Raw genomic sequence first — 57098 nt, 5'->3', positions numbered from 1 at the left:
CTCGCGCAAGACCTGGAAAACGTCCTGAGCATAGAACGCCTGGCCGACTATCTTTCCGCGCTGGCCGACCTGCTGCTGAGCGAAACCATCCACCGAGTCTGGCCTCAGGTTCTGCCGCGCGCGCTGCGCACAAGCCCGGGCACACCGCACTTTGCGATCATCGCGTACGGCAAGCTGGGCGGCAAAGAACTGGGCTATGCGTCGGATCTGGACCTGGTCTTTCTGTACGACGACCCCGACCAAGAAGCCAGCGAACGCTACGCCAAGCTGGGACGACGTATGGCGTCATGGCTGGCGACGCTGACCTCATCGGGCCGCATGTACGAAATCGACCTGCGGCTGAGGCCAGACGGCGATGCAGGCCTGCTGGCCGTCCCGGTTTCAGCCTTCGAGCATTACCAGCTGAACCAGGCCTGGCCCTGGGAGCATCAGGCGCTGACACGCGCGCGGTTCGTTGCGGGCGACACCGCCATCGGCAAGCGTTTCGACGCCATCCGCGAGCATATTCTGCTGCTGCCGCGTGACGTCGATGCCCTACGCGCCGAAGTGCTCTCCATGCGGGCGAAGATCTCGCAGGGCCACCCGAACCGTAGCGCAGACTTCGACCTCAAGCACGACCGGGGCGGCATGGTGGACATTGAATTCATCACCCAATTCCTGGTGCTCACGCAGTCCATCCATCATCCTGAGCTGTTGAACAACCTGGGCAACATCGCCCTGCTGGGTCTGGCTGCGCGAGCAGGCCTGATCCCCGAAGATCTGGCCACGCAGGCAGCCGATGCGTACCGGGTGCTGCGGCGCCGCCAACATGCACTACGCCTGCAAGGCGCCGAGAAGGCGCGCGTGCCACAGTCCGAATTGCAGCCCGAACGCACTGCGGTACACGCACTCTGGCGGCACGTACTAGGTGCAGATTAGATCGGCACCCGCACGACCGCGCCAGCCCCTGCGCTCCGCAGGGCTTACTGCAGCGTCCGTTCAAACACGAACTTCTCGCCGTCCCAGTCGACCGGGATCACGTCACGCGGGCCAAACTTGCCTTCCAGAATCAGCCGCGCCACAGGGTTTTCGACATATTGCTGGATAGCGCGCTTGAGCGGCCGGGCTCCAAACACTGGGTCGTAACCTACGCGAGCCAGTTCCTTCACAGCGGCGTCGGTGACTTCCAAACGCATCTCTTGCTGAGCCACCCTTTCGGCCAGGCGCTTGAGTTGAATCCGTGCAATCGGCTCGATGTGCGAAGCATCCAGGCCGTGGAAGACCACGATTTCATCGATCCGGTTCAGGAACTCGGGCCGGAAGGCCGTCTTCAGTTCGTCGCGGATCACCTCCTTGACAACCTCGTACGGCTGGTCGGCCATATCCTGAATGTGCTGCGAACCAATATTCGACGTCATGATGATGACGGTGTTGCGGAAATCCACCGTACGGCCCTGACCATCGGTCAGCCGTCCATCGTCGAGCACCTGCAGCAGCACGTTGAACACGTCGGGATGAGCCTTCTCGACCTCGTCGAGGAGAATCACACTATAGGGCTTGCGACGTACCGCTTCGGTAAGATAGCCGCCCTCTTCGTAGCCCACGTAGCCCGGAGGCGCACCGATCAGCCGTGCCACCGAATGCTTTTCCATGAATTCGCTCATGTCGATCCGCACCAGATGATTGTCCGAGTCGAACAGAAATTGCGCCAGCGCCTTGGTGAGTTCCGTCTTGCCCACACCAGTCGGTCCAAGAAACAGGAACGAACCATAGGGTCGATTCGGATCGGCCAAACCGGCCCGTGAACGACGGATGGCTTCCGCCACGAGCCGCACGGCCTCTTCCTGGCCCACGACGCGCTCATGCAGCATGGACTCCATGCCCAGCAACTTGGCACGCTCGCCCTGCATCATGCGCGAGACCGGGATACCCGTGGCCCGGGAGACGACCTCGGCGATCTCTTCAGCCCCAACCTGGGTCCGGAGCAGACGCGGTTTTTCGCCATCTTTCGAGGCTGATTCTGCCGCCTTCAGGCGTGATTCAAGCTCAGGCAGGCGCCCATACTGCAACTCGGCCAGCTTGTCATACTGGCCCTTGCGCTGCAGATCCGCCATTTCGGCCCGCACGCGGTCGATTTCTTCTTTGACGGCCTGCGACCCCTGAACAGCCGCTTTTTCGGCCTTCCAGACCTCTTCGTAGTCGTTGTACTCCCGCTGCAACGAAGCCAGCTCGTCTTCGATGGCCTTCAACCGGCGCTCGGAGGCTTCATCGGTGTCCTTGCGCACCGCCTCGCGCTCGATCTTGAGCTGAATGATGCGGCGATCGAGCTTGTCCATGACCTCGGGCTTGGAATCGATCTCCATGCGGATGCGGGCCGCCGCCTCGTCGATGAGGTCGATGGCCTTGTCAGGCAAAAAACGGTCCGTAATGTAGCGATGCGAGAGCTCGGCCGCCGCCACGATGGCGGGGTCGGTGATCTGCACGCCATGGTGCAGCTCATAGCGCTCTTGCAAGCCGCGCAGGATGGCAATGGTGGACTCCACGTCGGGCTCATCGATCATGACCTTCTGGAACCGGCGTTCCAGAGCGGCATCTTTTTCGATGTACTGCCGGTATTCGTCCAGCGTCGTGGCACCCACACAATGCAATTCACCCCGCGAAAGCGCCGGCTTGAGCATGTTGCCAGCGTCCATGGCGCCTTCGGCCTTGCCGGCACCCACCATCGTATGCAGTTCGTCGATGAAGACGATGGTGCGCCCCGAATCCTGCGACAGCTCTTTGAGAACGGCCTTCAGACGCTCCTCGAATTCGCCGCGATACTTCGCCCCGGCCAAAAGCCCGGCCAGGTCCAGGGACAGCACTCGCTTGCCCTTGAGGGTCTCGGGGACCTCGCCGTTCACGATGCGCTGCGCCAGGCCTTCGACGATGGCCGTCTTGCCTACGCCAGGCTCGCCAATGAGCACTGGGTTGTTCTTGGTGCGTCGCTGCAGAATCTGGATGGTGCGACGAATCTCATCGTCGCGACCAATGACGGGATCAAGCTTGCCTTCGCGAGCCCTGGCCGTCAGGTCCAGCGTGTACTTCTTGAGTGCCTGCCGATTGTCTTCGTCGTCGGCGCTATTCACCGAACCGCCTCCGCGCACGGACTCGATCGCTGCTTCCAGGGCCTTGCGTTGCAGACCGGCATCCCGCAAGGCGCGACCCGCCTCGCCCTTGTCGTCCGCCATCGCCAGCAGATACAGCTCGCTGGCGATGAAATCATCGCCGCGTTGCCCGGCTTCTTTGTCAGTACGCGCCAGCGCCGCCTGCAGGTCGCGGCCGACCTGGACGTTGCCCTCGGAGCCTTCGACCGTCGGCAGCGCCTTCAGGAGCCGATCCAGCTCGGTCTGCAGACGCGGCACGGCCACCCCCGCCTGAGCCAGCAAGCTGGCCGTGCCGCTGTCGTGATCTGCCAGCAAAGCGCTCAGCAGGTGCACATTTTCAATGTAGGGATGATCGTGGCGCACCGCGAGGCTCTGGGCATCGGCGAGCGCTTGTTGGAATTTCGTCGTCAGTTTGTCTAAACGCATGGTGAGTGTTCCCAAAAAGGGCGGGGGCTCACGCCCCAATGCCCCATAGATGCGGTCGACTCGCCGCTTTTTCAAGGACTTGCAGGTACAAACGTTGCAGCGGCGACTCACCTATAAGCTTATATCTGGTCATGCCCCTAATGGCAGATCTACAATTCGTACAGTTATGTCAAAAGGCCGCATGCTGCGGCCTGAATTCCAGGATCAGGCCTGCCTGCCATGTGTCAGCTACTGGGCATGAATTGCGCGACGCCCACGGATATCACCTTCTCCTTTACGGGGTTTGCGGCCCGTGGAGGCGGCACCGATCATCACGCCGACGGCTTCGGTATCGCCTTCTACGAGAACCGCGGCTCGCGATGCTTTCTGGACAACGCACCCTGCTGCCGTTCGCCTGTCGCCGAGCTCATCAAGCACTACCCCATCAAGTCGCGCAACGTCATTGCCCACATCCGCAAGGCCACACAGGGGGCACTCGAGCTCGAGAATTGCCACCCCTTCGTGCGGGAGCACTGGGGGCGCCACTGGCTGTTCGCCCACAACGGCGACCTGAAGGACTTTGACCCGGCGCTGCGCGGCGACTACCTGCCCATGGGCCAAACTGACAGCGAACGCGCCTTCTGCTTCATGATGGAAGGCCTGCGCATGCGCTTCGGCATGGCCGAACCCGACGACGCCAGGCTGTTTGAAGCGGTTGCCGACATGACCCAGGAACTGACACGCTACGGCGTATTCAACTTTCTGCTCTCCAACGGCCGCTGCCTGATGGCGCATTGCTCGACGCAACTGCACTACATCACGCGTGCTTGGCCATTTCACGCGGCGCACCTGATCGATGCCGACATGACGGTCGACTTTGCCCGAACGCACGCTGAAGGCGATCGCGTCTCGGTCATCACGACGCGCCCGCTCACCGACAATGAAACCTGGACGCGCTTCCAGCCCGGTGAACTCATGCTGTTTGCCGACGGCGAACCGCGCCTGCGACAGCGCATCGACATCCCGGAAGACATACAGCGCGCCAACTGGCAAAATCTGGCCTGTGCCTGAATTCCTGCTCCTTCACAATCATGTCTGACGCAACTGACGCAAACGACGACCCTCGTCCGGAAGAACCCATAGAGCCCGACCTCAATGAATGCTGCGGCAACGGCTGCACGCCGTGCGTCTTCGACACCTACGCCGAAGAACGGCGCCGCTGGCAGACGGCCGTCAAAGCCTGGTCGGAACGTCATCCGGAACAGGCCACTACCGAAGAAACGACGCATACCTGAGGTGGCACACTGCCGACGACCAAGCAGACACCCCCATCCAGCGTAGGGTTCTACCCCTGACCAGTGTTTGCAGGCCCCTATAATCGCTTCACTTTTGACCTTATCAGGATGATGCACCGTGGCCTCTGACGCTATTCCCATGTTCGCCGAAAACACCTACCCACTGGATGCCCGCGGCATTGCCAAGCGTTTTCGCCACGCGGCAATCTTCGGGGCGCTGTCGGCCTTGCAGCCTGGCGAGACCATGCGCTTCTGCAACGACCACGACCCTCTGCCGTTGCTGCAGCAGCTCAAGGATCACTTCGGCGAAAACATCGAATTCGAATACCTTGCCCGCAACCCGGGGGAAATCGTGATCGACTTTCATATCGTCGCGTGACGACACTTCCCGACCTCACCCTGGACGTACGGGGCCTACCCGCACCAGAACCGCTGGAACAGTGCCTGGATGCACTGGCCGATCTGCCTGCTGGCCAGCGGCTGCAACTGTGGGTGGATCGGGAACCCTTTCCGCTCTATGTCATCCTTGCCCGTGAAGGCTTCGAACACGCCTGTACATTTGAAGGCCCCCACTACCGCGTGACGATCTGGCGCAACTGAGCCATGCAGCGCGCCCTGGATTTCGACAAGACACCGCCTCTGGCGGTGCCGCTTCCGTTCTTCCTGAACGTGCCTCTGTTCGCCCTGCTGGCTGGCGCGCTGGCCAGCTGGATGGGACCTGAAATCTTCGCCTCGCGCTGGTCACCCGCAAGTCTCGCGCTCACTCATCTCTGGACGCTGGGCATTCTGGGCAGCGCCATGCTGGGTGCATTGCTGCAGATCCTGACAGTCGCGTGCAACGTACGCGCGACCCCCACCCGACCGATCGCCCATAGCGTCCACGCTGCGCTCACAGCCGGTACCTTATTGCTGGCGGCAGGATTCCTGTGGCAATGGTCACGCGGCTGGAAGGCCGCCGTTCTGCTACTGGCGATCGCCTTCGGCACTTACTTGGTGGCGTTGGCCCACGCCCTGTGGGCACAACGGCAGTCCGTCTATGCAGGAGCGCGCGAGATCCTGGTGCCAGTCCGAGGCGCGCTGCTCGCATTGGCGCTCACGGCAGTGATTGGACTGACTCTGGCAAGTCTACGAAGCCAAGGGGTCCCCGCGCCTGCGCGCTGGGTCGACGGCCATGCCCTGTGGGGGTTGCTAGGTTGGGGCGGGCTATTGCTCATGGGCATGTCCTTTCAACTGCTGCCCATCTTCCAGGTGACAGAACTCTATCCCGCCTGGCTCACGCGCTTCGCGCCATGGGGGATCGTCGTTCTACTGGTCGCATGGAGCGCGGCCGCCATCCTGAAGCCTGCGGGCGCGCACCTTGGACACGTGGCAGCCGTGACGCTGCTCGCCATGGTGTATCTCATCTGGGCCGCCGTAACCTGGCAACGCCTGCATACCCGCAAACGTCCGACGCCAGAGTCCACCACTCTTTTCTGGTACGCCAGCCTGGCCAGCCTCGTCTGCTGCGGTGTGTTGGGAATGATGGCCGAAGGACCTTCAACCCAGCCAGCCTACACGGCAGGGATACTCTTCGTCGTAGGTGTACTGGGGTCGGCCGTCAACGGCATGCTCTACAAGATCATCCCTTTTCTCTTGTGGACGCACGCCCAAGCAGCCATCGTGCTGCCACCAGGCCAGATGGCGCTGGGCCGGCGCATCGCCAAGGCCTTGCCCAAAATGGCAGACTACATTCCCGAACGGCACGCCCGCATGCAATGGGGCGCGCACGTGCTGGTCGTGTTGACCTGGGCCTTGGCCGCGCTGGGAGTCAATCTCGCCACTTGGCTGGCCGGCCCCTGCCTGCTGATGTCGGCAGCCGGGCTCACCTGGAACCTGGCGCAAGCGCTGCGCCAATACCGACGGGCATTGCATAGGCTTGCCGCCGTACTTCCCAAGTAATCAACCGCTCGGTGCCAATTCTGGATTTCGTGGCTGATCGGCTGCCCGGAGCCATTCGCGTATCATGAGGCAGGAAAGCCCCGACTCCCGTGGTCTTCTACTGACCCTCCTGGATGTTCCTGTCCCTGATCGTGCTCATTCCTTTCGCGGGCAGCCTGTGCGCAGCGCTGCTGCCCGCGCACGCGCGCCGCTCAGGCGCCTGGCTGGCCGGCTTTTCGGCTCTGACAAGCCTTGCACTCACCGGCCTGCTTACCCCTGAAGTCGCTCACCAAGGCGTGATCAAGCACGCCGTTTCCTGGATTCCAACCCAAGGGGTGGAACTGACCCTGCGCATGGACGGGTACGCCTGGCTGTTTGCGCTATTGATCACCCTCATGGGCGCACTGATCTCGCTATACGCCCACTACTACCTTTCCGAGAAAGACCCAGCACCGCGATTCTTTGCCTTTCTGCAAGCCTTCATGGGCGCCATGCTGGGGGTCGTTCTGTCGGGCAACCTCATCCAGCTCCTGGTGTTCTGGGAACTCACCAGCCTGACTTCTTTCATGCTCATCGCCTACTGGCACCACCGCAGCGAGGCCCGACGCGGCGCGCGCATGGCGCTGCTGGTGACAGGTGCGGGCGGCTTCTGCCTGCTGGCCAGCATGCTCATCATCGGCCACATCGTGGGCAGTTACGACCTGGATGCCGTACTGGCAGCCGCTCCCGCGATCCGCAGTCATCGCTGGTATCCGATTTTGCTCGTCCTCCTGGCACTGGCAGCACTCACCAAGAGCGCCCAGTTCCCATTCCATTTCTGGCTACCCAATGCGATGGCTGCACCAACCCCGGTGTCGGCCTACCTGCATTCCGCCACCATGGTGAAGGCGGGCGTCTTCCTGCTCGCCCGCTTCTGGCCCATTTTCTCGGGTACGGACTGGTGGACCTGGATCATCGGCGGATCGGGCCTGTGCTCATTGCTGCTGGGGGCCTACGCGGCGACCTTCCAACGTGACATGAAGGGCGTGCTGGCCTACTCCACGATCAGCCACCTCGGGCTCATCACGCTGCTGCTGGGCATGAACAGCCGGCTCGCCCTGGTGGCCGCCGTCTTCCACATGATCAATCACGCCACCTTCAAGGCATCGCTCTTCATGGCGGCAGGCATCGTCGACCACGAAAGCGGGACGCGGGATCTGATACGCCTTTCGGGGTTGCGCCGACTCATGCCAATCACCGCCACGCTGGCAGCAGTATCCGCCGCAGCCATGGCCGGTGTACCACTGCTGAACGGATTCATTTCCAAAGAAATGTTCTTTGCAGAAACTGTCTTCATCACGGGGCACTGGGCGAGCCGTTGGGGCCTGCCCACGATGGCGGTGATTGCTGGAGCCTTCAGCGTGGCTTACTCGCTTCGACTGATTCTGCAGGTGTTCTTCGGGGCGCGCTCCACCGACTTGCCACGCACGCCGCACGATCCTGCCACCATGATGCTGATACCCTGCGGCGTGCTGGTCCTCATGTGCCTGAGCGTAGGCATCTTTCCCGCGCTTACCCTGGGTCCTGCACTGCAGCTGGCGCTGCACGGGATCCTGGGTGGCGTGCTGCCCGACTACAGCCTGCAACTCTGGCACGGATTCAACCTGCCCCTGATGATGAGTCTCATCGCCATGGGAGCAGGAGTCGTACTCTATCATCTGTTGCGTGAACACGATCGGCGGGTACCGGGCCGCGTACCGTTCATCTACCGTCTGGACGGACGCAGAAGCTTCGAGAATGGACTGGAAGCCACTGCGGCCGGAAGTGCCTGGCTTCTGTCAAAATTGCAGACGACACGCCTGCAGTCCCAGGTCCTGTGGCTCATCCTGTGCACGGCGGCAGCGGCTGCACTGCCTCTCCTGGCGAGCGGCTGGTGGCCCATCCAGACCCAAGGCTCCGCCGCCTCGCCCTCCTTTGGCCTGATGTGGCTGGCGGGCGCCGCCTGCGCACTGGCAGCTGCCCACCAGGCCAAATACCATCGGCTGGCGTCACTCATGCTGGCCGGCGCAACCGGGTTCATTACCTGCGTGACCTTTGCCTGGCTCTCGGCACCCGATCTTGCGCTGACCCAGCTCGCGGTGGAGGTGGCGACCACAATCCTGCTGTTGCTGGGTTTGCGCTGGCTACCACCCCGCATCGAGGAATTCTCCGATCCGACGCAAAGACGCGCCCGTGCACGCAGAACACGTGACTTTCTGGTCGCTGCCGCCGGCGGAACAGGTCTGGCTACGCTGGCCTACGTGATGATGGTACGTCCCAGCACCCCGCCCGGCATTTCCGCCTTCTTCGTGCAGCAAGCCTGGCCACTGGGTGGCGGCACCAACGTCGTCAATGTGATTCTGGTGGACTTCCGGGCCTTCGACACCTTTGGCGAGATCACCGTGCTCGCCATCGTGGCACTCACGGTCTACGCACTACTGAGACGTTTTCGCCCCCCTGCCGAAACCCTCACGACGCCGGCGCGGCACAACGAGCCACGCCTTGAGTCGAACCCTGACGCCCTGCTTCCCGCGGGCCCCATGCGTATCCCGACGGTGCTGGTGCGCCTGCTGCTGCCCATTTCAACGCTGGTCTCGCTGTACTTCCTGTTGCGCGGCCATAGCCAGCCCGGTGGTGGCTTCGTAGGCGGGCTGGTCATGGCCACGGGCATCATCCTTCAATACATGGTGGGTGGCATCCTGTGGGTTGAAGCACGGCCGCTGATCCGACCTCAAGCCTGGATTGCCTGGGGCTTGATTTTGGCGGGGGGAGTCGCGCTGTCGGCCGAGTGGCTGGGCCTGCCGCTGCTGTCGGCTTACGGAGCCCATCTATGGCTGCCCGGAGTGGGCTTCATCCACCTCTCCAGCGTCCTGTTCTTCGACATCGGCGTCTACCTTCTGGTCGTGGGTGCCACCTTGCTGATCCTGGTGGCGCTGGCCCACCAATCACTTCGTTTCCATCGCAACATCACGGAACCCGCAGCACCTGTCACCCTGAGAGAGAACTGACATGGAATGGATACTGGCCCTGGCAATCGGAACGCTCACGGGTTGTGGCATATGGCTGTTGCTGCGCCCACGTACTTTTCAGTTCATCATCGGCCTGACCTTGCTCACCTACGCCGTCAACCTGTTCATCTTCGCAATGGGGCGCCTGCGCCTGAACGCACCACCGGTCATCGATCCACTGTTAGCCGACCCTTCCCGCTACGCGGACCCGGTGCCACAGGCCCTGGTGCTCACTGCCATCGTGATCGGCTTCGCGACGACCGCCCTGTTCCTGGTCGTACTCCTGGCCTCGCGCGGGATGAGCGATACCGACCACGTCGACGGTGAGGAACGGCGCCCGTGATTCCCTCGCTGCCTTCGCTGCCGGCGCTGCCGGTCCTGATTCCGCTCCTTGCGGCAGGACTGATGCTGCTGACCAAAGACACGCAACGTCCGTTACGCCTCGGACTGGCTGCAATATCGCTGATTGCCCAGCTTGTGGTGGCCATCGCACTCGTGGCTGCGTCGACCCACGCGGCTCCCCATCCTGGTTGGCAAGACGGCATCGGCGTCTACCAACTCGGAGGCTGGCCGGCGCCGTTCGGTATCGTGCTGGTGGCTGACCGGCTCAGCACCCTCATGCTGGCGCTCACGGCCATCCTGGGCCTTTGTGCAGGGCTTTATGCCACCGCCCGCTGGGACTCGGCCGGCAGCCACTTCCACCCGCTGTTTCAGCTCATCTTGATGGGTCTCAACGGGGCCTTTCTGGCTGGAGATCTGTTCAACCTGTTCGTCTTTTTCGAAGTCCTGCTCACGGCCTCTTACGGCCTCATGCTGCACGGGTCCGGCAAACGGCGCGTCGGGGCCGGCCTGCACTACATCGCCGTCAACCTGATCGCCTCGTTCCTGCTACTGATCGCCATTGCCCTGATCTACGGGCTCACGGGCACGCTGAATCTCGCCGACATCGCACTCAGTGCACAAGGCCTTCAGGGTTCCGACCGACAACTCTTCGATGCAGCCGCTGCCATCCTGGGGGTCGCCTTCCTCATCAAGGCGGCCGCCTGGCCACTGAATTTCTGGCTACCCGCGACATACGCCGAGGCCTGCCCACCAGTCGGAGCCCTGTTCGCCATCATGACGAAGGTAGGCATCTACGCCCTGTTGCGCATTGGCTCGTTGCTCCTGCCTGCGGGCGCGCCAGCCGCCTTCGGCGGAGCCTGGATGTATCCGGCGGGTATTGCCACACTCGCCTTCGGAACGCTGGGCATGCTGGCCAGCACCGAAGGCCGCCGCATCGCCGCCTACGCCATCATCACATCATCGGGGACTCTGTTCGCCGCCCTGGGCATGCCTGGCGTCACCCTCACCGGTCCTGCCCTGTACTACCTGCTCAGCTCGGTGGCGGCCCTCGCGGCGCTCTTCATGTTGCTGGAACTCATTGAACGCAGTCAGACGTTCGGGGCTGACATGCTGGCGACCAGCCAGGAAGCTTACGAGGACGACGAAGCCGACGCCGACTTGAACGGCCAGGTCATCGGAGAGCCGCTGCCAGCGACCATGGCCTTTTTGGGGTTGAGCTTCTTTGCCTGCGCGCTTGTCATTGTCGGCCTGCCGCCGCTCTCTGGCTTCGTGGCGAAATTTTCGATCCTCTCGGCCGCGCTGCGTACGGTGGAATATGGCGCGCCGACACTCAACGTCTGGCTGCTGGTGGCGGCCATGCTGATTTCGGGGCTGGCCTGCCTGATGGCCCTGGGACGCTGCGGCGTTCGACTCTTCTGGCTGCCCGATGCCGTGCACGTGCCAACCATCCGCGTGCGTGAGGCCCTCCCCATTGTTGTGCTGCTCGCAGGTTGCACGCTGCTTGCCGTGCGCGCGGGACCTGCCATGGCCTACCTGGAAGACACCGCAACCTATCTGGACCACCCAGGCCGCTACATCCAGGCCGTACTCGACACCGGGAACCGATCAGCCGATCCCCACGGGAGCGCGTGGCGAATCCACACCGAGGTTTCACCATGAAATTCCTGCGCCGCACTCTGCCCCTGACTGTGCTGCTTCTCATCCTGTGGCTCACCCTGAACGACAGCATCGGCACAGGGCAATGGCTTCTTGGCCTTGTCATCGCGTTCACGCTGGCGCTGCTCACCCCCTTGCTGCGCCCCGTACGAGCGCAGATGCGCCGCCCCGGCGCCGCTTTGCGACTGATCGGACGCGTTGCAGCAGACGTGGTTCGATCCAATGGTGCGGTCGCCTGGCGCATCGTGCGTGGCAATGCCGCTCGTGCCCACCCCGGCTTCCTGAAGATCCCCTTACGCCTGCAGGACCCGCATGGGCTTGCCGCACTATCTTGCATCGTGACGTTCACACCGGGCACGGTATGGGCAGGACACGATGCCCACAACAACCAGCTGACCCTGCACGTACTGGACCTGCGCCACGCCGACCAGGTGATCTTCGCCATCCAGGAACGCTACGAGCGCCTGCTACTGGAGATTTTCGAATGAGTACGCTGATTTTGACTGCTTCCCTGGGATTTGCCTTGCTCTGTTTCACACTGGGGCTGGCCTGCGCGGCGCTGCGGCTTGTACGTGGCCCGACCCCAGAAGACCGTATCCTCGCGCTCGATACGATATACATCAACGGCATGCTGATTCTTCTGGTGCTGGGGTTACGTTTTGAAGCCGGTCTATATTTTGACATCGCGCTGCTGATCGCACTCTTCGGATTCGTGGGATCAGCCGCACTGGCCAAATTCGTGCTGCGAGGCGAGGTGATCGAGCCATGACCACACTCCCCCTATGGGCGGCCCTGCTTGTCGCACTGCTTCTCGTGTTGGCTGGCTGTGTGACCCTGATTGGCTCGCTTGGCCTTTTGCGACTGCACAGCTTCTACGAACGCATGCACGCTCCCACCCTGGGCATGACCCTTGGGGCCTTCTGCGTGGTGCTCGCCAGCACGCTGGTCGCAAGTCTCACGCAACATCGGCCGATTCTGCACGAGTGGCTCATCTGCTTATTACTGATACTGAGCGCCCCCGTAACAGCCATCCTGCTGATGCAAAGCGCAATCCAGCACCGTACACCACCCGATGCTTGAGCGATTTTGTCACACCACGCTAGGTAGAAACCCGTACACTTGGTTTAGATGTAACATGATCGAGTCAGGCTTTTGCCTGGCCCCATTTTTCACATAGGAGTGCCATCATGCGTCAAGTGATTCAAGTCTCTCTGCGCGCAGCCCTGTTGGCCGCTGGCCTGGGTTGTGCCTTCCTGCTTTCCCCTGCCGCCGAGGCCGCCGGCCCCGCGCAGTCGCAATATCAGCGCGACGTCGCGCATTGCAATTCAACCCCCGGCATCGACAAGAAGGCTTGCCTGAAAGAAGCTGGAGCGGCCGCTCAGGCAGCTCGAGACAATGGGCTCGTCAACCCGGGTGCACAAAAAGAGACGGCAAATCGCACACAACGCTGCGATGGCCTGACGGGGAATCAGCGCCAGGACTGCATGATTCTGATGGACAACAAGAATCAAGTGCGTGAACAAGGATCCGTGCAGTCCGGCGGCATTCTGCGTGAGACGACCATCACCATTCCAGCGCCTGCGACGAATTCGTAATCTGATCGAATGACAAAAAGCCTCTGGCGTGGCCTGCCTGGCCACGCCAGAGGCTTTTTATAAACCCCTGCACCACATAGGGCTCGACCCTCAGAGCTCCATCTGCATGCCCATCTCGACGACGCGATTCGGTGGAATACGATAGAAACGCGTACTACGGCTCGCGTTGCGGGCCATGAGTGCAAACAAGTGCCGCTTCCAGCTCTTGTGCCAAGGCAGGCGGCGTACCACGATGATGGTTTGCCGCAACAGAAAATACGAGGTCTGCATGGGCTCCAGGTTCAGCTCGGGGACCTCTTGGCCAATCTGACCGACCACCTGCGGGACATTGGGCTCCTGCTTGAAACCCCAACGCGCGACGGCCTGCCAGCTGCTGCGGCTGACGCGCTCGACCTTGAGTCGTTCATCGAAAGGCACATAGGGTTCATCTGCCACCTCGATGGTGAGAAACAAGGCCTGCTCATGCAGAATTTTATTGTGTTTCAAGTTGTGAAGTAGCGCTGGAGGGACAGTCCCCACGATCATGCTCATGAAAACGGCAGTGCCCGGCACGCGAGTCGGCGGATAAGCCTCCAGCGACTCCATGAAGCTTGCCAACGATTGATGATCACCCGCCAGCGTATCGTGCACCTGCTGGCGTCCTTGCTTCCATGTCATCATGAGCGTCAACAGCACGATACCCACGACCAAAGGCAGCCAGCCGCCTTCATGAATCTTGAGCGTATTGGACGCAAACAGCAGCACGTCCATCACCAGGAAAACGGTAATCAAAGCCAGCCAGGCGATACGCTTGCCGCCACGCGACCCGCGAGGCAGGACCGCAAAGGCCAACACCGAGGTCATGAGCATGGTGCCCGTCACGGCGAATCCATAGGCATGGGCCAAGCGATCCGACGAACCAAAAGCGATGATCAGCACCAGCACGGCGCCCATCAACAGCCAGTTGACCCGAGGGAGATAAATCTGGCCCTCTTCGCGGGCTGAAGTGTGCTGAATGACCATGCGCGGCCAATAACCCAGCTGAACGGCTTGGCGCGTCATGGAAAACGCCCCTGAAATCACCGATTGCGATGCAATCACCGTCGCCGCCGTAGCCAGCGCGACCAGAGGCACCAACCCCCAATCCGGTGCGAGCAGAAAGAACGGATTGCGAATAGACGAAGGGTCCGTCAAAAGCAATGCGCCCTGACCGAAATAACACAGCACCAAGGCCGGGAAGACGGCCGCAAACCAGGCACGCCGGATGGTCGAGCGGCCAAAGTGACCCATGTCGGCATACAGTGCTTCGGTCCCCGTCAGTGCCAGTACCAGGGCGCCCAACGCCAAAAAGGTTTCAAGTGGCGCATCGACAATGAAATGAATGGCCCACCAGGGGTTGATGGCCTGCAGCACTCGGGGTTCCTCAATGATGCGCCACGCCCCCAGCACCCCCAGCACCAGAAACCAGAGCAGCATCACTGGCCCAAAAAGGCGGCCCACCGTGCCCGTCCCCCGCGACTGCACCATGAACAGGGCTACCAGAACGGCGGTGGCAACAGGCACCACCCAGGCGTCCAGGCCATGCGACACCACACCGATCCCCTCGACGGCCGACAGCACCGAAATCGCCGGGGTAATCATGCTGTCGCCATAGAAAAGGCTGGCACCGATCAGGCCCAGCAGGATCAGTCGCCAACGCACCTTCTCGGTACGCCCGCGCATGGCAAGCTCCATGAGCGCCAGCGTGCCGCCCTCGCCTCGGTTGTCCGCACTCAGGATGCAAATCACATACTTGACAGAGGCCACCAGCACCAGCATCCAGAACAGGATGGACAGCATACCCAGCACATGTTCGACATCCGGATGCCCCACTCCTGTCAGCGCTACCTTGATGGTGTAGAGCGGACTCGTCCCGATGTCACCATAGACTACGCCCAAAGCCCCTACCAGCAGGGCCGCCTTCGGGCGGCTTGTTTCCGTGTCACTTGTCGCCATACTCTACTCGGTCCGGGTCAGGCCTATGCCGCGCCTGAGCCCCGGAAAAATGATGGTTATCTGGGTGCCTGGGAACCGAGGCCGGCTAATGACCTTCCACCAGGCACCGTGGGCCCGGGCGATTTCCCGAACAATGGCCAGGCCCAGCCCTGAGCCTCCCGAGCCGGCGTCCGCTGCCCGATAAAAGGCCTCGAACACGTGCTCCACGTCGTCTTCACTGATGCCGCAGCCGTCATCCGCCACTGAAAAGGAAGGCGGGTTGGCCATGACGCGCAACTGGATACGACTGGCCTCATGCCCATACCGCAACGCGTTGTCGATCAGGTTCCCGAGCAGCTCCCCCAGAAGCACCGGGTCGCCGTCCACCCAGACCGCATCTTCCGGCGCTGAAAGCTGTAGCTCAAGCCCTTTGTCCTGGGCTCGGGCGAGCCACTCCGCCCCTGTACAACGCATCCATTCGCACAGATCGAGCTGCACGAAGCTGTCCTGAGGGCGTGCCGTATGATCGGCCCGCGCCAGCACCAACAGTTGCTGACCCATGCGAATCATGTGGTCCGTCACCGATTTGATGCGCTCGGCGCGCACGCGGACGTCGTCAGACAGCGGCCGCCCCAACATGAGCTCGGATTCCAGCTTGAGCCCCGTCAGAGGGGTGCGCAACTGGTGAGCGGCATGACCGATGAACCGGCGCTGTGCGAACATTGCATCTTCGACGCGTCCCAGCAAATCATTGAAGTGCAACACCAAGGGGGCGACCTCGCTGGGCAGGCCGGTGAGATCGAGCGGCTGCAGTTCATCGATGGACCGCTGGCGGATCTGATTGGCCAGTCGATTGATGGATACGAGCTCCAGCCGGATACCCGACACCAACACCCAGACGAAAAGCACCACCAGAAAGGCCTGCGCCAACATCATGAACCAGAACAGATCACGCAACAGCCAGGGTTGGGGGTGGATGAGCCCCGTCATGAACCAGGTTGCCAGCAAATCCATGGCAATCAGGATGAAGAGTGCAGGCAGCAGCCTGCGGACCAACCGTCGAGCCAGCGATTCCTGAGGCATGAGACGCTCGAACAGCCCCAATGCCCGGCTGTCCTGATTCGGATCGGACGAGGCGGGACTAATCGGCACGTTCGACGTCGAGCAGGTACCCGAAGCCACGGACGGTCTGAATGCTTGCCCCCGTGCCATCGAGCCGTTTGCGCAGACGGTATATATACACTTCGACCGCATTTTCGCTGAAATCGGCGTCCCAGGCCGAAAGGGAATTGACGATCTGCTGTTTGGTCACGACACGTCCGGACCGCGCCATGAGCATTTCCAGTACGGAAAGCTCGCGCACCGACAGGGACAGGCGCTTGCCAGCGACGCGGATCTGGCGCCCCACGGTATCGAACGTGAGCGGACCGCATTCGAGCACCGTTTGAGCCTGGCCATGGTTGCGTCGTGCCAAGGCCCGCACCCGTGCCGCCAACTCGACCAGTTCGAACGGCTTGGTGACGTAGTCGTCGGCCCCTGCATCCAGCCCGGCCACTCGATCATCCAACCCGTCGCGGGCGGTCAGAATCAGCACCTGACCCTGATACCCATTGCCTCTGAGCCGTTGCAAGACCTCGAGCCCCCCCATGCCGGGAAGATTCAGGTCGAGCAGCAGCAGATCATAGGTCTGGCCAGCGACGGCCCCCTCAACACGATCACCTTCTTTGAGCCAATCAACTGCGTATCCCTGGTTGCCCAGAAATTCCTGCAACGCATGCCCAAGGGTCGTGTCGTCTTCAATGACTAGAACTCGCATGCAGTGATTCTAGCCTGAACCCGTCATCTCACGTCACCAACGAGCATTCGCAGTTACATAGTTGACGTTGACTTGAAAGACGCGTCGTCAGCGGCCGGGAGAAGCGCCCAAGGCTGCAGCCTGCGGGTGCGCCAGTGCCGAAGCCGGCGTCATCCCCGGATGTGTGACAAAACCCAGCCGTTTGATCCCGGCCCGACGTGCCTGGGCCATGATCTCGGCCAGCTGTCCATAGCGCGTATTCACGTCCGCACGAATGCGCACTTCCGGCTGTGGGTCCAGAACCGCCTGCTGGGCAAGCAAAGACTCAAGGTCCGCCGGCGCGACAGGCTGCTCGTTCCAGAACAGCGCGCCCTGCGCATCGATGGCGAGGTCGATCACCTGGGGCTTTTCTTCGGCCGGCTGGGCGCTGACCTGCGGCACATTGACACGAATGGTGTGAGTGAGCAAAGGTGCGGTAATCATGAAGATCACCAGCAGCACCAGCATGACATCAATGAGCGGAACCATGTTGATCTCGGACATCGTCGTGCTGGTGCTGTTGGAGTCGAAGCTGCCAAAGGCCATGTCAGGCTCCTCGCCGGGCAGCCAGGCTGATCGGCGTGCCACTTGGCTCATGTTCGCCGTCTTCGAACGGCTGCCCGGTGCTCAAGAAGGTGAGCAAGTCGTGTGCAAACGCGTCCAGGCGCGCCAGGTACACGCGGTTGATGCGCACGAACGCGTTATAGCCCAGGACGGCTGGAATGGCGACGGCCAGACCCAGCCCCGTCATTACCAGTGCCTCACCCACCGGCCCGGCAATGCGATTGATGGTGACACCATCCGACATGCCAATCGAAAGCAGGGCGTGATAGACCCCCCAGACTGTCCCAAACAGGCCCACAAAAGGCGCGGTCGAGCCCACCGACGCCAGTACGGTGAGGCCGTTTTCCAGGCGTGCAGTCTCTTCGTCGATGACCTTACGGATCGTACGAGTGACGAACGCGGCCGTTGAACCACTTTCTTCCAGTTTCAAGGCGCCATATTTGGCGTGATGCTTCTGGGCGTGAATCGCGTGGCTCGCAAGATGCGCAAAAGGTTCCGTCGCGCCATGCGTGGCGATCTCGTTCTCGACTTGTTCCAGTGAACTGGCAGCCCAAAATTCCTGAAGAAACTTGCGCGACCGATGCCGAATGCGCAGATGCGTGAAGGCCTTGGCCAGAATCAGGTACCAGCTTGCCAGCGACATGAGCAGCAAGAAAATGAAGAGCGACTTGCCGACCAGGTCGCTCTGCCCCACGAAGTGAGCAATCCCCAAATCGGCAGAGGGGGATGCCGGCCCGCCCCCCGTCACGACCTGCGCCAGCATCAGGGCTGCGCCATGCATGATGTCCAACATCTCGTGTTCACCTTTCTAGAGAACGAAATCAAATGGAATGTCGACCTGGGCCGGATACGCCACGCCGTTTTCCGTGTAGGGCCGAAACCGCGCCTTCCGTATGGCGTCAATGGCCGCCTGATCCAGGCGCGCATACCCCGACGACTTCTGAACCTTGACGCCGGCCACGTGCCCCTCAGGGGAAATCAGCACCCGGAGGATCACGCGGCCCTGCTCCCCTCTGCGCTCCGACTGCTGCGGATACACGGGCGTTGGACGGGGCCCCAGATAATCGACCTGGCCGACGACCCGAGGCTGGAGTGGGGCTGAAGCCTTGGGGGCGCCCTGAGCGGCCACCGCCTGGTTCGAAACCGCTGCGACCGCACCTTCTACGTGGGCTGGGGCCGCCGCCATCCGGACAGGCTGTTTTGGCACACGCGGCCGCGGCTTGGCCGACGGCCTGTGCCGAACCACCGGCTTCGGCTTCGGCGTGTTGACGGGCGGGCGCGGCTCCACCGGGGCTTCAGGCTCAGGCTGCTGTACCTCGTGAGGTATGGGCTCAAAAGCCGGCCCGGGAACGGATCCGGACATCTCCGGCTCGGCAGCAGCCAGCTCTGGCGGCTGCGCGACCGGCGCTGGTTCACGAGTCTCGGCGGCTGGGGCTGGCGATAATTCGATGAACTGCACGTCCAGCGCATCCGGCTGGCCGGGGGCCACTGTAGCGACTGGCGAGGTCAACACCATGGCCAGCACCGCCGCGTGCAAGCCCAGCGCAACACAGGCTGCGGCCACTTTCAGCCAAGGGAATCGGGGAATGCCAGGACGCATGTATCGGAGGTGGGCGATAGTAGGGAAGCATTCTATCAGTAATGAAAACGATTCTCAATACAGATGAAAATATCCTTGTTAGAAATAAAGGCTTACTTCTTTTTGGGAAACTTCGGAGGACTTCGTGCGGTCAGTGAGGCTGAAGCCTCCCAACCCGGGACCACCGAATTTCACCGATGGGCCCGATCAACCAAAAGGCCAAGTCAGACCATGTCGAGAATCCCAGCCCTATGGGCCGCCGCTCTGTGCGCCCTCTGTTTGCAGACCGCGGCCATGGCCGCCGATACGCCCCCTGCCGGTATCTACCTGTCGACCGACTACCCGTCCCTCACACTGAAGTCAGGGCAGACTTCCTCCGTCTCGTTGCAATTGCACAACCAGGCAACACCGCCCGAGCGGCTGGCCCTATCGATCGACGGAGTACCCAAAGGCTGGAAGGCCACCTTGTTGGGCGATGGGCGCCCCGTAGCGTCAGCGATGCCGGCCAGCAATGATTCACTGGACCTGCAACTCCGCCTGGACATCCCCCAAAGCGACGCTCAAAGTCACCATACGCTCACTGTACATGCGGATGACAGCCAACGGCACCTCAGTTTGCCCATCGATGTGACGCTGGCAACTCAGCTGCCGGCACAGCTGTCCGTGAAACCCGACCTGCCGCAACTCACGGGCTCGCCCAACACCTCTTTCAGCTTCCAGTTGACCGTCAAAAATGAAAGCGGCCGGGACGTCCTGGCAAGCCTGACTGCGCAAGCGCCGCAGTACTACGACACGTCATTCACGGAAGGCTATGGGTCCCAGCAAATCAGCGCGGTACCGATCAAGGCAGGCGAATCCAAGACCGTCAAGCTGCAAGTGCGCCCGCCCATTTCGGCGACTTCTGGCACCCATGACATTCAAGTACAGGTCGCGGCAGACGGTGCCAAGGCGTCGACCACACTCAAGCTGGACCTCACCGGCCAACCGGCGCTGAGCCTTGCTGGACGCGACGGTCTGATGAGCACGCAAGCCGAGATCGGCGCAAACAGTTCGATGCCGCTGGAGCTGCAAAATAGCGGAACGGCGGCCGCACAAGACATCGCGCTGACGAGCACCGCCCCCACAGGCTGGAAGATCAGCTTCGAACCCAGCCACGTAGCCAATCTGGAACCCGGCAAGAGCACTGAGGTGCAGATGCACATTTCTCCGTCAGCTCAGTCACTGGCGGGAGACTACATGGTGAAACTGCACGCCACATCGGGGGGGCAGTCGGCCAACGGCAACCTGCGCGTCTCGGTGACCACATCGTCGCTCTGGGGTATTACCGGCGCAATCCTCATCGCCATTGCGCTTCTGGTGCTGATCGGTGCCGTCACTCGCTATGGACGCCGGTGATGACGAGCCCCGCCATCATCGCCCAGGGGCTGGGCAAGGACTACGGCCGGCACACCGTTGTGCAGGCGCTGGATTTCGGCGTACGGACTGGAGAGGTCTTTGGCCTGCTGGGCCCCAACGGCGCCGGCAAGACCACTACCATCCTGATGCTGCTTGGACTCACGGAGGCCAGTCGAGGCCAGGTCCGAGTGTTGGGAGAGGACCCATGGCGCAACCCCCTGGCCGTCAAACGGCAGATCGGCTACATGCCGGATTCCGTCGGCTTCTACGACTACCTCAGCGCGCGGGACAACCTGCGCTTCACGGCCCGTCTGCTGGCCATCCCTGCGGCCGAACGTGACACCCGCATCGAACAGGCACTGGCGCGGGTCTCGCTGCTGGAGCGCATCGATCAACGCGTAGGGACTTATTCCCACGGCATGCGGCGGCGGTTGGGGCTGGCCGAGATCCTGCTCAAAAGGGCGCCCATCGCCATCCTGGATGAGCCCACCTCAGGGTTGGACCCGCAATCTACGGAATCCTTCCTGCGCATGATCGAAGACCTGCGTGCGGATGGCACCACGATCCTGCTGTCCTCGCACCTGCTTGACCAGATGCAGCGAATTTGCGACCGTGTGGCGCTCTTCAACGCCGGCCGCATCGCCCTCATGGGTCCGGTGCAAGAACTTGCACGCCAGGTCCTGGGCGGCTGCAGCCACGAGATCCGAGTGGAAGCTGACGGCGCGGACCTCACCGCTGCGCTGGCCGCCGTGGCCGATGTCCAGACCGTCTACAAGGACCCTGACGGCAGCTACGTGTTGCAAGCAGAGTCTGATGTGCGCGCCCAGGCGGCACAGGCTGCCGTACTGGCCGGGGCCAGCTTGCGCGGGTTGTCGGTGAGCACTCCCAGCCTCGACAGGATCTACCGCCACACGTTCACCGAGGGCAACACGACATCATGAAAACCAAACGCCTGGGCTCCCCCTGGAACGGCATGGGGGCCGTCCTCTCGAAGGAACTGGCCGACCACTTGGGCAGTGCCCGCATGCGGCTGCTGGAATGGCTGGTGGTTCTCACCGCGGCGGCCGCGCTGTATGGCGCCATTCAGGGCATCCGCCAGACAACGGCCTCAGATCCTTTCGTCTTCCTGCGTCTGTTCACGGACACGCGGGCACCGCTGCCCTCCTTTGCAGCACTGCTGGGCTTTCTGATCCCTCTGGTCGCCATCGGGCTGGGGTTCGATGCCATCAATGGCGAATACAGCCGACGCACCATGAGCCGTCTGCTATCGCAGCCGCTCTACCGTGACGCGCTGCTTCTGGGGAAATTTCTGGCGGGCCTGGGAGCCCTTGCGATCTGCCTGATCTGCCTCTGGCTACTGGTCATGGGCGCAGGTCTGATTCTGCTGGGAGTGCCGCCAAGCAGCGAGGAAGTGCTGCGCTCGCTGGTGTTCCTGGTGGCTGCGCTGGCCTACGCCGGCGTCTGGCTGACGGTTGCCTTGCTGTGTTCGGTCGCATTTCGGTCGGCCTCCACTTCGGCCCTGGTGGCGCTGGGGTTGTGGCTTTTCTGCGCCCTGCTTTGGCCCATGCTGGCCCCCGCCATCGCCAATGCCATCGCGCCACCTGACTTCGCCACGCTGATGGGGGGCGGTGTGGACCTGCATACGGTCGCTTGGCAACAGGCGCTCCTGCACCTTTCGCCCGCCACGCTCTTCAACGACACGGCCATTACCCTGCTGAGCCCCTCGACGCGGGCCTTGGGGCCAGTGTTCCTGTCGCAGATCCAGGGCGCACTGCTGGGCAATCCACTTCCGCTGTCACAAAGCATGGCCATCGTCTGGCCACAGTTCACGGGGCTCATCGCCGCGCTGGTCTTGTTGTTTACGGCGGGATACGTCGTATTCCAGCGTCAGGAAGTTCGCGCCTGAGTGCACAGAAGGCCACCCATAGGTGGCCTTCTTTACGGCAAGACAGAAATCAGCTCAGGCGGTTTCGCTACCCACACCTGCTACACGCCCAAGTACGCTTGCAGCACGCGCGGGTGGTTGAGCAGCTCAGATCCGGTTCCGGACAACGCCAGGCTGCCATTCTCCAGTACATACCCTCGCTGGGCGAGGCGCAGTGCCTGGCGTACGTTCTGCTCGACAAGGAATAGTGTCAGGCCATCTGCATTGATGGCCTTCAGTGCCCGGAAAATCTCTTGCACCAGCAAAGGAGCAAGCCCCATGGATGGCTCATCGAGCAGCAACAGACGCGGCTTCGCCATGAGCGCCCGGGCAATGGCAAGCATCTGCTGCTCACCACCTGACAGATTGCCTGCCAGGCCTTCCAGGCGTTCTTTCAAGCGTGGGAACAACGTAAACACATAATCGAAATCTTGTGGTGACCCACTGCTGCGGCGTCGGTAGGCGCCAAGTTCCAGGTTCTCACGGACCGTCATGCGCGTGAGAATGCAACGCCCCTCGGCCACCTGAATGATGCCGCGCGCCACGACCTGATGAGCCGGCAGCCGTGTGATGTCTTCACCTTCGAAGCGCACGGTACCAGCTGCTTTGTGCACCAGCCCGGAAAGAGCCAACAGCGTAGACGACTTGCCGGCACCGTTGGCTCCCACCAGAGCCGTGATGCTGCCGGCCTCAAGCGAAAAATCCACGCAGCGCACGGCCTCGACCTGACCATACTTGACTTCCAGTCCGTTGACCTCTAGCACCGCGCTCATGCAGCGTCCTCGTCGCGGCCCAGATAGGCCTCGATGACATCGGGATTGGTCCGGATTTCCTGCGGCTCGCCGCACGCAATGATACGGCCGAAATTCAGCACAGCCACCTGATCGCACAGTCCCATCACAAAGTGCATGTCGTGTTCTATCATCAAGATCGTGTATCCACGTGCGCGAATCGCCTGAATGTCCTGCATGAGGCCGGCGCGTTCGCCCGTATTCATGCCTGCGACAGGCTCATCGAGCAACAACAATTTGGGCTCGGTCGCCAGGGCACGGGCCAGCTCAAGCCGGCGCTGCTCACCATAAGACAGATTGTCGGCAAGCTCATCGGCCTTATGATCGAGCTTCATCCAGGTCAGGAGCTCCATGGCGCGAGCGCGAGCCGCGCCCTCCTGGCGCTGGTACTCAGGCAGGCCCAGCAACCAGGACGCCACCCCATACTGCATATGCCGATAGGCCCCCACCACCACATTCTGCAGCAGCGTCATTTCCTTGAACAAACGGATATTCTGAAAAGTGCGTGCCAACCCCAGGCGCATGATGCGATGCGGCTTCAGGCCGGCAATCGACTGGTCCTCGAAGCGGATGCTGCCCGTGTTGGGCACCAAAAGCCCGGTAATGAGATTGAACAGTGTGGTCTTGCCAGCTCCATTGGGCCCGATCAACCCAAAAATCGAGCCCGCCGGCACCGTGAAATTCACATCCTGCAGGACATGCAGGCCGCCAAAACGAACGGAAATATTAGCCAATTCAAGCACGGCGCTGTCTCCCTTTGCCCAGCCACTGAAGATAGCGCGCAGGGTCCCAAATGCCGCGCGGCAGGAACAGCACAATCAGCACTAGAATGAGGCCGTTGGCCACCAGCCTGAAGTGATCCAGCCCTCGAAGGACCTCGGGGAGCAAAGTAATGATCGCGCCCCCCAGCACGGGGCCCAACAGGCCATTGATCCCACCCAAGATCGTCATGGTGAGGATCTCGACCGCTCGTTCGAAACCGTATTCGTTCGGACCAATATAAAAAGTCAGGTGCGCATTCAGCGCGCCGGCCAGCCCCGCAATCGCCGCCCCCAGTACGAACGCCAGCATCTGGTTGGCCACCACGTTCACACCCATGAGACTGGCGGCGGTTTCATCACCCCGGATTGCATCGAAAGCCCTTCCGATGCGGGACACCTTCAGGCGCCACAAAACGAACCAGACCACAACCACCGCCAGCAGCACGTGCCACCATTGGGTCAGCTGCGGAATGCCATTCAAGCCCAGCGCTCCGCCGGTGATGGACTCGGTGTTCAGCACAATGACTCGCACCACCTCGCCAAATGCCAAGGTGGCCATTGCCAGATAGACGCCCGATAAACGCAGCGTGGGCAAGCCGATGATGGCCGCAAACAGAGCCGGCGCCGCCATGCCGGCCGCCAGAGCCACCGGAAACGACACGCCAAAATTGATGGTCAGCAGAGCGGACGCGTATGCACCGATCCCCATGAAGGCGGCATTGGCGATCGACAGCATGCCGCAATCCAGCGTCAGCCAGATCGATAAGGCCAGCAGCGCATTGGTTCCCAGTGACAGGACTACATTGCTGTAGATGGCCCAAAAGGTCTCAAAACTGTTCATGTCGTTCCTGTCACGCCTTGCGTTGAGCTGTCTTGCCAAAAAGCCCCTGAGGGCGCAACAGCAGCACCAGGAACAACAGACCGAAGGCCACGGCATCCCGCATCGTGGACCCCACATAGGCAACCGACAGCACCTCGGAGAACCCCAGGAACAACCCCCCCAGCATGGCGCCCGGAATACTGCCCAGCCCCCCGAGGATGACCACGGCAATCCCCTTTTGCAGCATGGGCTCGCCCATGAGCGGATACAGTGCGTCGGAGTACAGCCCGATGAGAACCCCCGCAATGCCTCCAAGCCCGCCTGCCACGAAAGACGTAGTGAAAAACAGGCGTTCGACGTCGATGCCCAGCAGCCAGGCTGCCTTGGGTGATTCAGCCACGGCTCGCATGGCACGCCCAAAGCGTGTGCGCCGCATGAGGACCATGAGCAGCACCATGAGCGCTACCGACAGAAAGATGATGCCCAGTTCGACAGTCGTCATGCGCACGCCCGCGAACTCAAAGGTACCGCCAGGCATGGTGCCATGCGGAAAACGTTGATTGTTCGGGCCAAACAGACCCTGCGCTACGTTGGTCAAGATGATGCCTATGCCAATCGTGGCAATCATGGCAATGAGCTGTGGTGCCCCTCGATGCCGTAATGGCCGCAACACCAGCCAGTCAATGACACCCGCAAATACCCCGGCGATTGCAAAAGCCACCAGGAACCCCAACCAGAGCGGCAAGCCCAGTTGGGCAATGGAATAAAGAGCCGCGTAGGCACCCACCATGAAGATGGCGCCATGCGACAAGTTGATGACGTCCAGCACCCCGAAAATCAGGGTGAAGCCCAGCGCAAAGAGCGCATAGACACACCCCAATGAAAGCGCATTGACGAGTTGCTGTCCCAGCATGCAGTACCTAGCGTCCTGTCCAGTTAATCAATTGAAGCCCATGAACCAAAACCAGACAGAACCCTGGAGTGTCAGCACGGCGGGCAACACTTATTTTTCGATCGTGTATTTGCCGTTGTGCGTCACGCTGATGATGGCGGTCTGCTTGGCATCATAGCCGGCCGGCTGGCCCGCCTTGTTCTTGGCCTGGATGAACTCAAATGCCCCGGTCGCCCCAGTCCACTTGACGGACGGCAGCGCATTGCGCAACGCCGCACGGTCAGCCGCCAGATTGCCGGTCAATTTGATCGTCTTCAAGGCCTGAGCCGCGATATAGGTGGCATCGTACGACTGCGCTGCAAACTGATCGGGAGCGGCCCCGAATTTGGCCTTGTACGCAGCCACGAACTTGGTGTTCTGCGGCGTGTCGTTATCGATGGACCACGGGCTACCTACCCACAGATCGTTAGAGGCATCACCCGGGGCCAGTGTGAAGATCTTCACGGAATTCATGCCGTTGCCGCCAATGAATGGCAGCTTGATGCCCAACTGGCGCGCCTGCACCATGATCGGGCCGCCTTCGGCCATGAGAGCGGACAACACGATGGCGTCCGGATGCGTGCTCTGGATCTTGGTGAGCTGTGCCTTGAAGTCCACGTCGCCCTTGGCGAAGGTTTCAGTCGTGGTGACCGGAATCTTCAGGTCAGCCAAGGCCTTCTTGAAATTCTGGTAACCGCTGACCGTGAACACGTCGTCATTGCCATAGAGCACCGCCACCTTCTTGATACCCAGCTTGCGCTGCGCCACCGACAACGTCACCGGTAGCACGTCTGCCTCCGTGACCGAATTGCGGAAAATGTAATTACCGATCGACGTGATGCCATCGGCTGTGTTCGACGTGCCAAATGCCACGGTCTTGGCCGCCTGTGCGATGGGGTCCGCCGCCTGGGCCGAATTCGACAGCGTCGGGCCAAAAATCATCAGGACATTGTCCTGGAAGATCAATTTTTTAAAAACGTTGATGGCCTCGTCTTTTTTGCCCTGCTCGTCTTCGACCACGAACTTGATCTTGTCGCCATGAATGCCGCCAGCCGCGTTGATCTCGGAAGCCGCCAGTTGAAAACCGTTTTCGATCGAGTGGCCATATTGGGCCGCCGGCCCCGACAAGGCTTCGGCCATGCCGATCTTGATGTCGGCGGCTTGTGCGGCCGTCAGGCTGCCCGCCGCCATGAGGGAGACCAGCAATAAAGTGCGTACGCTTTGCATCTTGGAACCTCTTGTGGTTTTCGCTGAGAATACGCTGGAGTGAGCAATTTTTGGAATTGCCTGGGCAATCACGGCCACTCAAACGCAGCTTGTGCGAAATTCTAGTGCAAAGTGCGACCAATGGAAACGGGCAAGAATCATGGTTTTCGCGCATAAACACAGGATTTCTGACAACAAGTTGAAGATTCACGGCAAGGCAATTCGTTGTAATCTTTTCCGATCATGAGACCTGCCACCACCAAAACGCTCGTCGAGCCTGCCCGCCAGACCCCGGTTATGGCGCACGTCGACGTCCTCGTCCTGGGGGGCGGCCCTGCCGGCCTTGCAGCTGCGGCAACCGCCGCACGGCACGGCGCCCGCACGCTTCTGGTCGAACGCTACGGCTTTCTGGGCGGGATGGGGACTGCCGCCGGGGTGACTAACTTCTGCGGCCTGCACGGCAACCTGTACGGAACGATCCGCCAGGTCGTCCAGGGCATAGGGGCAGAGCTGCTGGACCGCATCGCCGAATTGGGTGGGCTCAACCTGCCTCACCTACTATTTAGCGACCGGATTGCAGCGCAAGCCTATGACACGGCAGCCTACAAGGTGGCTGCCGACGAATTGCTGGCCTCTTCGGGCGCCCAGGTGCTGCTGCATGCCTGGGTGGCCGACGTCATCATGCGCGACCCCAAGCATATCGAAGCCGTGCTGGTCGAAACCAAATCAGGGCGCGCTGCACTCACCGCACAATGTTTCATCGACTGCACGGGCGATGCCGACGTCGCCGCCCATGCGGGCGCCCCCTTCGAAAAGGGCCTGGACGGCCACTCGATGCTGTACCCCAGCACGATGATGCGCATTGGCGGCGTCAATGCCAGCCAGGCAGGCGCCGCCTGGCGCGACGTGGCCACCCGCATGCAAGCGGCAGAAGCCAGAGGCGAACACTTTGCACGCCAACGCCCCATTCTGCGGCCGCAGAAAAATTCCAGTGAATGGCGCGCCAACGTCACCCAGTTGGCTCGGCCGGACGGCGGGCCGGTCGACGGCACCGACGCCTGGCAACTCTCTGCTGCCGAAAGCGAAGGACGCCAGCAATCGGCGCAATTCCTGCGCTTTCTGAAAAAAGACATGCCTGGGTTCGAGGCTGCCTATCTGCTCGATTTGCCGCCGCAACTGGGCATACGCGAAACACGCCGCATCATGGGTGAATACATTCTGACCGAGGAAGACGTCCTTGGCTGTGCCAGCTTTGACGACACCATCGGCGTGAACGCCTGGCCGGTCGAAGAGCACCTGCCAGGCACCGTGGAATTCCGCTGGCCGCATGGAACAGAAACGCCCGAGGGCCGCGCAGCAAACCCCGGATACAACCAACTGCCCTGGCGCATGCTGCTGCCCCAAGGCATAGACAACCTGCTGGTGGCGGGGCGCTGCGCCAGCATGACGCATGGCGGTCAGTCAGCAGCCCGTGTTTCGGGCGGCTGCTTCGTCATGGGACAGGCAGCGGGCACCGGCTGCGCCCTGGCCCTGCGGCAAGGCGTAGCGCCACGTGCACTTTCCGTGGCACTGCTGCAGCACACGCTGCGTGCGAACGGCGCCTGGCTCGGCCTGCCTGACGAACCTCTGCCGCCTGCCACCACAACTTTTCTCACTCCACCCACTCAAGATAAAACCCACTAGGAGACTCCACACATGCAACGCCGAACTTTCATCCTTGCCGCTGCCACTGCGGGGTTGGCCGCCCCCCTGATCGCACGAGCGAAGGACTGGCCCTCGCAGCCCATCAAGCTGGTTGTCGGTTTTCCAGGCGGCTCCACACCCGACATGGTGGCCCGCACACTGTCCGAGCCGCTGTCCAAGGCCTTGGGGGTCCCGGTCATCGTCGAAAATAAATCGGGAGCAAGTGGCAACATCGCCGCTGAATACGTCGCCAAGGCTACGGACGGCGTTACGTTCGGGATTGTCATCAACGGCAATCTGACCTCGTCGCAGATGCTCTACCCCAATCTGCCGTATGACCCCTTCAAGGATTTCAGCTATCTCAGTCTGCTCACCACAGCGCCCCTGATCCTGGTGGCACCCGCCAGCGAGCCCTCCGGCACGGCATTCTTCGACCTGGCCCGCAAAGAGGGCGACAAATGGAATTACGGCTCGGTGGGCATAGGTTCTGTGTCACACCTGGGCATGGAACTGCTCAAGGCCGACGTGCCCGGCCTGGACCCGCTGCAGATCCCCTACAACGGCGGCAACCCGGCCGTAGTGACGGCGCTGATCGGCGGCCAGGTCCAGATGGCGCTGATGCCGCCGGGCACCGCACTGCCACAGGTCAAGGCCGGAAAGCTCAAGGCGATCGGAGTGACGAGCGCGCAAGAAAGCGATCTGGCCCCCGGTATCCCGTCACTGGCCAAAGCCGGCGTCAAAGATTTCAACCTTGAGGTCTGGACCGCCCTGGTAGGTCCGGCCAGTCTGCCGGCCGCGGTGCAAAAGAAAGTGTCGGACATCGTCATCGCCGCGCTCAAAGAGCCCGCCATCCGCCAAAAACTCTTGGTGCAGGGATGGCAGGCCGTGGGCACCACCCCGCAAGAAATGCGCGTCCGCGTCGAAGAAGAAGCCAAGCTTCTGGGCGGCATCATCAAGTCGCAACACATCCGGCTGCAATAAGCCCTGCGGGGGTGGCCGTCGCTGCCGCCCCCGTCTTCACTCTATCCAGACACGCCGCCATGCCACGGACTCGCCTCAACAAAGACTACTACGCGGGTGCCCTCATGATCCTGTTTGGCCTGGGCGCCATGATTGCAGGAAGCCGCTACCACCTGGGCACCTTGCGAAGAATGGGCCCCGGGTTCTTTCCCGCGGCCGTCGGCGGCCTGCTGATCCTGTGCGGCATCATCATCGCCATCGAGGGTCTCGCCGGTCAGAATGTCAGCGATGGCAAGACGAAGCCCGAGTGGCGTGGCTGGCTGTGCATCATCGGCGGGATCGCTGCCTTCATCCTGCTGGGCGCCTACCTGGGCCTCATCCCGGCCACATTCGCCATCGTCTTCATCTCCGGGATGGGTGACCGGCACAACACGCTCAAGGGGGTCTTGGTGCTGTCAGCCATCACCTGCGCCGTCGCAGTCGTTATCTTCTGGTGGGCGCTGGGCATGCAGTTTCCCTTGCTCATGTGGGGCACACCATGATCGAAAAAGCCCTGCTGGACCTGATGTACGGCTTTGGCATCGCCTTCGAGCCGCACAACCTGATGTGGTCCATCTTCGGCGTGATCGCCGGAAACCTCATCGGGGTGCTGCCCGGGCTGGGCGCCCTCACGGCCATGTCCATCCTGCTGCCACTCACCTATGTGATGCACCCGGTGGCGGCCATCCTGATGCTGGCCGGCATTTTCTACGGCTCCATGTATGGCGGGGCCATCGGCGCCATCTTGCTGAACCTGCCCGTCCACCCACCCCACGCCGTCACCTGCCTGGACGGCTACCCGCTGACGCTGCAGGGGCGCGGCGGAGCAGCCCTGGGCATCGCCATGATGGCCTCGTTCGTAGCTGCCTCGATCGGCATCCTCATCATGGTGTTCTTTTCACCGCTGCTGGTGGACATCGCCTTCAAGTTTGGTCCCGCCGAACTCTTCTCCATCATGCTGCTCGGCCTGCTGGCCGGATCTACCATGTCACGCGGCTCTGCTGTCAAAGGGGTTTCCATGACCCTCGTGGGCCTGTTGCTGGGCGTGGTGGGCACCGACGTCAACAGCGGCACCATGAGGTTCACCTTCGGGCTCATGCACCTTCAAGACGGTGTGGATCTGGTTGCACTCGCCATGGGGCTCTTCGGGGTAGGCGAATTCCTGCTCAGCGTCAACCGCATGACCACGGTAGGCAGTGGCGCCAAGATGAGCTTTCGCGACATGCGCCCCACCCGCGCCGAGATCAAGAAATCCTTTTTTCCCATGCTGCGCGGCACTGCCGTAGGCACGCTCTTCGGTGTACTGCCGGGGACCGGCCCCACCATCACGACCTTCGTTGCCTACGCGCTGGAGCGCAAGATTTCCAAGACCCCCGAACGATTCGGACACGGGGCCATCGAAGGCGTGGCTTCACCCGAGGCCGCCTCACATTCCAAGACACAAGTCGACTTCATCCCGACCATGAGCCTGGGCATCCCGGGCGACGCCATGATGGCGCTCATCCTGGGCGCCCTGCTTATCCAGGGCATACAACCCGGCCCCCAACTGGTTACATCCCACCCCGACATCTTCTGGGGGCTGGTCGCCAGCTTCTGGGTAGGTAACTTGCTGCTCATCGTACTGAACATCCCGTTCATCGGGCTCTGGGTAAAGCTGCTGCAGGTCCCCTACAAGTACCTGTACCCTGCCGCACTGTTCTTCATCGCCATCGGCTGCTTCAGCACGGAGAACAGCCTGTTTGAAGTCGGCGAGGTGCTGATCTTCGGGATACTGGGAGCCGTGCTGCGTTACCTGGACTTCTCGGTTGCCACCATCTTGCTGGGCTACGTGCTGGGTCCCCTGGTGGAAGACAACTTCCGCCGCGCCCTGCTGCTGTCGCGCGGCGACCTGCTGGTGTTCGTGGAGCGCCCCATCAGCGCAGGCTTCATGGCTGCGTGCGCGCTACTCATCGGTGTACAGGTTGCAGCGTTCGCCTGGAAGAAGTGGCGTCCCGCCAAGGCATCCGGAGCCTCTTGAGAATGCCGGCCAAACACGCAAAAAGGCCCCGTGAATTGCTTCACGGGGCCTTGCATTCTGTGGTGCCCAGGAGAGGACTCGAACCTCCACACCTTTCGGCACATGGACCTGAACCATGCGCGTCTACCAATTCCGCCACCTGGGCATAGCATATACATACCGTGTATGCTATGGCTTCTGTTGTTTTAGAGTGGCACTTTTGTGCCGCGCCGCAGAAGAAGCGAAACTATACAACACAAATTTTTTGGATGCAAACACCCTTTGAAAAAGCGAATCAACAACGATAACAACCGCGACGCTTCCTCATTTCCGGCGAATCTGCCGCCGGATTTCGACCCTCAGGTACCCAGTCGAGAACGGGTCCTCCAGATTCTGAGAACTTCGGGCAAGCCGCTCTCACTCGAAGCATTGGCGGATGCTGCCGACGCAACGATCCCCCCATCCGCGGGCTTCATTCGCCGCGTCAAAGCCATGGAGCGCGACGGTCAGTTGCGCTTCAACCCGCAAGGTCAGTTGCAAATCTGCAACAACACCAGCTTCATCACAGGCACGGTTCAGGGACACCGCGACGGCTTCGGGTTCCTGATCCCGGACGACCACAGCCAGGACCTGTTCCTGTCTTCCCACGAAATGGACAAAGTCCTGCACGGCGACCGGGTTCGCGTCAAGGCCACCGGCGAATACCGGGGTCGCCCCGAAGGCACCATCGTCGAAGTCCTGGAGCGGCGTACCCTCAAGCTGGTGGGGCGTTTTCTCAAGGAACACGGTGCTTTCGTGGTCGCTCCCGAAGACCAACGCATCAAGCATGACATTCTGATCGCCCCCCAAGACACGGCGGGCGCCGAACCGGGACAAGTCGTCTCGGTGCAGATCCTGCGGCAGCCGGCCAGCCATCTGCAACCCTTGGGACGCATCACCGAAGTCCTGGGCGAAATCGACGACCCTGGCATGGAAATCGAAATCGCGGTGCGCAAATTCGATGTGCCCGTCGAATTTTCCGAGGCCACGCAGCGGCAAGTTCAAAAGTTTCCCGATCACCCCCTGGAACAGGAATACGCGGGACGTGTCGACCTGCGCGACATCCCGTTCATCACCATCGATGGCGAAGACGCACGCGACTTTGACGATGCTGTCTTCTGCATGCCAATCAACCTGGGTACCGAAAAGCGCGCACGGCGCGGCTGGCGATTGCTCGTGGCCATCGCCGACGTCAGCCACTACGTACAACCGAATACCGCTCTGGATGCCGATGCCATCGAGCGCGGCACCAGCGTGTATTTCCCTCGCCGGGTCATTCCTATGTTGCCCGAGGCGCTATCCAACGGCCTCTGTTCACTGAATCCGGACGTCGATCGCCTTGTCATGGTGTGCGACATGACAATCCCGGCCAGCGGCGCCAAGGCAGGGGCTGTGTCGGCCTACCAATTCTACGAAGCCGTCATCCACTCGCACGCGCGCACCACCTACACTGACATCTGGTCCGCCTTGCAACAACCGCATGGGCCGGCTGCCCAGAATCTGGGAAGCCTGTACCCGCACGTCCAGAGTGCGTATGAACTGTTCCAGACCCTGGCCACCGCACGTCGCAAACGGGGGGCTATCGATTTTGATACCGTCGAAACTCGCATCATCTGCAATCCGCTGGGCAAAATCGAGCGCATCGAGCCCACCACGCGTAACGACGCGCACCGCCTGATCGAAGAGTGCATGCTGGCCGCCAACACTTGCGCGGCGGACTTCATCGTGCGCAACAAGCGCCAGGCACTGTTTCGCGTGCACGACGGCCCAACGCCCGAGAAGCTCCAGACACTGCGTGATTTTCTGCGTCACCTGGGGCTCACCCTCGAGGGTGGCGACGACCCGCACACCAGCGACTATGCAAAGCTCATCGAAGCAAGTCGTGCAAGACCGGACTTTGCATCGATCCAGACGCTCTGCCTGCGTTCCATGCAGCAGGCCATCTACAGCCCGGAACAAACCGGGCATTTTGGCCTGGCCTACGAGCACTACGCGCATTTCACGTCGCCCATCCGCCGGTACCCCGACCTGCTGGTTCACCGCGTCATCCGCAGCATTCTGCGTAAGCGCCCCTACACCCCGCCTGCCCTGCCGGGGCCAGCGCCCGACCCGACGATGCCGGCTCGAGTGCGCGAACACGACGCCTGGGAGGCCCTGGGAGCATGGATGTCTGCCCGAGAGCGGCGCGCAGACGAAGCCTCGCGCGACGTCGAAGCCTGGCTCAAGTGCTGGTTTGTGCGCGAACACGTGGGCGAGACCTTCAGCGGCCACATCAGCAGCGTCACCAGCTTTGGCGTTTTCGTCACGCTCGACACGCTGTACGTCGAAGGTCTGGTTCACATCTCGGAGCTGGGCGACGATTACTTCCAGTTCAACGAGGCGCTCAACGAATTGCGCGGGGAACGCACCGGCATCCGTCATCAATTGGGCGAAGCACTCCAAGTCCAAGTGTCACGCGTCGACCTCGAAGCACGCCGTATTGATTTCCGTCTCATGCGTGGCGAAGATTTCAAATCGCTGCAGGCCGAGATCAGCTCAGACAAACGCCCCACGGCGCGCAGTCACAAAAAGGCTGCAGGCACCAAGCCAGCGGCCCTCAAAGGCACCACGGCCCGGCAGCGAAGGGCCGAAGCCAAGCGGGCCGCGCGTCAATCCGCTGCCCATAAACGGCACTCGTAAGACGCCCACCGCGCTCTGCCACCACTGCTGGCGGAGCGCAGACCTGACACTACAATCACGCCATGGGGGCTCGCTAGCCCTGAACTCACTAGGACTTTCATGTCATCGCACCAGATCCTGGCCGGCTTTCATGCGGTGCAGGCGCGCTTGCGCCATGCTCCCGACTCCATCCGCGACGTCTACCTGGACACCAGCCGACAAGACGCCCGCATGCAGCGTTGCATCCAGCAGCTCGATGCAGCAGGCGTCCACTGGCACGCAGCGGACGTCCAACGCCTGGATGGCTTCGCTCAAGGGCTGCGGCACCAGGGGATCGTCGCGCTCGCCCGCCCCCGTCCGCTCGCTGTCTCAATCGACGACGTGCTGGACCCGCTCGAAGAACGCCACGAACACGCGTTGCTGCTCGTGTTGGACGGAGTCACGGACCCGCACAATCTTGGAGCCTGCCTCAGAACAGCAGATGCGGCCGGCGTACATGCCGTGATCGCGCCCAAAGATCGTGCCGTGGGTCTGAACGCCACCGTACAGCGTGTCTCCTGTGGCGCAGCAGATACTGTGCCCTACCTCACCGTCACGAACCTGGCCCGCACGCTGCGCGCGCTGCGCGAGCGTGATGTCTGGCTGGTCGGCACCGACGACTCTGCAACGGCGCCGCTGCACACCATTGATGCACGGCGCTCCATGGCTTGGGTCATGGGCGCTGAAGGCGAAGGCATGCGGCGACTCACGCGCGAGACCTGCGACGAATTGGTCGCAATCCCCATGCTGGGTTCGGTCGAAAGCCTGAACGTCAGCGTGGCTAGCGCTATCTGCCTGTACGAAAGCGTCCGCCAGCGTCTGGCCGCACCACCAACGGGCGCAGCGACTTCACAGGCATAATGACCCGATCCGTTTGACTGCCACGAGGCCCATGATGGCCTTGCGCGCCGCCCTTTCCTCTTTCGAACTTCACTGGCGCAACAACATGTCCGATTACGGCTTTACTACCCAGATTGTCCACCAGGACCATCTCGCCCGGCGCGAGCAAGGGGCCATCTTTCAGCCCATTCACGTCTCCACAGAATTTGCCTACTCGACGGCCGAAGACCTCGCCGCAGTCTTCCAAGGGCGGAAGGCCGGCTTCACTTACGGCCGCACGGGCACTCCCACGACGGCGTCGCTCGAAGCCAAGATCACCGCCATGGAACACGGGCAAAATACGGTCTGTTTCGCGACAGGCATGGCAGCCCTGAATGCCATCTTCTTTGCCCTGCTGCGCCAAGGCGACCATCTGGTTGCCAGCAAATATGTCTTCGGCAACACCAACAGCCTGTTGCTGACCCTGGGCAGCCTGGGGGTGGAAGTGACTCTGGTCGATGCCACTGACGTCAAACAGGTAGAGGCCGCCCTCAAAGCCAATACCCGCATGGTCTTCGTGGAAACGATCGCCAACCCGGGCACCCAAGTGGCCGATCTGAAGGCCATCGGCGCTCTCTGCGACGCACACAAACTCGTCTACGTAGTCGACAGCACCCTGTCGACGCCTTATCTTCGCCGGGGGCGCGACTTCGGCGCATCCCTGGTCATCAACTCGCTGTCCAAACACATCAGCGGGCACGGCAACGCGCTCGGCGGGGCGGTGACGCAGACCGGCCTGTACGACTGGGCCAACTTTCCGCACATCTACGAACAATATCGCAAGGGCGAGTCCAACACGTGGGGCTTGCTGCAAATTAAGAAAAAGGGCTTGCGCGACATGGGGGGCACACTGTCCTCAGACGTGGCTCACCGCATCGCTGCCGGTGCCGAAACCATGGCACTGCGCATGGATCGTCTGTGTGCCAACGCTTTGGCGTTGGCCACTGCGCTGCAATCCCACCCACGAGTCAGCCGCGTGCACTACCCCGGCCTGGCCAGCCATCCGCAACACGAACGCGCCACGCAGTTCTTTGGTGGGCTCTACGGCGGCCTGATGGGCGTGGAGCTCAAACCCGAGATCGACGTTTTCGACTGCCTCAATCACCTCAAGGTCGCCGCACTGGCCACGCACCTGGGCGACAACCGTACCCTGGTGCTGCCGGCCGCACACACGATCTACTACGAAATGGGCCCCGAGCGTCGGACTCTGATGGGAATCCCTGATGGCTTTCTGCGCATCTCCGTAGGAATCGAAGACGAACCCGACTTGATCCACGACTTTACCCACGCCATAGATGCAGCAAAGGCCTGATTGGCAAGCCCGGGAATACCCGCAAAAATGTTCGGCTTGTTAACAAAAGTCAGTAAATACGCGGGTCTCCAGTGTTTTTTCTTGACACTGCCACCATTCAAAGGCTTAATACGCCTTAGTCAGCACGCCGCGTGGGCACGTGGGCTTGTCGCAAAACGGGCAAGGCTCAAGTTGTCTTCTGCAGGTTGCTGGCTGTGGCAGAATCGTCAATTTACATATCCGGCGTTCCGCCTCGCCGGGTCACAATAAACCTCAGGGGTATTTCATCAATGAACAAGACCGAGCTGATCGAGCATATTTCCTCCAAGACCGATCTCTCCAAGGCTGATGTCGGACGCGCCTTGGAAGCCTTCGTCGGTGCCGTTAAAACAACCCTGAAAAAGAAAGGGTCCGTCACTTTGGTAGGCTTCGGTACCTTCGCGGTTTCCGAGCGTGCCGCACGCACGGGCCGCAACCCGCGCACTGGCGAAGCCATCAAGATCAAGAAGGCGCGTGTGCCCAAGTTCCGCCCGGGCAAGGCCCTGAAGGACGCCGTGAACTGATCCACGTCGCTACGCCCCGAAAAAGCCACCCTCAAAGTTGCGGGTGGCTTTTTTGTTTTACCCCAACGCCATTTGCCGGTATCCGGCAGCACCGATATAATCAGCGCGCACGCAGGTTTCAGCATCCGATGCGACTGACGGCCCATCGTGGGCCACGTGCAAGATCACCGGGGGTGCTTAGCTCAGTTGGTAGAGCGGCGCCTTTACACGGCGTAGGTCGGGGGTTCGAACCCCTCAGCACCCACCACTTCCCCGCTCCGCCAGCTTTACAATCCAGGGCATGGCTTCCCCCACTTACTCTCCTGCCTCCTTGCGTTGCGGTCTGGATGCGCTTGGTCAATTCGACGAGGTAATCGACGTGCGTTCGCCCGCCGAATACGCTGACGACCACATCCCAGGTGCCCTCAGCGCCCCGGTGCTCGACAACCAAGAGCGTGCGCTGATCGGCACCATCTACGCACAAGAATCTCCCTTCAAGGCCACTCGCCTGGGCGCCGCCTTGGTCGCACGACACATCGCCGATTACCTGGAAACCTTGTTCGCAGACAAGCCCCGCAATTGGCGCCCTCTGGTGTATTGCTGGCGCGGCGGCAAGCGCTCCGGCGCCATGACCAGCTGGCTCAACCAGATTGGCTGGCGGGCCCGGCAACTGGATGGGGGCTACAAAACCTGGCGCAACCACGTGTTGTCCGGGCTCTCCAGCTGGCCTGAAGGGCTGCGCTGCATCATCCTGACGGGGCCGACAGGCTCCGGCAAGACCCGGCTGCTTCAATCGCTGGGGCACGTGGGCGCCCAGACGCTAGACCTGGAAGGCCTCGCCTGTCACCGTGGGTCGCTCTTGGGCGATCTGCCCGAGTGCCCGCAACCCAGCCAACGCGGCTTCGAAACCGCACTGCACGAAGCGATCCACGCGCTCAAACCCGAGCAACCGGTTTTCGTCGAAGCCGAAAGCCGGCGCATCGGCCGTCTGAGCCTGCCCGATGCCCTATTACAAGCCATGCGGGCCGGTCACTGCGTACGCGTGCGTGCCGACATGCCGCAACGCATCGCATTCTTGCTGCAAGATTACCGGCACCTTTTCGACGCACCTGATGCGTTCAGCCAGAAGCTCGAGCAACTCGTGGGCCTGCACAGCCACAAAACCATTGCCGGCTGGCAGGACATGATTGCGCACGATCAGCGCGCCGAGCTTTTCCTGGAACTTGTCGAACAACACTACGACCCGGCCTATCGCCGCAGCAGCCAGACCCACTACGAGGGCCTGACGCAGGCACAAGACTTCATCTACGACCCCACCGCCAACGACCACGGCACGCAAGCTCGTGCGCTGATGACTCAGCTGAGCGTTGGGACGTCACTTTCGACACAGGAACCCGCATGACCTTGGCCCCCATCCCACGACTGACTTCTCTGTCCCACGGGGGCGGCTGTGGCTGCAAAATTGCCCCGGACGTCCTGGCGCAACTCATGCGCAACGCCACACCGGTCGGGCCTTTTCCTGACCTACTGGTCGGTACGCAATCCTCGGACGATGCGGCCGTCTACCGTCTGAACGACCAACAGGCGCTGATTGCCACCACCGATTTCTTCATGCCCATCGTGGACGATCCGCGCGATTTTGGCCGCATCGCAGCCGCCAACGCACTCTCCGATGTCTACGCGATGGGTGGGCGCCCCCTGATGGCGCTGGCCCTGGTGGGCATGCCCATCAAGACATTGCCCCCAGAAATCATCAACGCGGTGCTGGTGGGCGGAGCCTCGGTCTGCGAGCAGGCAGGCATCCCCATCGCGGGCGGCCACTCCATCGACTCCGTCGAGCCCATCTACGGCCTGGCAGTCATGGGCATGGCGCACCCCGACCACATTCGGCGCAACGACCAGGCCCGCGCGGGTGATGTGCTCATCCTGAGCAAGGCGCTGGGCGTAGGGATCCTATCGGCGGCCCTGAAAAAGGAACAACTCAGCCCCACAGGCTATCAGGCGATGCTGACCAGCACCACCCAGCTCAACACGCCGGGCGCGCGGCTGGGCACGCTGAAATCCGTCCATGCCATGACGGACGTGACGGGCTTCAGCCTGTTGGGGCACACGCTGGAAATGTGCCGCGGCTCCGGCCTGCAGGCTGAAATCCAGTTCGACTCCCTGCCCTGGTTGCCAGGGGTACTGGATTTTGCCAAGGCAGGCATCTACACCGGCGCGTCTGCGCGCAACTGGAGGGCCTGTCAGGCCGACGTCACACTGAGGGCAACGCTACCACCTGTTGCCCAAACCTTGCTCACGGACCCTCAGACATCCGGGGGACTGCTCATCGCCTGCGCGCCAGACGCCGCAGATGAGGTGCTGGACCTGCTGAAGACAGAAGACTTTACCCAGGCCGCCTGCATCGGCAAGCTCCAGGCGGGGGCTCCACATCTTCGAGTATCTTGAAGTACAGGACGACGTTCAACATGAGCCCACAACGCTGTACCTGGTGCACCAACGACCCTCTATATGTCGCCTACCACGACCACGAATGGGGAGTACCTTCGCATGACCCGCAGCACCTCTTCGAGATGCTGATCCTCGAAGGCTTCCAGGCCGGGTTGTCCTGGATCACCATTCTGCGCAAACGTGAGGCCTTCCGCACGGCGCTTCTGGGCTTCGATCCGCACGCGCTGGCCAAGACCGATGAGACCTGGGTAGAGACCCGCATGCAGAATCCCGCCATCATCCGCAACCGCCTCAAACTGCAGGCGGTAGGCAAGAACGCGCGCGCCTGGCTGGCCCTGCCCGATCCTGTAGACATCATTTGGTCAGCGGTCGATGGAAAGCCCCGCATCCATCATTACGAGCACCTGGAAGACATCCCCGTCGCCGGCCCCGAAGCCCAGCAATTGAGCAAGCAGCTCAAGAAACTGGGCTTTACCTTCGTAGGCCCTACGATCTGCCAATCGTACCTGCAAGCGATTGGTTGCCTGATGGACCACACTACGGACTGTGCGCGCTACGCAGCCCTGGCGCATTGAGCGGCCAGCACTGCGTAGCTGCTTTCTTCTACGAGACCAACTCCAGATCCGCGTGCTTGGTATCGGGGGTCATCGCCAACGCGATGACGGCCGCCACGGCGTAGCACATGATCATCAGTCCGATATAAATGTACGCGTGGTGAATGCCAAAGGCGTTCAGCAGCAACCCGGCCAGGATGGGGACGAGCCCACCGCCATACACCTGCGAGATCTGATAGGCCGCGCTGGCACCTGAAGCCCGGTACTTGGTCGGGAAATTCTCGGTATAGAACGTAGGCACCGCCCCATAACCGAAGCCAAAGACAAACCCGAAGCTGATGATTTCCGCAATGGCGGCCCACCAATAGCTGCCCGTATTGATGACGTAAAAGTAGGGGATTGCCGACAAGAAGGCCACCACCGCAGCGATCATCAGCACCGTGCGGCGATTGATGTAATCCGTCAGCAGCGAACCTATCAGCATGAAGACAAACATGGACGCCGCCGCAATCAGCCCGATGGACTCGGCCTCTTCTGGAGTGAATCCCACGGCCTTCATGTAGCTGGACCCGAAAACGAAGCTCAGGAAGAACACCCCCCCAAACATTGCGTTGACCAGCGACGTCCGCAACACACGGCCCGGCATTTCGCGCCACACTTGGCTGGCAGGGCTCCTGAGTGTGTCATTCTTGGCCTTGTAGCCTTCGAAAACGAAACTGTCTTCCGTCCGAATCCGGATCACGATCCCGACCACTGCCACCAGGAAACCAAAGAAGAAGAACAGGCGCCAGCCCCACTCCATGAAGTGCGCGGGCGTCATCATAGACCGCACCAATAGCACTGAACCAAAGCCGAGCAGCAGGCCGATGGGGATCGCGAATCCTACCCAGGCGCCCCAGAATGCCCGGAATTTTGAGTGTGCCGCCTGTTCCACCACCCAAGTCGATGCAGTACCGAACTCGGCACCAAAACTGATGCCCTGCAGCAACCGAAAGATGATGAGAAGGACGGCTGCAGAGGCGCCTATCGTGTCATACGAAGGCGTCAGCCCGATGAGCAAAGTGCTCAGCCCCATCAGCACCAGGGCATACACCATGGCATCCTTGCGGCCGACCCGATCCGCAATGTTGCCGAAAATATACGCCCCGACTGGCCGGATGATGATGCCCAGCCCATACACACCAATGGCTGCCGCGATGGAAGCCAAAGACGGGAGCTTGAAAAACACGGTGCCCCACACCGTGGCTGCAATGATGCCAGCGACCAGGTAATCGTACTGCTCGATAATCGACCCAATGATGCTTGCGAGCGCCACCTTGAAAATCCGGTGCTCGCTCGGTTGAAGTTGCGTACCCTTCATGATCTGCCCCCACCAAGAAAAGACGTGGCCACTCCTGCAGGAGTGGAGTCCTCCCCCTCATCTGGAACCAGATTCAAGCCAGGCGGCTCCGGGTTCATGGTCTCCATGCCCGACGCTCGCGGCAACTCGCATGCCTATTGCAAGGACGCATTACCGGCGACTCGATTGCTGCTTTCGCTTCATATGACGGCAAAAGCGAGGAATGGTTCAAAATGTAAAGGTCAGACCAACCAGGAACCTATCCCCATGAGCACTATCGATGAAATCGCCCCCGACATCTTTCGGATCACAACCTACGTTTCTGCAGCAGATCTGCAGTTCAGTCAGTTCCTGATCCGTGACGACGAGCCACTGCTCTATCACACCGGCCACAACCGTCTGTTTCCCGAAGTATTGGCCGCAGTGCGGTCATTGATCAAGCCCGAGGCACTGCGCTGGATCGGCTTCAGCCACAACGAGTCCGACGAGAACGGTTCGCTGAACCAGTGGCTGGAACAGGCCCCCCATGCCACCGCCCTGGCGGGCGTGGTGGCCGCCGCGACAGGGGTAAACGACGTGGCCATTCGACCGCCTCGTGTGCTGCAAGATGACGAGCGGCTCTGTACGGGCCGGCACACCCTTCGGTTCCTGATCACCCCTTACGTGCCCCACAGTTGGGAATCCAGTCTGCTCTTTGATGAAACCGAGCAGGTGCTGTTCTGTTCCGACTTGTTCGTGCAACACGGAAATCCACCGCTCGTGCGCGACGACATCCTTACACCGGCCATCGCCGATCTGCAAAGAAACCAGAGCACCCCGTTTCGAGATTCCATCCCCTTTACGTCACGCACTCGCCCCACCCTCGCACGCTTGGCCGCTCTGAAGCCCAAGACGCTGGCCACCATGCACGGCTCCGTTTTCCATGGAGACTGTGCCCCTGTACTCAACGCACTAGGAGAGAAACTGGAAGAAGTGCTGGTCACAGCATAGAAGTTCCTGTTTGCCGGGGCACAGGCAGACGGGTACAATCTTTTCTATCGCCCAAATCGATTTCGTAGAAAAAGGCAGCACCGAATCCGGATGTTGCCAGATCCCCGAACAACGCGGTGCCAGGAGAAAAAATGCACGAGCTCAGAAGCATGCACAAACAGCCCGTGCTGCTGCTCCCGGAATGGGCCCTGTTGCCAGATGGACCCCACGAAAAATGGGCTGTGCTGGTCGAACAAGGCCGTATTGCCGCCACCGGGCCGGCAGCACAGTTCACAGACTCGGAGACGGTCCGCGTGACACTCCCGCGCCGGCTATTAATGCCTGGATTCATCGACGCGCACCATCACTTGACTCAATCGTTCGGCAAGGCCTTGGTCTTCGGGGAGCCCTCGGAGATCTTCAAGCGGGTCTGGGTGCCCATGGAACAATACATGGATGCTGAAGCGATCGAGACCGCGACCCGGCTTGCCGCCTGGGAATCGCTACGCGGGGGGTTCACGACCGTCGCTGACGCAGGCACGCGCGCTTCTGTGGACGTGGATGCCATTGCCCACGTGACGTCGGAAGTCGGGCTACGGTGCGTATTGAGCGTGATCTGCAACGATTTACAGGGCGGCGCACCCACTGCCACCCGTGAGCAGATCGTCACCCTTGCACAACGCCATCTCAGTCGGTGGCACGAAGACGAGCTGACCCACCCATCGCTGGCGATTTCCATTCCCGAAGCAGCGACGGACGAAGTCCTGGTTGCCGTATCGGCTCTCGCTCGGGAAGCGAGAGTACCCTTTCAGACTCACCTCAACGAGCATCTGGCTGCTGTCGAGCGCTCACTTGTGGCGACAGGATGGCGACCCCTGCAACGGCTGGCTCACCTGGGCGCCTTGGGGCCCGAGCTCCTCGCCGCCCACGCAACGTTGCTGACATCCGACGAAATCATGCTGCTGCGCGACAGCGGCGGTGCCATCAGCTACAACCCGGTCGCCAGCGCCTGGAAAGGCAACGCAGTCGCCCCCGCGCTGCTTTTGAGTGAGCTGGGCGTGCGCGTCGGGCTGGGAACAGATGGCACTCGCAGTGATGCCTTCAGGCTGGTGGACGCCGCAGAAACCGCACAGCGGCTGGCCTACACCATGGCGGCTGGCGATTCTTCATCAGGCGGCGGCTGGCGGTGGCTGGATCAAGGGCTTCGCGGAGGCGCAGACGCCGTGGGGTTACGCGGCAAGGTCGGTGAAATCACCCCAGGTGCCTTTGCCGACCTCCTGGTCGTGAAGCTGGACACTCCGGAATTCGTCCCATCCTGGGATCTGGAGTGGGAACTGGTGCGCCTGGCAAACCGCGATCAGATCGAAGCCGTGATCGTACAGGGCCGTCTGCGCCTGGACCGAGGCCAACCAGTCGGGTGGGACGGCGACACCCTCTTGAGAAAGGCGCGCGAAATCTCCGCCCGCATCATATCGGCAGCACCCATACAGCGCGTAGACCCCTCGGCCGGCGAGCATCGCGCACGCTGGAAGGCGCAGCACGCATGACCACGACTGCCTTTTTTCTGATTGGCCTGACCGTCTTCGTCTCGGCTTTTGCTCAGGGAGCAAGCGGGATGGGCTTCGCCATGCTGGCCGCTCCCGTGGTCACCCTGTTCGCGCCGAGCCTCATCCCCGTCATGCTGCTGATACTCATGGTGCCGCTGAACGCCTACATCGGCTGGCGCGAGCACGCCGCGATTCACTGGCAAGGGGTCAAGCTCATCAGCGTAGGGCGCTTCGTCGGTACCTTCTTCGGATTGTGGATTCTGCTCGTCGTCAACCTGCATCAGCTTGCGCTCCTCATCGGCTGGTCCACCTTGGTCGCCGCGGTAGTCGCCCTGCTGTCCCCCTCGTTCGATATGAATCGAACCGGTTTGGGCATCGTGGGACTGATCACCGGGGTCACCGAAACATCCACCGGCGTGGGCGGCCCGCCACTCGCCCTGGCGTACCAGCACAAACGAGGCCCCGTGCTTCGTTCCACCGTGGCGCTGTGTTTTCTGGTGGGTGAAATCATCTCTTTGATCGTGCTCGCATTCAGCGGCAAGATCACGTCGGACATCCTGCTGATGTCGGCCGGCATGTTGCCTTTCCTCGCGCTAGGTTCATACGCCAGCAAGTTCGTGCACCATCGCCTCGATGGCCCCCTGTTGCGTTACATCGTGTTAGGATTCTCCAGCCTCTCAGGAATCGCCGTCATCCTGCAGGCGTAAACGCAACGTTCAGGTTTTATGACCACCAGTCAACAGAAGCACAAGCGTGTCACGATTGCAGATGTCGCCCGCGAGGCGGGACTGTCACCCACCACAGTGTCACATTCGCTGAACGGCATCGGACAGGTCGACCCTGAAACTCGTCAGCACGTCAAGGACGTTGCCGCACGCCTGCGATACAGACCTAGCGTGCGGGCGCAACGCCTGCGAACCGGGCGCTCACATGCCATTGCGCTCCTCTCTTCGATGCCCGCTGCCGTGTCTGCCGGCGCATCCCAACTGGGCTTTTTCACCGAACTGGCCATGGGGTCGGCCCGGACCGCACTACTGCGCGGCTACGTGTTGCTGCTGGCCCCGCCCGTCGACGAATGCAATCCCCTGGCCCTGCTCGACATGGACGGGGCCATTCTGCTGGAACCCGCACCCCACGACCCGATTGCTCAAGAACTCGAAGAGAGATCCATTCCCTATGTCACGATCGGTGGACGCCCGGGACCGGAAAACATCGATCTGCAACACGAACGCGCAGCAGAACTGTTGCTGATGCACTTGCTCGAAGCAGGTGCCCGCGCCCCGGGGCTGGTGCTGGGCTCCAGCGGCCGAGAGTCCCAGCAGGCTTTTCGGGAGTGTTACGTGAACCTGGCACACCGGAAAAAATTTGCACCCGTGCTGGCCGAAGCGCCCGAAGGCGGCGGGGAACAGGCGGGTTATGAGGCCACCCGACGGCTGCTAGAAAGGCACCCCGAGCTGGATGCCCTATGCGTGCCCATCGACACATTCGCCAGCGGCGCCGCACGGGCTGCGGCAGACTCTGGCCGAACCGTCGGGCGGGACCTGCTGCTGACCACCCGCTACGACGGGCTGCGCGCGCAAACCTGCCAACCCCCGCTGACCGCCGTGGATCTGCACCTGAATGCGGTGTCCCATGCGGCCGTCAGTACTCTGCTGGAGCTTCTGTCCACCGGCGAGGTGCAGCTCTCAGGTGACTTGCCGGCGCCCACGTTGATAAAGCGGGCATCGACCATGCGCATCTGAGCAGCCGGCATCAAATCCGGTAGTTGGCTGGCCGCGCCTCTACCCGAGGCTTTTTGTCTTCCTGGCTACCGGAATCATCACCACGTCCGGTATGGTGGAAGAGCAGATTCAAGAGCACGGCCACCAGCGCGCTCATGGCCACCCCGCTGCCGATGATGGCGGACAGGTTTTCCGGGAGACGATGGTACATGCCGGGAATGAGAACCGGCAGCAACCCCAGGGCCAGCGCGAGCGTGCAAGTCACCAGATTGCCGGTCTTCGTGAAGTCCACGCGGGCGAGCATCTGAATCCCCAGAACACTGATGATGGCAAACACGACAACTGCCGTCCCTCCCACCACTGCTGCCGGAATGCCATTGAGAATACGAGCCAACGGAGTGAAGCCAATCAGAATCAGCAAAATACCCGCAAAGGCTGTGACATAGCGGCTGCGAACACCGCTGGCACGCACGATCCCGATGTTTTCTCCACTGGTGACCATAGCGGGAGTCCCAAAGAACCCGCCGATGATGGAAATGATCCCATCTGATCGAATGACTCGGGGTACATCGCGCGTAGCGACCACCTCACGGCCCACGATTTCACCGTTGATGACGGTCTGCCCCGTCGCCTCAGCCATCGAGGCCAGACTCCACACCAACATGGGGATTGCCGCAATGAGATCCAGATGTGGCAGACCAAACGGGAGAAACGCCGGCGCGCTGAATGCCGGGCCTGCCAAGTGAGCACTGAAAGACGTCTGGCCAAGGAGCATTGCGAAGATCGTGCCCCCAATCAACCCCAGGGCCACCGACAGCTGGCGGCAGAAGCCGCGCAGGAAGCGAAAGCACAAGACGGTCAGAACCAAAGTCACCAGGGCCAGCAGAAGCCCCATGGGGTCACCGAAGTGCGGCGTCCCGGGGCGGCCAGTCACCAATTGCCCAGTCACCTTGACCAGATTGATCCCGATGACGACCACCATCGTGCCAATGACCAAGGGTGGAAAGTACTTCAGGACACGGACGAATACGGTCACCGTCAGAATGTAGAAGATACCGGTCAGAATCACCGCGCCCGCCGCTGTCTGCAAGTCTGTCCCGTGGGCGATCGAAATGAACAGAATCGTGGCCGCCCCGCCTGGCAGCATGACGAACGGCAGTCTGACGCCCACCTTCCAGATCCCGACTGACTGCAGGATGGACCCTAGCCCGCTGAACACGAAGACGCTGGACAACAGCGCCGACGCAAGATCGTCCGGCAGGCTCAGCGCGCTGGCAATCAGAAATACAGACGAGATCGGGGTGGCCACCATCACGAGAATGTGTTGGATGGCAAACAAGATCAGTGTATGCACTGGTCGAACCTGATCTACAGGGTGGACACTGCTTGCCACAGGGGCGTCGAGTGCAGGATGAGAAGTCTCCATCGCCTTGTCTCTCGTCAGAGTAATTATTGTAGAAATCGATTTAGTCCACATTTATTCTTCAACCAAATCGATTTGCGTTGATGGTGTGCCTAAGCAGTTTTACTGTCAAGACAGGGTTTTTACGGAGCTACGTACCCAGCTGCTCGGCGTGAAACCGCAGGTGAGATTCCATCATCGTGGACACGAAGTAGTAACCGTGGTCGTAGCCTTCGCGCCGGTTCAGGGTCAGAGGCTGCTGCGCCCGCCGACAGGCTTTTTCGAACACTTCGGGCAACAGCTGACCCTCGGCGAGGAAGCGGTCGTCCAGCCCCTGGTCAACGAGGATACCCTTGGGAAACGGGGTACGCATGCCCGCCATCAGTGCCGAGGCGTCATGAAATTCCCAGGCCGACTGATCGTCCCCCAGGTAAGCCGTGAAAGCCTTCTTGCCCCAAGGACAACGGCTCGGAGCCGCAATGGGCGCGAAGGCAGAAACACTGCGAAAAAGGTCCGGATGCTTGAGGGCCAGGGTCAGTGCACCATGCCCGCCCATGGAATGCCCAAAAATGCCTAAGCGATCATTGGCACCCAGCTCGGTCTGCAACAATTCGGGCAACTCTTCAGCCACGTAGTTTTCCATCCGGTAGGCCGTGGACCAGCCGGGCGTGGTGGCATTCAGATAAAAGCCCGCGCCCAGCCCCAGGTCCCAATCCTGGTCTTCGCCGGGCACGTGCGCATCTCGGGGCGAGGTGTCGGGCGACAGCAGCATCAGGCCCAATTCGGCAGCGACACGTTGAGCACCCGCCTTCAGTGCAAATGTTTCTTCGTTGGCCGTCAGTCCTGCCAGGAAGAGCAGCGCCGGAACCGGCTCACCGCGCACCGCCTGAGGCGGCACAAATACAGAGAAGCGCATCGGCAGGCCGATGGCGATCGAATCATGCTTGTAGAAGCGCTGTTCACCCCCGAAGCAACCATGTCGACTCGTCAATTCCAACATACATCCTCCTGAACATGAATCGAATGACTCCCCCCACCCTCAGTATTCGACCACCGTGCGGATGGACTCGCCTCGATGCATCAGGTCGAAGCCTTCGTTGATCCGCTCCAGCGGCAATTTGTGCGTGATCAGGTCATCGATGTTGATCTTGCCATCCATGTACCAATCGACAATGCGCGGCACGTCCGTGCGGCCCCGGGCGCCACCAAAAGCGGAGCCCTTCCAGACCCGACCGGTCACCAGTTGAAATGGACGAGTGGAGATCTCGGCGCCGGCTTCAGCCACGCCAATGATGATCGCCTGCCCCCAGCCCCGATGGCAGCACTCCAGCGCCTGGCGCATCACCCGGGTGTTGCCTATGCATTCAAAGGAGTAGTCGGCTCCGCCGTCTGTGAGCTGCACCAGGTGATCCACGAGATTATCCACATTCTTGGGGTTGACGAAATGGGTCATCCCGAAGCGGCGTGCGATGGCTTCTCGCTCGGGGTTCAGATCGACTCCGATGATCTTGTCCGCACCCACCATGCGGGCCCCCTGAATGACGTTGAGCCCGATGCCGCCCAGACCGAACACGACCACGTTGGCACCCGCCTCAACCTTGGCCGTGAAGATCACGGCCCCCAGGCCTGTGGTGACTCCACAGCCGATATAGCAGATCTTGTCGAAGGGAGCGTCTTCACGCACTTTGGCGAGCGCGATTTCGGGCACCACGATGTGATTCGCAAAGGTGGAAGTACCCATGTAATGATGCAATGGCTGACCGTTCACGCTGAAGCGAGACGTGCCATCCGGCATCAGCCCCTTGCCCTGGGTCGACCGGATGGCCGTGCACAGATTGGTCTTGCGCGACAGGCAGGATTTGCACTGACGGCATTCAGGCGTATAGAGCGGGATCACGTGATCACCCGGTTTGAGCGAGCTGACACCAGGGCCCACTTCCAGTACCACGCCCGCCCCTTCGTGCCCCAGAATCGCCGGGAACAGACCCTCTGGGTCAGCACCCGACAGGGTATAGGCGTCGGTATGACAGATGCCCGTGGCCTTGATTTCGACCAGGACTTCAAACGCCTTGGGTCCGGCAAGATCGACGTCTTCGATGGTGAGGGGAGCGCCCGCCTTCCAGGCAACAGCTGCTTTGGTTTTCATGAAAGGTCTCCAAGGAGGCAAAGTGTGCAGAGATCTGAAGGCCCCCACTGTAACCCATGCAGCAACCCGCGCTACCCAGGCGCCTTCGTCCAAGCGACCGACGACGAGCCTGCACGGACAGGACGTATCATGGTGCCTTCAACGACGTGCCCCCACAGACCCATAGACCTCACAGACCACAAGGACAAACACGACCGTGGCCTCTTCGACCTCGAGCCTCAGCTTTCGCGATCTGTACACGCCCAAGATCTTCACAGTACTCAAACAAGGCTACGGACTGCCCAGTCTGAGGGCCGACGCAATCTCGGGGCTGACCGTCGCCATCGTCGCGCTCCCGCTGTCGATGGCCATCGCCATCGCATCGGGCGTCACGCCAGACCGAGGACTTTACACGTCCATCATCGGCGGATTCATCGTGTCCGCCTTCGGCGGCAGCCGTTTCCAGATTGGTGGGCCAGCCGGGGCCTTCATCGTGCTGGTCGCAGCCGCCGTCGCCCAGCATGGCGTGGAAGGACTTCTGCTGGCGACGCTGCTCTCCGGGCTCATGCTGGCCGCCATCGGCTTTCTGCGCCTGGGCACTTTCATCAAATACATCCCCTATCCCGTGACGGTCGGCTTCACCGCGGGTATTGCCGTCATCATTTTCGCCAGCCAAATCCGCGACCTGTTCGGATTGCATCTGGAACACGAACCCGGCCCGCTACTGCCAAAATTGCAAGCACTTGGCGCTGCTCTGCCGACCGCCACACCTGCGGCAATCCTGCTCGCAGTCATCACCATTGGCATCATCGCCCTTCTTCGGCGGTATCGCCCACACTGGCCTTCCTACCTCATCGCCATCGCGGTCGCAGCGCTCTGTGCCTCGCTGTTCAGTCTGCCGGTCCAGACCATCGGCACCCAGTTTGGAGGGATTCCCCAAATCCTCCCTACCCCTCATCTGCCTGAGGTCACCTACGCGAAAGTGCTGGACGTACTGCCCAACGCATTGGCGTTCACCTTGCTGGGCTGCATTGAAAGCCTTCTGTCGGCCGTCGTGGCAGACTCCATGACGGGACGGCGCCACCGGTCCAACTGCGAACTGGTGGCACAAGGGCTCGCTAACATTGCGTCTCCGCTGTTCGGCGGCATCTGCGTGACAGGCAACATCGCGCGCACGGCGACCAATGTACGCGCGGGTGCACGCGGACCAATCTCCGGGATGCTGCACTCTGTCTTCCTGCTGCTCTTCGTACTGGTCGCAGCACCTGCCGCCTCTTACATCCCGCTGGCGGGTCTGGCAGGCGTGCTTGCCGTCGTATCCTGGAACATGGTCGAGAAGCACGCCTTCGCCGTGCTGATGCGCGCATCGTGGGGAGACGCCGTCGTACTGCTCGTCACGTTTTTGCTGGTGATCTTCCGCGACCTCAGCGAAGGCATCCTGGTCGGGTTTGCTCTCAGCGCCCTGCTGTTCATGCACCGCATGGCTCAAAGCGTCGAGGTGGAGCACAGCCACCCTCAAGTAGCGGACGACAGATCGGACAACGACGTGGATGGCCCCCTCGAGGACGACGAACAGGCCGCCGCCGAAGGCCGCAACATCGCCATCATCCGGGTGACTGGCGCATTTTTCTTCGGAGCGACCTCGGCTGTCGAGTCAGTGCTCGATCGCATCGGCGACCACCCCAAGGCCTACGTGGTGGATCTTTCCGAGGTTTCGATTCTGGATTCGACGGGCGTCGCCACGCTGGAGGGCCTGGCCAGAAAAGCCAATCAACGCGGGGCCCACCTCTACATCACCGGCGCTTCGCGAACCACTCGGCGCACACTATTGCGACACGGCATTCGAAACACCGGGGCTCGATTTCGCAGGGACGTGAAAAGCGCGCTCGCAAGCGTGCAACGCTAAATGGCGTACCCAAAGGCAGTGACTGGCGGAAGCGGTGAGATTCGAACTCACGGATGGATTGCTCCATCGCCGGTTTTCAAGACCGGTCCATTCAACCACTCTGGCACGCTTCCGCTGAAGACCGCAAGTGTAGCGCATAATGCAGGCTGAAACCGCGAAGGAGCCTGCATGCAAGCCATTGAAATCACTCAGCCCGGTGGCCCCGAAGTCCTGCAACTGACACAGCGGCCCAAGCCGGTGCCGGGGCCGGGCGAGGTCCTGATCGAAGTTCACGCTGCAGGGATCAATCGCCCTGATGTCTTTCAGCGTCAGGGCAGCTATCCGCCGCCAGCCGGCGCCTCTGATCTGCCCGGTCTCGAGGTCGCAGGGACCATCGTGGGTGGAGACCCCTCTCCTACTGGCCTGAAGCAAGGCGACTCTGTCTGTGCTCTGCTGGCAGGCGGCGGCTACGCACAGTACTGCGTGGCCCCCGCCGTGCAATGCCTGCCCGCACCCAAAGGTCTATCCATGGTCGAAGCGGCGGCCTTGCCAGAAACCTACTTCACGGTCTGGAGCAATGTGTTCGATCGCGGTCGCCTGAATGCGGGTGAGACCCTCCTGGTGCACGGCGGCGCAAGCGGCATAGGCACCACAGCCATCATGTTGGCGCGGGCCTTCGGCCACACCGTTTATGCCACAGCGGGCAGCGACGAACGCGTCCGTGCCATCGAAGCCATGGGCTGCACACATGGCATCAACTACCATACCCAGGATTTTGTCGCCGAAACCAAAGCACTCACCCAAGGGCTTGGCGTGGATGTCATCCTCGACATGGTGGCCGGCAAATACCTGGAACGCAATATTCAAGCACTGGCCGATGATGGCCGTCTGGTGGTCATTGCACTCCTGGGGGGCAGCAAGGGTACGCTCTACTGCAACGACATCATGCGCCGCCGCCTTACCGTCACCGGGTCCACGCTGCGCTCACGCCCCCCTGCCTTCAAGGGGCACGTCGCACTCGCGCTGCACCAGCACGTCTGGCCGCTGCTCGAAGCCGGCACCATCCGACCCAGGATTCACGCCACCTTTCCACTGGCCGATGCGGCCAAAGCGCACGCCATGATGGATTCCGGCGAGCAGATCGGCAAGATCGTACTGACGATGGAGTGATTGCCCAGTAAAAAGGGCACCCTGGGGTGCCCTTTTTACTTCAGAACGGCCCCCTTGCGAGGGCCGCGTACTGTTTCCTACTGTTCGTGTGAAGCCGTAGGCGCCGCGGGGCCACCCTGTGCTTCGATGCCACCGATTGCCTTGACCGACAGGCGCAGACGCCCACGTTCGTCGGCCTCGATGACCTTCACCCGCACCGACTGCCCGACCTTCAACACGTCGTTGATATCGGCAATGCGATAGTTGGCGATTTCGGAGATGTGCAGCAGGCCGTCGCGACCCGGCAGCACCTGGACGATGGCACCGAAGTCGAGCAGACGTTGCACCGTACCCTGGTACTCTTGCCCCACCTCGACGTCGGCCGTGAGTTCCTTGATGCGGCGTTCGGCTTCGTGAGCCTTATCCAGATCCGCACTGGAAATCGTGATGTTGCCATCGTCGCTGATGTCGATGTGCGTGCCGGTTTCTTCGGTCAGGGCCCGGATCGTCGCACCACCCTTGCCGATCACGTCGCGGATCTTCTCGGGATTGATCTTCATTTGCAGCATGCGCGGCGCAAAATCCGACAACTCGGTCCGCGAACCATTGATGGCGTCACGCATCTTTTGCAAGATGTGCAAACGGCCTTCGCGCGCTTGGGCCAGGGCGATCTGCATGATCTCCTTGGTGATGCCCTGGATCTTGATGTCCATCTGCAGCGCAGTGACCCCATGATCGGTCCCCGTCACCTTGAAATCCATGTCGCCCAGGTGATCTTCATCACCCAGGATGTCCGTCAGCACGGCAAACTTGTTGCCGTCCTTGATCAGGCCCATGGCCACACCCGCCACGTGATCCTTGATGGGTACGCCGGCATCCATCATCGACAGGCAGCCCCCACACACCGACGCCATGGACGACGAACCGTTGGACTCCATGATTTCCGACACCACGCGAATGGTGTACTGGAATTCTTCGGGCGGCGGCAGCAAGGCCAACAGGGCGCGCTTGGCCAGACGACCGTGACCGATCTCGCGGCGCTTGGGCACACCAAAACGCCCGGTTTCCCCAGTGGCGAACGGCGGCATGTTGTAGTGCATCATGAAACGATCACGGTATTCACCCATGATGGAATCGATGATTTGTTCGTCTTGCTTGGTCCCCAGCGTCGTGACCGCCAGCGATTGCGTTTCACCACGCGTGAACAGGGCTGAGCCGTGAGCACGCGGCAGCACACCCAAACGGATGCTGATGGGACGCACGGTGCGCGTGTCGCGCCCGTCGATCCGGGGCTCACCGCGCAGGATACGGCCGCGCACGATTTCAGCTTCGAGCGCGAACAACAGGTTTTCGACTTCAACTTCGTCAGGCGCCGATTCACTGCGCGCTGCTGCATGTTCGGCCAGCTTGGCCTTGACATCGGCATAGGTCTTGCGCAGCGCCGTCGTGCGTTCTTGCTTGTCGTGAATCTTGTAGACCGCTTCGAGCTCGTCGAAGGCCGCCGCACGGACAGCCGTGGACAGTGCCTCGTTGACCGGCGCCGGCTGCCAATCCCATTCGGGCTTGCCGGCCTCAGCGACCAGGTCGTGAATCGCACTGATGGCGACTTGCATCTGCTCGTGGCCAAACACCACGGCACCTAGCATGATGTCTTCAGGAAGCTGCTTGGCCTCGGATTCGACCATCAGCACAGCCGTTTCCGTTCCAGCGACCACCAGATCCAGCTCGGATTCTTTCAGCTGTGACGTCGTGGGGTTTGCGACATACTGACCATTGACATACGCCACACGAATGCCGCCCACCGGGCCGTTGAATGGAATACCCGAGATGGCCAATGCGGCAGAAGAAGCCAGCATGGCAGGGATATCAGGGTCGATCTCAGGATTGACCGACAGGGTATGGATGATGATCTGGACTTCGTTGTAGAAGCCGTCCGGGAACAATGGGCGCAGCGGACGATCAATCAGTCGAGATGTCAGGATTTCTTTTTCAGACGGTTTACCTTCACGCTTGAAGAATCCACCTGGAATCTTGCCGGCAGCGTAGGTCTTTTCAACATAATCGACTGTCAGCGGGAAGAAGTCTTGGCCCGGCTTGGCCGTCTTGGCCCCCACGACCGTCGCCAGCACCACGGTGTCATCCACGGACACCAGCACCGCACCGGAGGCCTGACGGGCGATCTCACCCGTTTCCAGCACCACCGTGTGGGCACCGTACTGAAACGACTTGCTCACTTTGTTGAACATTGGTTATTCCTTTTACTTACGAAAAAACCGTGTACCCCGCGCCTCAAATCGCGGCATACACGGTTCAAACAAGGGGGAGCCAGGCCTTGCGGCCTTGCAGACCCCGCAGCATTACTTGCGCAGGCCGAGTTTTTCGATCAACGCGCGGTACGAATCCGGCTTGCTACCCTTCAGGTAGTCGAGCAACTTGCGGCGGCGGCTCACCATGCGCAGAAGGCCACGGCGGGAGTGGTGATCTTTGGTGTGAATCTTGAAATGGCCGGTAAGCTCGTTGATACGAGCGGTCAGCAAGGCGACCTGGACTTCAGGAGAACCGGTGTCACCGGCGACGCGCTGAAATTGCGCAACGATGTCAGACTTGACGATATCTGCAACAGACATGCAATGAACCTCTGATACAAGCGGCAGCACCGAGGCGTGCAACCGTGGGTGAGAAAAAAGCGCACGCGATTGCGTGCGCGGGTCACATTATAGCGGATCGCCCCACCCTGCGCCTGATGGCGTCAGGACGGCTCGTCATCATCGGACGCATCAGCGCCATTTCGCATACGCTGCCCCAGCCGACGCGCGCGCCGCACTCGCCAGATCCAGGTGAGCCAGCCCGATACGCTATACAAGATGAACAGCCCAAAAAGCACCACTGGGGGGTCGCTGGAGACGAACACGAATACTGCCACCAGAACGATCATGACCCAGAACGGCACGCTGCGCCCCAGGGCAAAGGATTTGCCACTGAAGAACGGTGCATTGGACACCATGGAGATGCCCGCGTAGACCGTCAGCCCAAAGGCGGCCCAAGGCACGAAACCATCGGAAAGCGACAGCTTGTTGTCGACCGACAACCACACGAAACCCGCCACCAGCGCTGCTGCAGCCGGGCTGGGCAAGCCCTGAAAATACTGTTTGTCGATCTTGCCGATATTGGCGTTGAAACGCGCCAACCGCAAAGCGGCACCCACGACATACACGAACGCCGCCAGCCAGCCCCAGCGTCCCAGACCACGGAGTGACCATTCATACATGACCAAGGCCGGGGCCATGCCGAAAGACATCATGTCGGCCAGTGAATCGTATTGTTCGCCAAATACAGACTGGGTATGCGTCAGGCGCGCCACCCGGCCATCCATGCTGTCGAACACCATGGCGAGGAACACGGCAATGGCCGCAACCTCGAAATTGTGGTTCATCGCCTGCACAACGGCGTAAAAGCCAGCGAACAGATTGGCGGTGGTAAAGGCGTTTGGCAGCAGGTAAATGCTGCGACGCCGCTGAGGCTCATCAGGTAAGGATTCAGACACGGGATTCATCTTCTTGTGAGACGACAGGCAGTTCGGCAAGCACCGTATGGGTCGCATGAACTTTGTCGCCAATGGCCACCCTGGGGCGGGAGCCTGGGGGCAAGTATACGTCCACGCGCGACCCAAAGCGGATGAAGCCATAGCGTTGCCCGGCATACAAATTCTGGCCAATGCGCGCGTGACAAAGAATCCGTTTGGCCACCAAACCTGCCACCTGTACAGCCGTCACGAGCTGGCCATCGGCCGTGCGCAGCACCATGGCATTGCGTTCATTTTCCAGGGAGGCCTTATCGAGCGACGCATTGAAGAACTTGCCCGGAAAATACGTCAGCGACTGCACTTCACCGTCGACCGGACACCGGTTCGAATGCACGTTGAAGACGTTCATGAAGACGCTGATCTTCACGGCAGGCCGGTCTTCCGCATAAGGATCGGCCGCATCTTCAACGCAGACGATACGACCATCGGCAGGGCTAAGGACCAGGCCATCGCCCTCGGGCGCTTCGCGCACCGGGTCGCGAAAGAACTGCAGCGCGAACAGGGTGAAAATCCAGAACGGGATGGCGATCCAGCCGGACCACAACCCCACGAGCAGCGATACGACGACGCTGCCTGCCAGCATGGGCCAGCCTTCTCGGGCGATCAGCGGGTGCGGATAAGGAGGAGTTCTCATGATAGGCGCAAGGATAACCTAATTCAGGGTAAGGAAAAGGGCCAGGTCCCAACGAGACCTGGCCCCCACTGCTGCAAAGCCCTTCTCTGGGACGGGCTCCGCAAACGTCACTGCTTAGTTCTTGCTCTGATCTACCAGCTTATGTGCCGCGATCCAGGGCATCATGGCCCGCAGCTTGCCGCCCACCTGTTCGATTTGCAGTTCGGACGTCAGACGGCGACGTGAAGAGAGTTCTGGCGCACCTGCCGCATTTTCCAGGATGAACTTCTTGGCGTACACACCCGTCTGGATATCGTGCAGCACGTCACGCATGGCAGCGCGCGACTCGTCGTTCACGACGCGCGGGCCACTGACGTACTCACCAAATTCCGCATTGTTGGAAATCGAGTAGTTCATGTTGGCAATGCCGCCTTCGTAGATCAGGTCGACGATGAGCTTGAGTTCGTGGCAGCACTCGAAATAAGCCATTTCAGGAGCGTACCCGGCATTGACCAGCG

At 61.3% G+C, this 57098-nt stretch carries 54 protein-coding genes and 3 tRNA genes (2 of these 57 running past the window's edge); 34 read left to right on the top strand and 23 right to left on the bottom strand.

The window, feature by feature from the left end; translation table 11 throughout:
* Positions 1-918, top strand: the end of a protein-coding gene (gene glnE, locus VF285_RS11240) for a bifunctional [glutamate--ammonia ligase]-adenylyl-L-tyrosine phosphorylase/[glutamate--ammonia-ligase] adenylyltransferase (protein ID WP_346952700.1). It extends 1836 nt beyond the left edge of the window; only the last 918 of its 2754 coding nucleotides appear in the window; the start codon falls outside the window, past its left edge; it ends in the stop codon at positions 916-918.
* A gap of 44 nt (positions 919-962) precedes the next feature.
* Here the strand turns inward: glnE and clpB are convergent, their stop codons facing one another.
* A complete protein-coding gene (gene clpB, locus VF285_RS11235) occupies positions 963-3548 on the bottom strand; it encodes an ATP-dependent chaperone ClpB (protein WP_346952699.1) in 2586 nt (861 codons plus the stop codon).
* A 219-nt stretch (positions 3549-3767) separates the two neighbouring features.
* On the opposite strand from clpB, the gene VF285_RS11230 reads away from it, so the two are divergent.
* The 12 genes from VF285_RS11230 (at position 3768) to VF285_RS11175 (ending at position 13358) form a co-directional block, all read left to right on the top strand.
* Positions 3768-4598, top strand: coding sequence for a class II glutamine amidotransferase (locus tag VF285_RS11230; RefSeq protein WP_346952698.1), 831 nt, complete (start codon positions 3768-3770; stop codon positions 4596-4598).
* Positions 4599-4618: 20 nt separating this feature from the next.
* Positions 4619-4822, top strand: coding sequence for an oxidoreductase-like domain-containing protein (locus tag VF285_RS11225; RefSeq protein WP_346952697.1), 204 nt, complete (start codon positions 4619-4621; stop codon positions 4820-4822).
* 139 nt (positions 4823-4961) lie between these two features.
* On the top strand, positions 4962-5201 hold the full coding sequence (locus tag VF285_RS11220) for a DUF2249 domain-containing protein (protein WP_346952717.1): 240 nt from the start codon (positions 4962-4964) through the stop codon (positions 5199-5201).
* On the top strand, positions 5198-5422 hold the full coding sequence (locus VF285_RS11215) for a DUF2249 domain-containing protein (RefSeq protein WP_346952696.1): 225 nt from the start codon (positions 5198-5200) through the stop codon (positions 5420-5422). The genes VF285_RS11220 and VF285_RS11215 overlap by 4 nt, the downstream gene beginning before the upstream one ends.
* A gap of 3 nt (positions 5423-5425) precedes the next feature.
* The gene (locus VF285_RS11210; RefSeq protein ID WP_346952695.1) at positions 5426-6760 is read left to right on the top strand and encodes a hypothetical protein; all 1335 of its coding nucleotides are present in this window, start codon (positions 5426-5428) and stop codon (positions 6758-6760) included.
* Between the two features lie 113 nt (positions 6761-6873).
* A complete protein-coding gene (locus VF285_RS11205; RefSeq protein WP_346952694.1) occupies positions 6874-9765 on the top strand; it encodes a monovalent cation/H+ antiporter subunit A in 2892 nt (963 codons plus the stop codon).
* A gap of 1 nt (position 9766) precedes the next feature.
* Positions 9767-10108: a Na+/H+ antiporter subunit C gene (locus tag VF285_RS11200; RefSeq protein ID WP_346952693.1), complete on the top strand. Its 342-nt coding sequence runs from the start codon at positions 9767-9769 to the stop codon at positions 10106-10108.
* Complete coding sequence (locus VF285_RS11195) at positions 10105-11766, top strand: monovalent cation/H+ antiporter subunit D (protein ID WP_346952692.1); 1662 nt, start codon at positions 10105-10107, stop codon at positions 11764-11766. Before VF285_RS11200 ends, VF285_RS11195 begins: the two co-directional genes overlap by 4 nt.
* Positions 11763-12251: a Na+/H+ antiporter subunit E gene (locus tag VF285_RS11190; RefSeq protein ID WP_346952691.1), complete on the top strand. Its 489-nt coding sequence runs from the start codon at positions 11763-11765 to the stop codon at positions 12249-12251. Before VF285_RS11195 ends, VF285_RS11190 begins: the two co-directional genes overlap by 4 nt.
* Positions 12248-12532 carry a K+/H+ antiporter subunit F gene (locus tag VF285_RS11185; protein WP_346952690.1) on the top strand — a complete coding sequence of 95 codons (285 nt, stop codon included), beginning with the start codon at positions 12248-12250 and terminating at the stop codon, positions 12530-12532. The genes VF285_RS11190 and VF285_RS11185 overlap by 4 nt, the downstream gene beginning before the upstream one ends.
* Positions 12529-12843: a monovalent cation/H(+) antiporter subunit G gene (gene mnhG / locus VF285_RS11180; RefSeq protein WP_346952689.1), complete on the top strand. Its 315-nt coding sequence runs from the start codon at positions 12529-12531 to the stop codon at positions 12841-12843. Before VF285_RS11185 ends, mnhG begins: the two co-directional genes overlap by 4 nt.
* A gap of 107 nt (positions 12844-12950) precedes the next feature.
* Positions 12951-13358 carry a hypothetical protein gene (locus VF285_RS11175; protein WP_346952688.1) on the top strand — a complete coding sequence of 136 codons (408 nt, stop codon included), beginning with the start codon at positions 12951-12953 and terminating at the stop codon, positions 13356-13358.
* Positions 13359-13448: 90 nt separating this feature from the next.
* Here the strand turns inward: VF285_RS11175 and VF285_RS11170 are convergent, their stop codons facing one another.
* The 6 genes from VF285_RS11170 to VF285_RS11145 form a co-directional block, all read right to left on the bottom strand.
* Positions 13449-15332 carry a potassium transporter Kup gene (locus tag VF285_RS11170; RefSeq protein WP_346952687.1) on the bottom strand — a complete coding sequence of 628 codons (1884 nt, stop codon included), beginning with the start codon at positions 15330-15332 and terminating at the stop codon, positions 13449-13451.
* Positions 15333-15335: 3 nt separating this feature from the next.
* Positions 15336-16394 carry a sensor histidine kinase gene (locus VF285_RS11165; RefSeq protein ID WP_346952716.1) on the bottom strand — a complete coding sequence of 353 codons (1059 nt, stop codon included), beginning with the start codon at positions 16392-16394 and terminating at the stop codon, positions 15336-15338.
* A 58-nt stretch (positions 16395-16452) separates the two neighbouring features.
* Positions 16453-17127: a response regulator transcription factor gene (locus VF285_RS11160; RefSeq protein WP_346952686.1), complete on the bottom strand. Its 675-nt coding sequence runs from the start codon at positions 17125-17127 to the stop codon at positions 16453-16455.
* Positions 17128-17214: 87 nt separating this feature from the next.
* Positions 17215-17691: a biopolymer transporter ExbD gene (locus VF285_RS11155; RefSeq protein WP_346952685.1), complete on the bottom strand. Its 477-nt coding sequence runs from the start codon at positions 17689-17691 to the stop codon at positions 17215-17217.
* Between the two features lies 1 nt (position 17692).
* Positions 17693-18472 carry a MotA/TolQ/ExbB proton channel family protein gene (locus tag VF285_RS11150; protein WP_346952715.1) on the bottom strand — a complete coding sequence of 260 codons (780 nt, stop codon included), beginning with the start codon at positions 18470-18472 and terminating at the stop codon, positions 17693-17695.
* Positions 18473-18517: 45 nt separating this feature from the next.
* Complete coding sequence (locus VF285_RS11145; protein WP_346952684.1) at positions 18518-19309, bottom strand: energy transducer TonB; 792 nt, start codon at positions 19307-19309, stop codon at positions 18518-18520.
* A gap of 273 nt (positions 19310-19582) precedes the next feature.
* On the opposite strand from VF285_RS11145, the gene VF285_RS11140 reads away from it, so the two are divergent.
* The 3 genes from VF285_RS11140 to VF285_RS11130 are packed head-to-tail and all read left to right on the top strand — an operon-like array spanning position 19583 to position 22589.
* Positions 19583-20683, top strand: a complete 1101-nt coding sequence (locus VF285_RS11140) for an NEW3 domain-containing protein (protein WP_346952683.1) — start codon at positions 19583-19585, stop codon at positions 20681-20683.
* A complete protein-coding gene (locus tag VF285_RS11135; RefSeq protein WP_346952682.1) occupies positions 20683-21624 on the top strand; it encodes an ABC transporter ATP-binding protein in 942 nt (313 codons plus the stop codon). Before VF285_RS11140 ends, VF285_RS11135 begins: the two co-directional genes overlap by 1 nt.
* A complete protein-coding gene (locus VF285_RS11130; RefSeq protein ID WP_346952681.1) occupies positions 21621-22589 on the top strand; it encodes an ABC transporter permease in 969 nt (322 codons plus the stop codon). Before VF285_RS11135 ends, VF285_RS11130 begins: the two co-directional genes overlap by 4 nt.
* 80 nt (positions 22590-22669) lie before the next feature.
* Here the strand turns inward: VF285_RS11130 and VF285_RS11125 are convergent, their stop codons facing one another.
* The 5 genes from VF285_RS11125 to VF285_RS11105 form a co-directional block, all read right to left on the bottom strand.
* Positions 22670-23380, bottom strand: coding sequence for an ABC transporter ATP-binding protein (locus VF285_RS11125; RefSeq protein ID WP_346952680.1), 711 nt, complete (start codon positions 23378-23380; stop codon positions 22670-22672).
* The gene (locus tag VF285_RS11120; RefSeq protein WP_346952679.1) at positions 23377-24141 is read right to left on the bottom strand and encodes an ABC transporter ATP-binding protein; all 765 of its coding nucleotides are present in this window, start codon (positions 24139-24141) and stop codon (positions 23377-23379) included. The genes VF285_RS11125 and VF285_RS11120 overlap by 4 nt, the downstream gene beginning before the upstream one ends.
* Positions 24134-25000: a branched-chain amino acid ABC transporter permease gene (locus VF285_RS11115; RefSeq protein ID WP_346952678.1), complete on the bottom strand. Its 867-nt coding sequence runs from the start codon at positions 24998-25000 to the stop codon at positions 24134-24136. Before VF285_RS11115 ends, VF285_RS11120 begins: the two co-directional genes overlap by 8 nt.
* 10 nt (positions 25001-25010) lie before the next feature.
* Entirely contained in the window at positions 25011-25892 is an 882-nt protein-coding gene (locus VF285_RS11110; protein ID WP_346952677.1) for a branched-chain amino acid ABC transporter permease, read from the bottom strand.
* A 90-nt stretch (positions 25893-25982) separates the two neighbouring features.
* On the bottom strand, positions 25983-27137 hold the full coding sequence (locus VF285_RS11105) for an ABC transporter substrate-binding protein (RefSeq protein ID WP_346952676.1): 1155 nt from the start codon (positions 27135-27137) through the stop codon (positions 25983-25985).
* Between the two features lie 222 nt (positions 27138-27359).
* Here VF285_RS11105 and VF285_RS11100 point away from each other — a divergent pair, with 222 nt between their 5' ends.
* Genes VF285_RS11100 through VF285_RS11085 form a run of 4 tightly spaced genes read left to right on the top strand, consistent with a single transcriptional unit; the run spans position 27360 to position 31815 of the window.
* On the top strand, positions 27360-28799 hold the full coding sequence (locus VF285_RS11100) for an FAD-dependent oxidoreductase (RefSeq protein WP_346952675.1): 1440 nt from the start codon (positions 27360-27362) through the stop codon (positions 28797-28799).
* 12 nt (positions 28800-28811) lie between these two features.
* A complete protein-coding gene (locus VF285_RS11095; protein ID WP_346952674.1) occupies positions 28812-29780 on the top strand; it encodes a Bug family tripartite tricarboxylate transporter substrate binding protein in 969 nt (322 codons plus the stop codon).
* A 59-nt stretch (positions 29781-29839) separates the two neighbouring features.
* Positions 29840-30301 carry a tripartite tricarboxylate transporter TctB family protein gene (locus VF285_RS11090; protein WP_346952673.1) on the top strand — a complete coding sequence of 154 codons (462 nt, stop codon included), beginning with the start codon at positions 29840-29842 and terminating at the stop codon, positions 30299-30301.
* The gene (locus tag VF285_RS11085) at positions 30298-31815 is read left to right on the top strand and encodes a tripartite tricarboxylate transporter permease (protein ID WP_346952672.1); all 1518 of its coding nucleotides are present in this window, start codon (positions 30298-30300) and stop codon (positions 31813-31815) included. The genes VF285_RS11090 and VF285_RS11085 overlap by 4 nt, the downstream gene beginning before the upstream one ends.
* A 60-nt stretch (positions 31816-31875) precedes the next feature.
* Here the strand turns inward: VF285_RS11085 and VF285_RS11080 are convergent.
* Positions 31876-31960: transfer RNA gene (locus tag VF285_RS11080), tRNA-Leu, on the bottom strand.
* Positions 31961-32076: 116 nt separating this feature from the next.
* Between VF285_RS11080 and rnr the strand changes: the two genes are divergently transcribed.
* The 8 genes from rnr (at position 32077) to VF285_RS11040 (ending at position 40268) form a co-directional block, all read left to right on the top strand.
* Positions 32077-34512 carry a ribonuclease R gene (gene rnr / locus VF285_RS11075; protein ID WP_346952671.1) on the top strand — a complete coding sequence of 812 codons (2436 nt, stop codon included), beginning with the start codon at positions 32077-32079 and terminating at the stop codon, positions 34510-34512.
* 99 nt (positions 34513-34611) lie between these two features.
* Positions 34612-35391 carry a 23S rRNA (guanosine(2251)-2'-O)-methyltransferase RlmB gene (rlmB, locus tag VF285_RS11070; protein WP_346952670.1) on the top strand — a complete coding sequence of 260 codons (780 nt, stop codon included), beginning with the start codon at positions 34612-34614 and terminating at the stop codon, positions 35389-35391.
* Positions 35392-35476: 85 nt separating this feature from the next.
* Entirely contained in the window at positions 35477-36721 is a 1245-nt protein-coding gene (locus VF285_RS11065; RefSeq protein WP_346952714.1) for a cystathionine gamma-synthase family protein, read from the top strand.
* Between the two features lie 269 nt (positions 36722-36990).
* Positions 36991-37263, top strand: a complete 273-nt coding sequence (locus VF285_RS11060; protein ID WP_269495036.1) for an HU family DNA-binding protein — start codon at positions 36991-36993, stop codon at positions 37261-37263.
* A gap of 171 nt (positions 37264-37434) precedes the next feature.
* A tRNA-Val gene (locus VF285_RS11055) sits at positions 37435-37510 on the top strand.
* A 33-nt stretch (positions 37511-37543) separates the two neighbouring features.
* Entirely contained in the window at positions 37544-38644 is a 1101-nt protein-coding gene (gene mnmH, locus VF285_RS11050) for a tRNA 2-selenouridine(34) synthase MnmH (RefSeq protein WP_346952669.1), read from the top strand.
* Positions 38641-39690, top strand: a complete 1050-nt coding sequence (selD, locus tag VF285_RS11045; protein WP_346952668.1) for a selenide, water dikinase SelD — start codon at positions 38641-38643, stop codon at positions 39688-39690. The genes mnmH and selD overlap by 4 nt, the downstream gene beginning before the upstream one ends.
* 20 nt (positions 39691-39710) lie before the next feature.
* A complete protein-coding gene (locus VF285_RS11040) occupies positions 39711-40268 on the top strand; it encodes a DNA-3-methyladenine glycosylase I (RefSeq protein ID WP_346952667.1) in 558 nt (185 codons plus the stop codon).
* A 28-nt stretch (positions 40269-40296) separates the two neighbouring features.
* Here VF285_RS11040 and VF285_RS11035 read toward each other — a convergent pair whose 3' ends face one another.
* Entirely contained in the window at positions 40297-41607 is a 1311-nt protein-coding gene (locus VF285_RS11035) for an MFS transporter (RefSeq protein WP_346952666.1), read from the bottom strand.
* Positions 41608-41853: 246 nt separating this feature from the next.
* Between VF285_RS11035 and VF285_RS11030 the strand changes: the two genes are divergently transcribed.
* The 4 genes from VF285_RS11030 (at position 41854) to VF285_RS11015 (ending at position 45844) form a co-directional block, all read left to right on the top strand.
* Positions 41854-42576 carry an MBL fold metallo-hydrolase gene (locus VF285_RS11030; protein WP_346952665.1) on the top strand — a complete coding sequence of 241 codons (723 nt, stop codon included), beginning with the start codon at positions 41854-41856 and terminating at the stop codon, positions 42574-42576.
* A 131-nt stretch (positions 42577-42707) separates the two neighbouring features.
* The gene (locus tag VF285_RS11025; protein WP_346952664.1) at positions 42708-44102 is read left to right on the top strand and encodes an amidohydrolase family protein; all 1395 of its coding nucleotides are present in this window, start codon (positions 42708-42710) and stop codon (positions 44100-44102) included.
* Complete coding sequence (locus VF285_RS11020; RefSeq protein WP_346952663.1) at positions 44099-44809, top strand: sulfite exporter TauE/SafE family protein; 711 nt, start codon at positions 44099-44101, stop codon at positions 44807-44809. The genes VF285_RS11025 and VF285_RS11020 overlap by 4 nt, the downstream gene beginning before the upstream one ends.
* 18 nt (positions 44810-44827) lie before the next feature.
* Positions 44828-45844, top strand: a complete 1017-nt coding sequence (locus VF285_RS11015; protein WP_346952662.1) for a LacI family DNA-binding transcriptional regulator — start codon at positions 44828-44830, stop codon at positions 45842-45844.
* Between the two features lie 10 nt (positions 45845-45854).
* On the opposite strand, the gene VF285_RS11010 is transcribed toward VF285_RS11015, so the two are convergent.
* The 3 genes from VF285_RS11010 to VF285_RS11000 form a co-directional block, all read right to left on the bottom strand.
* Complete coding sequence (locus VF285_RS11010) at positions 45855-47177, bottom strand: uracil-xanthine permease family protein (protein WP_346952661.1); 1323 nt, start codon at positions 47175-47177, stop codon at positions 45855-45857.
* A gap of 199 nt (positions 47178-47376) precedes the next feature.
* Complete coding sequence (gene fghA / locus VF285_RS11005) at positions 47377-48225, bottom strand: S-formylglutathione hydrolase (RefSeq protein ID WP_346952660.1); 849 nt, start codon at positions 48223-48225, stop codon at positions 47377-47379.
* A 39-nt stretch (positions 48226-48264) separates the two neighbouring features.
* Positions 48265-49371 carry an S-(hydroxymethyl)glutathione dehydrogenase/class III alcohol dehydrogenase gene (locus VF285_RS11000; RefSeq protein WP_346952659.1) on the bottom strand — a complete coding sequence of 369 codons (1107 nt, stop codon included), beginning with the start codon at positions 49369-49371 and terminating at the stop codon, positions 48265-48267.
* A 196-nt stretch (positions 49372-49567) separates the two neighbouring features.
* Between VF285_RS11000 and VF285_RS10995 the strand changes: the two genes are divergently transcribed.
* Entirely contained in the window at positions 49568-51256 is a 1689-nt protein-coding gene (locus VF285_RS10995) for a SulP family inorganic anion transporter (protein WP_346952658.1), read from the top strand.
* A 23-nt stretch (positions 51257-51279) separates the two neighbouring features.
* Here VF285_RS10995 and VF285_RS10990 read toward each other — a convergent pair.
* Positions 51280-51369 (bottom strand) — tRNA-Ser (locus tag VF285_RS10990).
* 55 nt (positions 51370-51424) lie between these two features.
* Between VF285_RS10990 and VF285_RS10985 the strand changes: the two genes are divergently transcribed.
* Entirely contained in the window at positions 51425-52405 is a 981-nt protein-coding gene (locus VF285_RS10985; RefSeq protein WP_346952657.1) for an NAD(P)H-quinone oxidoreductase, read from the top strand.
* A gap of 77 nt (positions 52406-52482) precedes the next feature.
* Here VF285_RS10985 and pnp read toward each other — a convergent pair whose 3' ends face one another.
* The 5 genes from pnp to ilvC form a co-directional block, all read right to left on the bottom strand.
* The gene (gene pnp / locus VF285_RS10980; protein WP_346952656.1) at positions 52483-54630 is read right to left on the bottom strand and encodes a polyribonucleotide nucleotidyltransferase; all 2148 of its coding nucleotides are present in this window, start codon (positions 54628-54630) and stop codon (positions 52483-52485) included.
* 111 nt (positions 54631-54741) lie between these two features.
* Positions 54742-55011 (bottom strand): 30S ribosomal protein S15, encoded by a 270-nt coding sequence (gene rpsO / locus VF285_RS10975; protein WP_346952655.1) that lies wholly within the window; start codon positions 55009-55011, stop codon positions 54742-54744.
* Positions 55012-55133: 122 nt separating this feature from the next.
* Complete coding sequence (gene pssA / locus VF285_RS10970) at positions 55134-55937, bottom strand: CDP-diacylglycerol--serine O-phosphatidyltransferase (protein ID WP_414648127.1); 804 nt, start codon at positions 55935-55937, stop codon at positions 55134-55136.
* Positions 55921-56601: a phosphatidylserine decarboxylase gene (locus VF285_RS10965; protein WP_346952653.1), complete on the bottom strand. Its 681-nt coding sequence runs from the start codon at positions 56599-56601 to the stop codon at positions 55921-55923. The genes pssA and VF285_RS10965 overlap by 17 nt, the downstream gene beginning before the upstream one ends.
* Before the next feature lie 114 nt (positions 56602-56715).
* Positions 56716-57098, bottom strand: partial view of a ketol-acid reductoisomerase gene (gene ilvC, locus VF285_RS10960; protein WP_346952652.1) — the final stretch only. 634 nt of this gene lie beyond the right edge of the window; the window shows 383 of its 1017 coding nt (coding positions 635-1017); its start codon lies off the right edge, out of view; its stop codon occupies positions 56716-56718.

This window comes from Castellaniella sp., assembly GCF_036379515.1.
Classification (GTDB): Bacteria; Pseudomonadota; Gammaproteobacteria; order Burkholderiales; family Burkholderiaceae_B; genus Castellaniella.
This window is presented reverse-complemented; position numbering and strand designations above follow the sequence as displayed.

Bases quoted from the DNA above. Each gene is read 5' to 3' on its own strand.
- VF285_RS11085 (WP_346952672.1), top strand. From the start codon at position 30,298: ATGATCGAAAAAGCCCTGCTGGACCTGATGTACGGCTTTGGCATCGCC.
- pnp (WP_346952656.1), bottom strand. From the start codon at position 54,630: ATGTTCAACAAAGTGAGCAAGTCGTTTCAGTACGGTGCCCACACGGTG.
- VF285_RS11040 (WP_346952667.1), top strand. From the start codon at position 39,711: ATGAGCCCACAACGCTGTACCTGGTGCACCAACGACCCTCTATATGTC.
- VF285_RS11230 (WP_346952698.1), top strand. From the start codon at position 3,768: ATGTGTCAGCTACTGGGCATGAATTGCGCGACGCCCACGGATATCACC.
- VF285_RS11145 (WP_346952684.1), bottom strand. From the start codon at position 19,309: ATGCGTCCTGGCATTCCCCGATTCCCTTGGCTGAAAGTGGCCGCAGCC.
- VF285_RS11095 (WP_346952674.1), top strand. From the start codon at position 28,812: ATGCAACGCCGAACTTTCATCCTTGCCGCTGCCACTGCGGGGTTGGCC.
- pssA (WP_414648127.1), bottom strand. From the start codon at position 55,937: ATGAATCCCGTGTCTGAATCCTTACCTGATGAGCCTCAGCGGCGTCGC.
- VF285_RS11115 (WP_346952678.1), bottom strand. From the start codon at position 25,000: ATGAACAGTTTTGAGACCTTTTGGGCCATCTACAGCAATGTAGTCCTG.
- VF285_RS10965 (WP_346952653.1), bottom strand. From the start codon at position 56,601: ATGAGAACTCCTCCTTATCCGCACCCGCTGATCGCCCGAGAAGGCTGG.
- clpB (WP_346952699.1), bottom strand. From the start codon at position 3,548: ATGCGTTTAGACAAACTGACGACGAAATTCCAACAAGCGCTCGCCGAT.
- VF285_RS11140 (WP_346952683.1), top strand. From the start codon at position 19,583: ATGGCCGCCGATACGCCCCCTGCCGGTATCTACCTGTCGACCGACTAC.
- VF285_RS11185 (WP_346952690.1), top strand. From the start codon at position 12,248: ATGAGTACGCTGATTTTGACTGCTTCCCTGGGATTTGCCTTGCTCTGT.
- VF285_RS11025 (WP_346952664.1), top strand. From the start codon at position 42,708: ATGCACGAGCTCAGAAGCATGCACAAACAGCCCGTGCTGCTGCTCCCG.
- VF285_RS11060 (WP_269495036.1), top strand. From the start codon at position 36,991: ATGAACAAGACCGAGCTGATCGAGCATATTTCCTCCAAGACCGATCTC.
- VF285_RS11110 (WP_346952677.1), bottom strand. From the start codon at position 25,892: ATGCTGGGACAGCAACTCGTCAATGCGCTTTCATTGGGGTGTGTCTAT.
- rlmB (WP_346952670.1), top strand. From the start codon at position 34,612: ATGTCATCGCACCAGATCCTGGCCGGCTTTCATGCGGTGCAGGCGCGC.
- rpsO (WP_346952655.1), bottom strand. From the start codon at position 55,011: ATGTCTGTTGCAGATATCGTCAAGTCTGACATCGTTGCGCAATTTCAG.
- VF285_RS11135 (WP_346952682.1), top strand. From the start codon at position 20,683: ATGACGAGCCCCGCCATCATCGCCCAGGGGCTGGGCAAGGACTACGGC.
- mnmH (WP_346952669.1), top strand. From the start codon at position 37,544: ATGGCTTCCCCCACTTACTCTCCTGCCTCCTTGCGTTGCGGTCTGGAT.
- fghA (WP_346952660.1), bottom strand. From the start codon at position 48,225: ATGTTGGAATTGACGAGTCGACATGGTTGCTTCGGGGGTGAACAGCGC.
- VF285_RS11210 (WP_346952695.1), top strand. From the start codon at position 5,426: ATGCAGCGCGCCCTGGATTTCGACAAGACACCGCCTCTGGCGGTGCCG.
- VF285_RS11205 (WP_346952694.1), top strand. From the start codon at position 6,874: ATGTTCCTGTCCCTGATCGTGCTCATTCCTTTCGCGGGCAGCCTGTGC.
- VF285_RS11190 (WP_346952691.1), top strand. From the start codon at position 11,763: ATGAAATTCCTGCGCCGCACTCTGCCCCTGACTGTGCTGCTTCTCATC.
- VF285_RS11100 (WP_346952675.1), top strand. From the start codon at position 27,360: ATGAGACCTGCCACCACCAAAACGCTCGTCGAGCCTGCCCGCCAGACC.
- VF285_RS11015 (WP_346952662.1), top strand. From the start codon at position 44,828: ATGACCACCAGTCAACAGAAGCACAAGCGTGTCACGATTGCAGATGTC.
- mnhG (WP_346952689.1), top strand. From the start codon at position 12,529: ATGACCACACTCCCCCTATGGGCGGCCCTGCTTGTCGCACTGCTTCTC.
- VF285_RS11155 (WP_346952685.1), bottom strand. From the start codon at position 17,691: ATGGCCTTTGGCAGCTTCGACTCCAACAGCACCAGCACGACGATGTCC.
- VF285_RS11200 (WP_346952693.1), top strand. From the start codon at position 9,767: ATGGAATGGATACTGGCCCTGGCAATCGGAACGCTCACGGGTTGTGGC.
- VF285_RS11175 (WP_346952688.1), top strand. From the start codon at position 12,951: ATGCGTCAAGTGATTCAAGTCTCTCTGCGCGCAGCCCTGTTGGCCGCT.
- VF285_RS11220 (WP_346952717.1), top strand. From the start codon at position 4,962: ATGTTCGCCGAAAACACCTACCCACTGGATGCCCGCGGCATTGCCAAG.
- VF285_RS10985 (WP_346952657.1), top strand. From the start codon at position 51,425: ATGCAAGCCATTGAAATCACTCAGCCCGGTGGCCCCGAAGTCCTGCAA.
- VF285_RS11090 (WP_346952673.1), top strand. From the start codon at position 29,840: ATGCCACGGACTCGCCTCAACAAAGACTACTACGCGGGTGCCCTCATG.
- VF285_RS11035 (WP_346952666.1), bottom strand. From the start codon at position 41,607: ATGAAGGGTACGCAACTTCAACCGAGCGAGCACCGGATTTTCAAGGTG.
- VF285_RS11130 (WP_346952681.1), top strand. From the start codon at position 21,621: ATGAAAACCAAACGCCTGGGCTCCCCCTGGAACGGCATGGGGGCCGTC.
- VF285_RS11160 (WP_346952686.1), bottom strand. From the start codon at position 17,127: ATGCGAGTTCTAGTCATTGAAGACGACACGACCCTTGGGCATGCGTTG.
- VF285_RS11000 (WP_346952659.1), bottom strand. From the start codon at position 49,371: ATGAAAACCAAAGCAGCTGTTGCCTGGAAGGCGGGCGCTCCCCTCACC.
- VF285_RS11065 (WP_346952714.1), top strand. From the start codon at position 35,477: ATGTCCGATTACGGCTTTACTACCCAGATTGTCCACCAGGACCATCTC.
- selD (WP_346952668.1), top strand. From the start codon at position 38,641: ATGACCTTGGCCCCCATCCCACGACTGACTTCTCTGTCCCACGGGGGC.
- VF285_RS11125 (WP_346952680.1), bottom strand. From the start codon at position 23,380: ATGAGCGCGGTGCTAGAGGTCAACGGACTGGAAGTCAAGTATGGTCAG.
- VF285_RS11165 (WP_346952716.1), bottom strand. From the start codon at position 16,394: ATGCCTCAGGAATCGCTGGCTCGACGGTTGGTCCGCAGGCTGCTGCCT.
- VF285_RS11030 (WP_346952665.1), top strand. From the start codon at position 41,854: ATGAGCACTATCGATGAAATCGCCCCCGACATCTTTCGGATCACAACC.
- VF285_RS11170 (WP_346952687.1), bottom strand. From the start codon at position 15,332: ATGGCGACAAGTGACACGGAAACAAGCCGCCCGAAGGCGGCCCTGCTG.
- VF285_RS11225 (WP_346952697.1), top strand. From the start codon at position 4,619: ATGTCTGACGCAACTGACGCAAACGACGACCCTCGTCCGGAAGAACCC.
- VF285_RS11105 (WP_346952676.1), bottom strand. From the start codon at position 27,137: ATGCAAAGCGTACGCACTTTATTGCTGGTCTCCCTCATGGCGGCGGGC.
- VF285_RS11020 (WP_346952663.1), top strand. From the start codon at position 44,099: ATGACCACGACTGCCTTTTTTCTGATTGGCCTGACCGTCTTCGTCTCG.
- VF285_RS11150 (WP_346952715.1), bottom strand. From the start codon at position 18,472: ATGCTGGCGCAGGTCGTGACGGGGGGCGGGCCGGCATCCCCCTCTGCC.